The sequence below is a fragment of the Pseudomonas sp. Z4-20 genome, from assembly GCF_051131955.1.
In the GTDB taxonomy this organism is placed as follows: domain Bacteria; phylum Pseudomonadota; class Gammaproteobacteria; order Pseudomonadales; family Pseudomonadaceae; genus Aquipseudomonas; species Aquipseudomonas marvdashtae.
Map to the genome: position 1 here is coordinate 5,173,599 of NZ_CP071641.1, position 57,671 is coordinate 5,231,269.

40 protein-coding genes (2 of these 40 cut by a window edge) are annotated in these 57,671 nt (G+C 61.6%); 28 read left to right on the plus strand and 12 right to left on the minus strand.

Features of this window, described 5'->3' with window-relative positions:
- Window positions 1–6,062, minus strand: partial view of a DUF637 domain-containing protein gene (locus tag J3P82_RS23645; RefSeq protein ID WP_434558995.1) — the 5' portion only. 1,312 nt of this gene lie to the left of the window's left edge; 6,062 of the gene's 7,374 nt are visible here — the first part of the coding sequence; it begins with the start codon at window positions 6,060–6,062; its stop codon lies off the left edge, out of view.
- Window positions 6,063–6,086: 24 nt separating this feature from the next.
- Window positions 6,087–7,799, minus strand: coding sequence for a ShlB/FhaC/HecB family hemolysin secretion/activation protein (locus J3P82_RS23650; protein WP_434558997.1), 1,713 nt, complete (start codon window positions 7,797–7,799; stop codon window positions 6,087–6,089).
- A 323-nt stretch (window positions 7,800–8,122) separates the two neighbouring features.
- Here J3P82_RS23650 and J3P82_RS23655 point away from each other — a divergent pair, with 323 nt between their 5' ends.
- Genes J3P82_RS23655 through selO form a run of 3 tightly spaced genes read left to right on the plus strand, consistent with a single transcriptional unit; the run spans window position 8,123 to window position 14,763 of the window.
- Window positions 8,123–9,865 (plus strand): potassium/proton antiporter, encoded by a 1,743-nt coding sequence (locus tag J3P82_RS23655; RefSeq protein ID WP_434558999.1) that lies wholly within the window; start codon window positions 8,123–8,125, stop codon window positions 9,863–9,865.
- A gap of 34 nt (window positions 9,866–9,899) precedes the next feature.
- The gene (gene mscK / locus J3P82_RS23660; RefSeq protein ID WP_434559001.1) at window positions 9,900–13,262 is read left to right on the plus strand and encodes a mechanosensitive channel MscK; all 3,363 of its coding nucleotides are present in this window, start codon (window positions 9,900–9,902) and stop codon (window positions 13,260–13,262) included.
- 37 nt (window positions 13,263–13,299) lie between these two features.
- On the plus strand, window positions 13,300–14,763 hold the full coding sequence (gene selO / locus J3P82_RS23665; RefSeq protein ID WP_434559003.1) for a protein adenylyltransferase SelO: 1,464 nt from the start codon (window positions 13,300–13,302) through the stop codon (window positions 14,761–14,763).
- 414 nt (window positions 14,764–15,177) lie between these two features.
- On the opposite strand, the gene J3P82_RS23670 is transcribed toward selO, so the two are convergent.
- Together J3P82_RS23670 and J3P82_RS23675 are read right to left on the minus strand one after the other, a co-directional pair.
- On the minus strand, window positions 15,178–15,456 hold the full coding sequence (locus J3P82_RS23670; RefSeq protein WP_434559005.1) for a hypothetical protein: 279 nt from the start codon (window positions 15,454–15,456) through the stop codon (window positions 15,178–15,180).
- 102 nt (window positions 15,457–15,558) lie between these two features.
- On the minus strand, window positions 15,559–16,464 hold the full coding sequence (locus tag J3P82_RS23675; RefSeq protein ID WP_434563943.1) for a LysR family transcriptional regulator: 906 nt from the start codon (window positions 16,462–16,464) through the stop codon (window positions 15,559–15,561).
- A 207-nt stretch (window positions 16,465–16,671) separates the two neighbouring features.
- Between J3P82_RS23675 and ycaC the strand changes: the two genes are divergently transcribed.
- Both ycaC and trxC read left to right on the plus strand, forming a co-directional pair.
- The gene (gene ycaC, locus J3P82_RS23680) at window positions 16,672–17,298 is read left to right on the plus strand and encodes an isochorismate family cysteine hydrolase YcaC (protein WP_018603387.1); all 627 of its coding nucleotides are present in this window, start codon (window positions 16,672–16,674) and stop codon (window positions 17,296–17,298) included.
- 116 nt (window positions 17,299–17,414) lie between these two features.
- Window positions 17,415–17,837 carry a thioredoxin TrxC gene (gene trxC / locus J3P82_RS23685; protein ID WP_434559007.1) on the plus strand — a complete coding sequence of 141 codons (423 nt, stop codon included), beginning with the start codon at window positions 17,415–17,417 and terminating at the stop codon, window positions 17,835–17,837.
- 27 nt (window positions 17,838–17,864) lie between these two features.
- Here trxC and J3P82_RS23690 read toward each other — a convergent pair whose 3' ends face one another.
- Window positions 17,865–18,635, minus strand: a complete 771-nt coding sequence (locus J3P82_RS23690; RefSeq protein WP_186639737.1) for a ParA family protein — start codon at window positions 18,633–18,635, stop codon at window positions 17,865–17,867.
- A gap of 356 nt (window positions 18,636–18,991) precedes the next feature.
- Here J3P82_RS23690 and J3P82_RS23695 point away from each other — a divergent pair, with 356 nt between their 5' ends.
- From J3P82_RS23695 to J3P82_RS23795, 21 genes are all read left to right on the plus strand, one after another.
- Window positions 18,992–19,711 carry a beta-ketoacyl synthase chain length factor gene (locus J3P82_RS23695; protein ID WP_434559009.1) on the plus strand — a complete coding sequence of 240 codons (720 nt, stop codon included), beginning with the start codon at window positions 18,992–18,994 and terminating at the stop codon, window positions 19,709–19,711.
- Window positions 19,687–20,496: a lysophospholipid acyltransferase family protein gene (locus tag J3P82_RS23700; RefSeq protein ID WP_434559011.1), complete on the plus strand. Its 810-nt coding sequence runs from the start codon at window positions 19,687–19,689 to the stop codon at window positions 20,494–20,496. Before J3P82_RS23695 ends, J3P82_RS23700 begins: the two co-directional genes overlap by 25 nt.
- On the plus strand, window positions 20,477–20,734 hold the full coding sequence (locus tag J3P82_RS23705; protein WP_434559013.1) for a phosphopantetheine-binding protein: 258 nt from the start codon (window positions 20,477–20,479) through the stop codon (window positions 20,732–20,734). Before J3P82_RS23700 ends, J3P82_RS23705 begins: the two co-directional genes overlap by 20 nt.
- A 9-nt stretch (window positions 20,735–20,743) precedes the next feature.
- Window positions 20,744–20,998, plus strand: coding sequence for an acyl carrier protein (locus J3P82_RS23710; RefSeq protein ID WP_434559015.1), 255 nt, complete (start codon window positions 20,744–20,746; stop codon window positions 20,996–20,998).
- Window positions 20,995–21,540, plus strand: a complete 546-nt coding sequence (locus J3P82_RS23715; RefSeq protein WP_434559017.1) for a hypothetical protein — start codon at window positions 20,995–20,997, stop codon at window positions 21,538–21,540. The genes J3P82_RS23710 and J3P82_RS23715 overlap by 4 nt, the downstream gene beginning before the upstream one ends.
- Window positions 21,537–23,219, plus strand: a complete 1,683-nt coding sequence (locus tag J3P82_RS23720; RefSeq protein ID WP_434559019.1) for an AMP-binding protein — start codon at window positions 21,537–21,539, stop codon at window positions 23,217–23,219. Before J3P82_RS23715 ends, J3P82_RS23720 begins: the two co-directional genes overlap by 4 nt.
- A gap of 146 nt (window positions 23,220–23,365) precedes the next feature.
- The gene (locus J3P82_RS23725; RefSeq protein WP_434559021.1) at window positions 23,366–24,100 is read left to right on the plus strand and encodes a glycosyltransferase family 2 protein; all 735 of its coding nucleotides are present in this window, start codon (window positions 23,366–23,368) and stop codon (window positions 24,098–24,100) included.
- The gene (locus J3P82_RS23730; RefSeq protein ID WP_434559023.1) at window positions 24,097–25,035 is read left to right on the plus strand and encodes a glycosyl transferase; all 939 of its coding nucleotides are present in this window, start codon (window positions 24,097–24,099) and stop codon (window positions 25,033–25,035) included. Before J3P82_RS23725 ends, J3P82_RS23730 begins: the two co-directional genes overlap by 4 nt.
- On the plus strand, window positions 25,016–26,560 hold the full coding sequence (locus J3P82_RS23735) for an HAL/PAL/TAL family ammonia-lyase (protein WP_434559025.1): 1,545 nt from the start codon (window positions 25,016–25,018) through the stop codon (window positions 26,558–26,560). Before J3P82_RS23730 ends, J3P82_RS23735 begins: the two co-directional genes overlap by 20 nt.
- Window positions 26,553–26,978 (plus strand): acyl-CoA thioesterase, encoded by a 426-nt coding sequence (locus J3P82_RS23740; RefSeq protein ID WP_434559027.1) that lies wholly within the window; start codon window positions 26,553–26,555, stop codon window positions 26,976–26,978. Before J3P82_RS23735 ends, J3P82_RS23740 begins: the two co-directional genes overlap by 8 nt.
- Window positions 26,975–27,568 carry an outer membrane lipoprotein carrier protein LolA gene (locus tag J3P82_RS23745; protein WP_434559029.1) on the plus strand — a complete coding sequence of 198 codons (594 nt, stop codon included), beginning with the start codon at window positions 26,975–26,977 and terminating at the stop codon, window positions 27,566–27,568. The genes J3P82_RS23740 and J3P82_RS23745 overlap by 4 nt, the downstream gene beginning before the upstream one ends.
- On the plus strand, window positions 27,552–29,888 hold the full coding sequence (locus tag J3P82_RS23750) for an MMPL family transporter (protein WP_434559031.1): 2,337 nt from the start codon (window positions 27,552–27,554) through the stop codon (window positions 29,886–29,888). The genes J3P82_RS23745 and J3P82_RS23750 overlap by 17 nt, the downstream gene beginning before the upstream one ends.
- On the plus strand, window positions 29,885–31,042 hold the full coding sequence (locus J3P82_RS23755; protein ID WP_434559033.1) for a sodium:proton antiporter: 1,158 nt from the start codon (window positions 29,885–29,887) through the stop codon (window positions 31,040–31,042). The genes J3P82_RS23750 and J3P82_RS23755 overlap by 4 nt, the downstream gene beginning before the upstream one ends.
- Window positions 31,029–32,276: an NAD(P)/FAD-dependent oxidoreductase gene (locus tag J3P82_RS23760; RefSeq protein WP_434559035.1), complete on the plus strand. Its 1,248-nt coding sequence runs from the start codon at window positions 31,029–31,031 to the stop codon at window positions 32,274–32,276. Before J3P82_RS23755 ends, J3P82_RS23760 begins: the two co-directional genes overlap by 14 nt.
- A gap of 10 nt (window positions 32,277–32,286) precedes the next feature.
- Entirely contained in the window at window positions 32,287–33,015 is a 729-nt protein-coding gene (locus J3P82_RS23765; RefSeq protein ID WP_434559037.1) for a class I SAM-dependent methyltransferase, read from the plus strand.
- The gene (locus J3P82_RS23770; protein WP_434559039.1) at window positions 33,012–33,494 is read left to right on the plus strand and encodes a DUF3261 domain-containing protein; all 483 of its coding nucleotides are present in this window, start codon (window positions 33,012–33,014) and stop codon (window positions 33,492–33,494) included. Before J3P82_RS23765 ends, J3P82_RS23770 begins: the two co-directional genes overlap by 4 nt.
- Window positions 33,491–34,687 carry a beta-ketoacyl-[acyl-carrier-protein] synthase family protein gene (locus tag J3P82_RS23775; protein WP_434559041.1) on the plus strand — a complete coding sequence of 399 codons (1,197 nt, stop codon included), beginning with the start codon at window positions 33,491–33,493 and terminating at the stop codon, window positions 34,685–34,687. Before J3P82_RS23770 ends, J3P82_RS23775 begins: the two co-directional genes overlap by 4 nt.
- Complete coding sequence (locus tag J3P82_RS23780) at window positions 34,684–35,151, plus strand: hotdog family protein (RefSeq protein WP_434559043.1); 468 nt, start codon at window positions 34,684–34,686, stop codon at window positions 35,149–35,151. Before J3P82_RS23775 ends, J3P82_RS23780 begins: the two co-directional genes overlap by 4 nt.
- On the plus strand, window positions 35,148–35,876 hold the full coding sequence (gene fabG, locus J3P82_RS23785; protein ID WP_434559045.1) for a 3-oxoacyl-ACP reductase FabG: 729 nt from the start codon (window positions 35,148–35,150) through the stop codon (window positions 35,874–35,876). Before J3P82_RS23780 ends, fabG begins: the two co-directional genes overlap by 4 nt.
- Window positions 35,876–37,102, plus strand: a complete 1,227-nt coding sequence (locus J3P82_RS23790) for a beta-ketoacyl-ACP synthase (RefSeq protein ID WP_434559047.1) — start codon at window positions 35,876–35,878, stop codon at window positions 37,100–37,102. Before fabG ends, J3P82_RS23790 begins: the two co-directional genes overlap by 1 nt.
- A gap of 30 nt (window positions 37,103–37,132) precedes the next feature.
- Complete coding sequence (locus J3P82_RS23795) at window positions 37,133–37,579, plus strand: hypothetical protein (protein WP_003197008.1); 447 nt, start codon at window positions 37,133–37,135, stop codon at window positions 37,577–37,579.
- Window positions 37,580–37,729: 150 nt separating this feature from the next.
- Here J3P82_RS23795 and J3P82_RS23800 read toward each other — a convergent pair whose 3' ends face one another.
- Window positions 37,730–38,263 (minus strand): hypothetical protein, encoded by a 534-nt coding sequence (locus J3P82_RS23800; RefSeq protein WP_434559049.1) that lies wholly within the window; start codon window positions 38,261–38,263, stop codon window positions 37,730–37,732.
- Window positions 38,264–38,938: 675 nt separating this feature from the next.
- Here J3P82_RS23800 and J3P82_RS23805 point away from each other — a divergent pair.
- Entirely contained in the window at window positions 38,939–45,091 is a 6,153-nt protein-coding gene (locus J3P82_RS23805; RefSeq protein ID WP_434559051.1) for a M3 family metallopeptidase, read from the plus strand.
- A gap of 117 nt (window positions 45,092–45,208) precedes the next feature.
- On the opposite strand, the gene J3P82_RS23810 is transcribed toward J3P82_RS23805, so the two are convergent.
- Window positions 45,209–46,111 (minus strand): LysR substrate-binding domain-containing protein, encoded by a 903-nt coding sequence (locus tag J3P82_RS23810; protein ID WP_434559053.1) that lies wholly within the window; start codon window positions 46,109–46,111, stop codon window positions 45,209–45,211.
- A gap of 176 nt (window positions 46,112–46,287) precedes the next feature.
- On the opposite strand from J3P82_RS23810, the gene J3P82_RS23815 reads away from it, so the two are divergent.
- The gene (locus J3P82_RS23815) at window positions 46,288–47,505 is read left to right on the plus strand and encodes an MFS transporter (protein WP_434563945.1); all 1,218 of its coding nucleotides are present in this window, start codon (window positions 46,288–46,290) and stop codon (window positions 47,503–47,505) included.
- Between the two features lie 45 nt (window positions 47,506–47,550).
- Here the strand turns inward: J3P82_RS23815 and hemE are convergent, their stop codons facing one another.
- From hemE to aroB, 5 genes are all read right to left on the minus strand, one after another.
- On the minus strand, window positions 47,551–48,618 hold the full coding sequence (hemE, locus tag J3P82_RS23820) for a uroporphyrinogen decarboxylase (protein ID WP_434559055.1): 1,068 nt from the start codon (window positions 48,616–48,618) through the stop codon (window positions 47,551–47,553).
- A gap of 130 nt (window positions 48,619–48,748) precedes the next feature.
- The gene (locus J3P82_RS23825) at window positions 48,749–50,167 is read right to left on the minus strand and encodes an FAD-dependent oxidoreductase (protein WP_434559057.1); all 1,419 of its coding nucleotides are present in this window, start codon (window positions 50,165–50,167) and stop codon (window positions 48,749–48,751) included.
- Window positions 50,168–50,294: 127 nt separating this feature from the next.
- On the minus strand, window positions 50,295–54,743 hold the full coding sequence (gene gltB / locus J3P82_RS23830) for a glutamate synthase large subunit (RefSeq protein ID WP_434559059.1): 4,449 nt from the start codon (window positions 54,741–54,743) through the stop codon (window positions 50,295–50,297).
- A 350-nt stretch (window positions 54,744–55,093) separates the two neighbouring features.
- Complete coding sequence (locus J3P82_RS23835; protein WP_434559061.1) at window positions 55,094–56,659, minus strand: AAA family ATPase; 1,566 nt, start codon at window positions 56,657–56,659, stop codon at window positions 55,094–55,096.
- A gap of 10 nt (window positions 56,660–56,669) precedes the next feature.
- Window positions 56,670–57,671, minus strand: the 3' portion of a protein-coding gene (gene aroB / locus J3P82_RS23840) for a 3-dehydroquinate synthase (RefSeq protein ID WP_434559063.1). 99 nt of this gene lie beyond the right edge of the window; the window shows 1,002 of its 1,101 coding nt (coding positions 100–1,101); its start codon lies beyond the right edge, outside the window; its stop codon occupies window positions 56,670–56,672.

Consider the following 57,671-nt stretch of genomic DNA (forward strand, 5'->3'; position numbering starts at 1 on the left):
GTAAACCAGTTTTTGTCTGCGTAATCCAAGGCACCCGCAGTGAAGCCGGCAATCGCCGCGTTCTTCAGGCTATCGGCACTGGCAGTTTCTTTCAGCGCACGCCCCAGATTGCCTTTGTTCTCGATGGTGCTGGTGACCGCTGTGGTGCTCAGGCTGGCGGCGACCGCAAGCTTGGCGCCTGACAGCCCGAAGCCGGCCGGGCCCATGATGAACGACATCAGAATCGCAATGGCGATCTTGGCACCGGCGCCCAGGCCGGAGTTGTCATATTTGAAGCTGTCGTGGATTTCCTTGACCTGGCGCCAGTCGATATCGCCACGCGCCTGGGCCTCTTTCATCCAGGCCAGCCCCGGCTCGGCCTTGACCATCGCATCGATGGTCTGGCTGACGCTCTGCTGATCGACTTGTTTGACGTCGATACGCAGCCCCTCAACGGCCTTGATGACCAGCTTCCCTTGAGCAACCAGTGTGCTCTGACGCAAGGTCTCGTCGGTCCGTCCCTCGCCTTTCATCTTGTACCAGGACAGGTCGCTTTTACTCTTGGTATGGCTCTCGTCGTGAAGGTCCTTGACCCCTTCGAAAGTGATGCGCCCACCGCTGTCGATCATCAGGTCGTTGCCGCTTTGCAGCTTCGCCACTTGGTAGGTCTGGTCGCCACCGCTGGCTAATAACAGGTTGCCTGCGGTGGTGATTTCACTTCCGACATGGGTCAGTTGAGTCACTTCGTCTCGCCGCGCGGCCTTGCTCCCCCAGCTTCCCTTCTTCTTCATGTCATACAGCGAATAATCCCGATTCTGCTCAGCCAGCAGATTCAGCTGATTACCCGCAACCAGATAAGCCTCATTACCCGCCGCAATCTTGCTCGCGACCATCAACAGATCATTACGCGCAGATACCCTTACATCACCACCAGCGTCAAGCGTGGTCGCCTGCTGCTGGACATGGTCTTCTTCCTTGTTGATCTTCTTGCCACTGCGTTTGTAGCGGTATTCGCTGGAGTCCTCGTTCGCTGCCGCGATCAGGGCGACATCGTTTCCGCTGAGGTTGATGTCGCCTTTAGCCTGGAGATGGCTGGCGACGACGGTCAGGTTGTTGCCCGCGGTGACGTTGAGATCGCCGCCCGCCTTGACTTCACTGGCGTGCTGGGCGGTCTGGCTCTGTTCCCAGAAATGGCGCTTGTCTTGGCGCATCGAGCCGTTTTCTTCGCGAGCGGCGGAGATAACGACGTCTCTGCCGGCGCTCAAGTCGGCATCGTTACCTGCCGTGATCGCGCCGCCCACGTTCAGCAGGTCGCGCCCCGCGCGCACGGTGAGGTTGTTGTCGGCCTCGATGCGTGCCGCGTTGTCGACCACGGAGGTTTTCGAGCTGAACCCTTTGCCGCTGTTCTCGATGACGCTGACGGTTCGCTCATTGCGGATATCGCCAGTCAGCGACGACAGCTCGACGTCCTTGCCCTTGAGGATGCCGCCCTGCAGGTTGACCAGGTCTTTGCCGGCGACCAGCTTGAGCCGCTCTCCCGCTTCGGCCAGGCGCGTGTTGACTAAATTGTTCCCTGCGGCGGCCGAAAGGTTTTCGCTGGCCCGCAGCGTCCCGGCGTTCCTCAGGTCGGTGCCGGCAATCAGTGTCAGGTTCTTGCCCTGAATCAACGCACCATCGGCCATCAATCGGTTGTTGGCCTGGGCCATGTAAAGCACCGGCACCAGCACATGTTCGCCGTTGACGACCTGGTCTTCCATCCAAACGATGTCATGGGTCAGCGCAGCGACTTGCTGTGAAGTCAGGGTCACGCCAACGGCCAGATTCAGTTGCTCCTTGCTGGCGATGGCATTGTTCATCAAATACTTGAACATCGCTTCATCGCTGGTTTGCCCGTCGATGAAACGCTGTCCGGTGCGGGCGAGCACGGCCTGTTGAATCAGGCGTTGTTCGTACAAGCCATCGCCCAGGCGTTTCCAACTGGTGTCCGGGTCATAACCCAGCATGCCCAACATGTAGTCGGAGCTCATGAACTGCTTGAGGTCGGTCAAATCGCGGTTGGTCTCGACCATGTACTTGGGGCCGGTGATGACTCGGCTGGCGTCCGAGCCCCGGACAGTGGCCTGACTCTGGTCGTGGCTGTTCTGCGCCGCAGCCGTGCTGTCGACGACGCGGAACAGGCCGTTGTCCCCCTTCGGCAAAGTGAACCCGGGCATGGTGGTCGGGTTGACCTGCTGTTGGGCCAGGTCGGGCGGCAACTGCGGATTGAGCATCACAACAGCGGGCCGCGCAGTGTTGGTGACGCCAGTGGCCGCAGACTTGGTCGCGCCCGCCAGCGGTGCCTGGAACTGCGTAATGCTGCTGTTCTGCAGTTGCTGGGTGGCCTGGATACTGACGTTGCCGCCGGACTGAACGACCGCCGACGCCATCGATTGCCCTGGTGTTACGGTGGTAATGTCACTCACCTGACGGAATTTGTTGAGCGCATCGACCGGGACTTGCTTCGGATTGGCCAGGGCGTTGTAGGGAACGATGACTCTGGAGCGGAAGCGCTTGTCGGTTCCGTCGGTGACCCTGCCGGTATTCCAGGTCCGCGTCCTGACGCTGGTACCGGAAGCGGCGCCGACGTTGGCGAAGTTGTCTGCGGTGATCGACAGGTCGCCCGCCGAGGCCATAACGCTGTTTTGGTTGGTGACCGTGGAGCCGTCGACGGTCAGCTTCGCCCCGCTCATCAGCGTGGCACTGGCGGAGTCTTCGAGCACGACGCTTTGGAAGGTCTCCTTGGCGACATAGTCGACGTTGTGGTAATCACCACTGCAGTCATGGCATTTGACTCTGATGGCGCCCGACACCAGCTCGTCGGTGGTGGAGAAGACGTCCTTACGGTTGGTCAGGACCTGGCTACGCAGCGACATGTTCCTCGCCGATTCCAGGGTGCCTGAGATGTTTTCCAGCAGCGCACTGCGAGCGACGCCGTCTCGCGCCGTGACATTGAGAGCCCCCAGGCTGTAGACGTCAGCGTATTTGTTGGTGAAGTTGTTAAAGCGCAGCGCCATGTCCGCGCCGCTGAAGATCAGGCCGCGTTCGTTACGCGCCTCGTTGGCAGCCAGCTCGACGGTGTCGGCGCCACCCAGCGTGCCCGTATTGATCAGGCTCGTGGCGGAAAGGGAGAACTTGCCGGCGCCGGTGATCCGTCCGGCATTGTTCAAGACACCGAGACTGGTCACGGTGGTGACGCCCCCTCCGGCCAGGCGTGAGCCGCTCGATAGATCGATGCTGGCGGCCTGCAGATCGAATTGATCGACACTGCTGAGGCGGCTATTTTCGGTACCGGCATAAACCCCGGTCAGCTTCAGGTCGAAATCGGCGTCGCTGCTGATGGTGCCCGCGTTGCTCCAGGTGCCGCCCGTGGCCAGCAGGCTTTGCACCGCGACCAGCTTGCCGCTATTGGCCTGATTGAGCTGACCCACCTTCAAGTTAAGGACATTTGCCTGGATATCCGAGCTGTTGTCCCAACGCGCCGCGTCGACGGCCAAGGTCCCCAAGGTCGTAATGCTGCCGCCGATGTTGGCGAAACGCGCAAGGTCCACGTCCAAAATGCCGGTGCCCACATGATGGACACTGCCGCCCGCATTACTGAAGGCAGCCATCTTCAAGGACAGGTTTTCGGTGGCCGCTTCAATGACACCGCTTTGGTTGTCCAGCATTTGATCAATCGTCAGCGTCGCAATGCCCTGCTGGCCCACCGAGCGCAACTTGCCGCCCTGGTTATCAATCGACACGGCTCTGATCAGCAGGCCGCTGGAGGCCTCTATCAGACCGGCCTGGTTGGTCAAGGCGCCGGTCAGCGTGAAATCAATCGTGTCTGCCGCTATCCGTCCACGGCTGTTGTCCAGATCTTTGGCATCTACTGCCAGCGCCTGATTGGCGAGGATGGCACCCTCGCGATTCTCAAGGGTGGCGGTGTTGATTTCCGCAGTTCCGGACAAGGCCGATATCTGCGCACCATTATTGAGCAGCGCCTGTTTCGCATCGAGTTTGACGGACTGTGCCTGGAGCAATCCGGCGCTGTCTGCGGTAAGCGACTGGCCGTTATCCAGCACCTTGTCCAAGGTAGCTTTCAGCCAACCGCCAACACTGGCCACCACACCGCCACGGTTATCGAGACTGCTCGCCTCGATATCCACGTTGCCGGCCTGAGTGATGGCGGTGCCATCCCGGTTGACGAAATCGCCCGAAATGTCGACCTTCAGATCACCTTGGCTGAGCAGGCTGCCACCGGCGTTATCCAGGCCACCGCCATTGATCGTGAGCCCCTGCTCGGTGCTGATGATCGCCTTTGCGTTGTTGAGGAGTTGCTGGTGAGCGGTCAGGCTCATGGCCTTGGCCGAAGCGATGTAACCCTCGTCGCTGTTGGTGATGCTGTCCGCGACTAGCGTCAGTTTCCCCTGGCTGACCAGCTTGCCACCCTGCTGATTGAAGCTTTTCAGCGTCGCAACCGTGTCACCCTGGCTGGTGATTTGTCCCCCGCTGTTTTTAATGCTGCCGCCCTTGAGGGTCAGCGCGGCGTCCGTCGCAATTTTGCCGCCGCTGTTATCCAGGACGTCTGTTTCGAGCTTGAGAAGATCGTTGCTGCTGATGACGCCTGCGCTGTTCTTCAGCGTATCAGCCACCAAGGTTTGCTCGCCGTCGCTGGCGATGATTCCCTTATCACGGTTGTCCAGCGTCCCGGTGGTCCGCGCTTGCAACGTGTTCTGGCTGACCAGCGTGCCGGCGCGGTTGTCGATGTCCTTGCTATCAAGGGTCAGTGTTCTTCCGGCAGAAAGAGTGCCGCTGCGATTGTCGAGCGTCTGCTTGGTCGTGGCTTTCAAGTCACGACTGGCGATGACGCTCTGCCCACGGTTGTCGATATTCGCCGCCGTCAGCACCACGTCGCCCACCCGGTTGCGGGTGTTGTCGACGTTGACGCCCGCTTCGATGATGCCCAGGTTGTTGAGCTGGCCGCCGGTGCTCAGCGTGACATTGTCCCGCGAGGCGATCGCTTGCCGGTTGGTAAGGGTACCCCGGGTCGTGGCCTGGACCTGAGTGCCGGCATAAATGGTCTCCCGGGCGTCCAGGCTATCGGCCTTGATATCAACCACACCCGTCGCCGTGGTTTGCGCCAAACTCAGATGCCCATTGGCATCGAGCTGGATATCCCCGCCACTGGCAACCATCTTGCCGTCCAGCTTCACCCCGACCCCGGCCTCGGTACCCACCAGCTTGATGGCGCCTGCGTACATGCCGCCCAGCGCCGAGGAGTCGATGGCCAGTTCCGGCTTGGCGCTGCCGTCGTCGGCGCGAGCGGTGGCGTTGAGCGTGGTGGAGTTGACATCGTTGCGACCGGCAACGATTGTCAGGTTCTTGGCCTGGATCTCGGCATTGATCTTGGCGCTACGGGTGATGATTTCGAAGCGGTCGACGTTGTTGGCGTTAAGGCCCGCGCCTTCGATTGAGACGCTGCCTTGATCCACTTGATAGCGGTTCAACTGGCCGTTTTCGATGATCGGCTTGCCGGTGGTCAACGTCGCCTTCGGCGTGTTGATAAAACCGCAGCCGTTGCAGGTGATGCCATACGGGTTGGCGACGATGACATGGGCCGATTTGCCCGCCACCTCGGTGTAGCCACGCAACTGGCTCGGGTTGCCGCCATTGACTTCGTTGAGGATGATTTTGGCGGCCGTGCCCTTGAGGTTCGGGTTGCCGAGGATAATCCCGCCCAGTTGCGTGGATTGGGCGGGGTTGGTGGCGTTGTTGAGGATCACGCCGTTGCTGCCGACGTTGTAATCCTTGAATCGGTTATGGGACAGGCCGCTGCCGTTGGGCTTGGCGATGTTGACCACCGGCACGCCGTTGCCGGCCTTGCCGATACTGGTGCCGGGGGCACTGACCACGATGCCATCCGCCTGGGCCCACAGCGGTTGCCAGAACATGACGTTGATCAACAGGAACGCCAAGCCACGCTTGGGCATGCCCCAGAAGGCGTCGCGGGCTTGCAGGGCGGTAGAAGGCTGGCGGGCCAGAAAAGCGTATTGGCGGTCGTCCATGATCAGGTCTCGTTGCAGCAAAAATTAGATGGATAAATCCAAGCGGAAGTAGATCGGCGCTTCGCGCTCGGTCAGGGCATCCGGGCGTTCCAGGGAATGGGCAAAGGTCACGCTGGCGCTCAGGTGCTCACCACGGGCGAACAACTCCAGGGAGTTGCTCGACATGCGTCCGTGCTCGCTACCGTTGTAGCGGGTGCCGCGAATAACACCCTGGTCGTAACCGAGGCCGGTGCCGTATTCGGCGAACACCGGGCGCAGCCATTCCAGCGTCACCGGACGACTCCAGCGCAGGTCGTTGCGCCAGTAGCCGCCGCTGTCACCGGCAAGCGTCTGGTCCTTGTAGCCGCGAATCGAGGAGAGCCCGCCCAGGCTCATGCGCTGCGGGCTGAACAGCGCGTCCTCGCTGCGCTGGCCGGTCATCAGGCTGCTGAAACTGAAGGACTCGCCGCCCAGCATGAAGGGCTGCAAGTAACTCAGGGTGGCGGTGTATTTGCGATAGCGCGCATCCGGCAGGCCAGGGCCCGGGTCGTGGTCGCCCTGGGCGTCGAGGGCGCCGATACCGTTCTGCATGCCCAGGTCGACGTTGACGAAGGCGTTACCGATCCGCCGGCCATGGTTGATGCCGAACTGCGCCTCGCTGATGCGATTACTGCTGTCCGTGAGCTTGCTGTCTGCGACGAAATTATTGGTGCGCAGGTACGAAAGGCCCGTATTGAGCGACGTCTTGCTCACGGCGTCGCGATGGACCACTCGTTCCAGGACCAACTGGTGATTCTGGCTGTCCCCGCGCTGTTTGAAGTTGAAACCGTTGGCCTGGGCCAATGCCCGGTACTCGCTTTGGCTGTAGCTGTAGGCCAGGTTCCACCAGCCAAACGGCAGGTTGTAATAGAGCATGCCGTTGCGAGAGGTCTTGTCGTGATCGCTGATGGCATCGCGACCGCCACGCAAGGCCAGTTGATCGGCCAGGCCCAAGGGGCTGTCCCAGTCCAGGGAGACTCCCCATTGCTGTTCGCCGGTGCTTTTCTGTCCGTCGTTGTGCCGGGAAAGGCCGGCGCGCCAAGGCTTCTGCGGGGTGTTTTTGACCAGCACTTCACTGCCGCCGATGTTCTGCCCCGGCGTCAACTCCATCTGGGCATTGTTGGACGGCAGACGGTTGAGTTGATCGACCATCTGCTCGATGTTCCGCAGGTTGAGCAACTCGCCGGGCTTGCCGGGAAAGCTCATCGCCAGCTCCCGTTCGGACAGGCCGCTGCCTTCGTCACCCTTCAAGCCTTCCAGCCGCCCCTCGACCACCAACACTTGCAGGTGACCGCTGGACAGGTCCTGTTGCGGCAAGTAGGCGCGACTGGTCACCAGGCCCTTTTCGAGGTAGCGGTCGGTAATGACCTTGAGCAGTTCGTTGAGCTGCGGCACACCGAGGCATTGGTTGAGGTAGGGCTCAAGCAGACGTTGGCGCTCACGCTCGGACAAGGCGTCGGCGCCTTTGAGTTCGATGGTGGTTATGGGGAAGCAACGGGTATCGGCAGGCTTTGTCGGCTGGGTCGGCTTGGCTTCCTTGCCTGGCAATTCCTTGAGTTCTTCGAGGCGCCGCCGCTGTTCTTCGAGCAAGCGATTCTGGCGTTCGCGGATCAGGTCCGTGTCGCCGGGGGTGGGCGCGGCGTAAGCGGGCATCAGCGAAGAAAGGCACAGCAACAGCAAAGCCAGGCGCAACCTCGCCCAATGGGCGGGTGAAAACATCGTTCGATCCTTCGAGCAAAAAGCGACATCCAAAAATAGCGGGCGAATACTAGGTGGCTACTTTTTGGGAGTCAACTGTAGGTTGGGGTCCTGAAGATATCGCTAGAACTGTTCACCTGAAATCAGACGTTTCCGGTATCAAGGTACGAAAGGTGCCATGCAAGGTACTTGCTTTGTGCAAAACAGACGGGCACCACGCGGGTAACGGAGACGATCCCCAAACCTTTTTTGACAGCATCACATTTCAACAGGTTAGAATCGCTGGCACGCAGACTGCATGGTCAGTTTGTGCCCTGTCCCCTCAAGATTTCCGGAGTACTGCCTTGACCGCAACGACCATCAACAGCCTGTTCTTGATCGGCGCGTTGCTGGTGAGTGCGAGCATTCTGGTCAGTTCCCTGTCGTCCCGCCTGGGCATCCCGATCCTGGTGATCATCCTGGCCGTGGGCATGGCGGCCGGTGTCGACGGCGCCGGTATTCTTTTCGACAACTACGCCACGGCCTACCTGGTCGGTAACCTCGCACTGGCCGTCATCCTGCTCGACGGCGGCTTGCGCACACGGGTTTCAAGCTTTCGGGTGGCCTTGTGGCCGGCGCTGTCGCTGGCCACCGTCGGCGTGTTGATCACCACCGGACTGACTGGCCTGGCGGCGGCGTGGCTGTTTGACCTCAATCTGATGCAGGGCTTGTTGATCGGTGCGATTGTCGGCTCCACCGACGCCGCGGCGGTGTTCTCGCTGTTGGGCGGCAAGGGGCTGAACGAACGGGTCAGCGCCACGCTGGAAATCGAGTCCGGCAGCAACGACCCGATGGCGGTGTTCCTCACTGTCACCTTGATCGGCATGCTCGCCAGCGGTGAAACCGGCCTGCAATGGAGCCTGCTGGGGCATCTGGTGCAAGAGTTCGGGATTGGCGCGGTGATCGGCCTGGGCGGTGGCTGGCTGATGTTGCAGATGGTCAACCGGATCAACCTGGCCAACGGGCTCTATCCGATTCTTGTCATCAGTGGCGGCTTGGCCGTGTTCGCGCTGACCAACACTTTGCACGGCAGCGGCTTCCTGGCGGTGTATCTCTGCGGTCTGGTCTTGGGCAACCGCCCGGTGCGCAGCCGTCACGGCATCCTGCACATGCTCGACGGCATGGCCTGGCTGGCGCAGATCGGCATGTTCCTGGTGCTGGGGCTGCTGGTCACCCCCCATGATTTGCTGCCGATCGCCCTGCCCGCCCTGGGCCTGGCCCTGTGGATGATCCTGATCGCGCGCCCGCTGTCGGTCATGGTGGGGCTGTTGCCGTTCAAGGCCTTCCATGGGCGCGAGAAAGCCTTCATCTCCTGGGTCGGCCTGCGTGGCGCAGTGCCGATCATTCTGGCGGTGTTCCCGCTGATGGCCGGCTTGCCCCAGGCGCAGCTCTATTTCAACCTGGCGTTCTTTATCGTGCTGGTGTCCCTGCTGGTTCAGGGTACGAGCCTGCCGTGGGTTGCCAAGCTGTTGCATGTGACGGTCCCGCCAGAACCTTTGCCGATTTCCCGGGCTGCGCTGGAAGTGCACGTCACCAGCGAGTGGGAGCTGTTCATTTATCGGCTGGGCGCGGAAAAATGGTGCATCGGTTCGCCCCTACGGGACCTTAAAATGCCCGACGGAACCCGAATCGCGGCCCTGTTTCGTGGCCAGAAACTGCTCCATCCGTCGGGTAGTACGGTGTTGGAAGTCGGTGATCTGCTCTGTGTCATCGGCCATGAACACGACTTGCCAGCCCTTGGAAAATTGTTCAGCCAAGCACCGCAACGGGGCCTGGACCTGCGCTTTTTCGGCGACTTCGTACTCGAAGGAGATGCCCAGCTGGCCGCGGTTGCGGCACTGTACGGACTACAACTCGACGGCATCGATCCGGACATGACCTTGGGCCGCTTCATTGCCCAGAAAGTTGGCGGAGCGCCAGTAGTCGGCGACCAGGTGGACTGGAACAACACCCTGTGGACCGTCGCGGTCATGGATGGGAACAAGATCGGCAAAGTGGGCGTCAGATTCCCCGAAGGAAGTCGCCCGGGTCCCGGCTTGTTCCTCTAAACTGCTCCCACTCTCACTTGCTTGACCGGTCTCTATGCCTACCCTGCGCTCCTTTTTCGCCATCGCCCTGCTCGGCCTGAGTCTCTCAATCTGCACGGTGCACGCCGCTGAACCACCCACCAGCACCTCGGTGCAGGCCAGCCTGGACAAGATCGGCGACCGCAAGCTGCCGGAAGCCGACCAAAAAGCCTTGCAGGCGGTGTTGCAAAACACCCTGACGCTACTCAGCAGCAAGGCCGACTACGAGCAGAAGCTGCTGGCCCTCAAGCAGCAACTGGCGAGCGCACCTCGGCAAAACATCGAGAACCAGCGTGAACTGGCGCGACTCAAGGGCACCACTGTTGTTCCGGTGGCGCAACGCTACGCCAACCTGCCGATCCCCCAACTCGAGCAAATGCTGACGGAACGCTCCACCCAGCAGAGCGATTTGCAGAAAGCCCTGGCCGACGCCAACAGCCTGGTCATCACCGCGCAGACCCGTCCGGAGCGGGCCCAGGCTGAAATTTCCGCCAGCCAGACCCGCATCCAGCAAATCAACACCATCCTCAAGGCCGGCCGAGAGGCCGGCAAAGCCTTGAGCGGCGAGCAGCGCGACCAGCTGAACGCCGAACTGGCGGCCCTGAATGCGCTGATTCCGCTGCGCCGCCAGGAACTCGCCGGGAACAGCCAGTTGCAAGACCTGGGCAACAGCCAGCACGACTTGCTGTCGGAAAAAATCGATCGCATGGAGCGGGAAATCCAGGACCTGCAGAACCTGATCAATCAGAAGCGCCTGGCTCAATCCCAGGAAACCGTGACCCAGCAGTCCATCGAAGCCCAGAAGGCCGGTGGCAGCAGCCTGCTGGCCACGGAAAGCTCGGCCAACCTCAAGCTCTCCGATTACCTGCTCAAGAGCACCGACCGTCTCAACGAGGTCACCCAGCAGAACCTGCAGACCAAGCAGCTTCTGGACAGCGTGACCCAGACCGATGCGGCCCTGGATGAACAGATCAGCGTGCTCAAGGGCAGCCTGCTGCTTTCCAAGATTCTCTACAAGCAGCGCCAGACCCTGCCACGCTTGAAGCTGGATCAGAACCTGGCCGACCAGATCGCCGACATCCGCCTTTACCAATTTGAAGTCAGCCAGCAACGCGAGCTGCTGAACAATCCGAGCGCCTACGTCGACAGCCTGCTGGCGTCCCAGCCGTCGGAGCAGGTCACGCCGCAACTGCGCAAGACCTTGCTGGAACTGGCCCTTACTCGCGTTGACCTGCTGGAGCGCCTGAACCGCGAATTGAGCGCGGTGCTCAACGAATCCATCACCTTGCAGCTCAACCAGAAGCAGTTGCTCAGTACGGCTCAGAACCTGCGGGCCACGCTCGAAGAACAGATGTTCTGGATTCCCAGCAACAAGCCGCTGGATTTCGAATGGATGCGTGGCGTGCCGGCCCGCCTGGAGAAACAGGTCGACTCGCTGCCCTGGGCTTCCAGCCTCAGCGAACTGGCCGACGGCCTGACCCAGCGGCCGCTGCTGTTCCTGCCCCTGGCGCTGCTGATCGGTGCGCTGCTGTGGCGCCGCAAGAATCTTTACGCGCGCTTGAACAAGGTCCACCAGGATGTCGGGCACTTCAAGCGCGACAGCCAGTGGCACACGCCCCAGGCGATCCTGATCAATATCCTCTTGGCGATGCCGGTGGCCCTGGCGCTGGCGCTGTGCGGCTACGCCCTACAGATCGACGCCCGCGGCCAGAACACCAATCTCGGCGCGGCACTGTTGCAGATCGGGCAAGCCTGGCTGGTGTTCTACACCGCCTATCGAATCCTCTCCCCTGGCGGCGTGGCCGAGTTGCACTTCCGCTGGGAAAAACCCCAGGTGGAATTCCTCCAGGCCTGGATCCGTCGACTTGGCCTGGTGGTGTTGGCCCTGGTGGCGGTAGTTGCCGTGGCGGAGTTGCAACCGTCGGCCCTCGCCGATGACGTACTCGGTATGCCGGTAGTGCTGGCCTGCTACGCCTCGATGGCCTGGCTGCTCAGCCGATTGCTGCTCAGCAGCCCGACGCACACGAACGCCTCGCTGTTTCGCAAGGCCGTCGGCGTGCTGTTCACCGCGCTGCCGATCGCACTGTTCGTCGCTGTCTGCTTCGGCTACTACTACACCGCGCTGAAGCTCAGCGACCGCTTGATAAACACGCTCTACTTGCTGATGTTCTGGCTGGTCATCGAGGCCACCTTCGTGCGCGGCCTGTCGGTCGCAGCCCGGCGACTGGCCTACCAGCGCGCCCTGGCCAAGCGCCAGGCGGCCAAGGAAGCCGGCGACGGCGAAACGGTGGTCGAGGAGCCGACCCTGGACATCGAGAAGGTCAACGAACAGTCCTTGCGCCTGATCCGCCTCGCCCTGCTGGGTGGCTTCATGGCCGCGCTGTACTGGGTCTGGTCGGACCTGATCAGCGTGTTCTCCTACCTGGACAACATCACCCTCTACGAATACACCAGCGGCACCGGCGTCAACATGAGCATGGTGCCCATCAGCATCGGCGACATGCTCGGTGCACTGATCATCATCGGCATCACCTTCGCCCTGGCGCGCAACCTGCCGGGCCTGCTGGAAGTGTTCGTGCTGTCGAAGCTGAACCTGGCCCAGGGCAGCGCCTACGCCACCACCACGCTGCTGTCCTATGTGATCGCTGGCGTCGGCTTCGTCACCACGTTGTCCACCCTCGGCGTGAGCTGGGACAAACTGCAATGGCTGGTGGCCGCGCTCTCGGTGGGCCTGGGCTTCGGCATGCAGGAGATTTTCGCCAACTTCATCTCGGGGATCATGATCCTCTTCGAACGCCCGGTGCGGATCGGCGACACCATCACCATCGGCAACCTGTCGGGCACGGTCAGCAAGATCCGCATTCGCGCGACCACCATCACCGACTTCGATCGCAAGGACATCATCGTCCCCAACAAGACCTTCATCACCGGGCAATTGATCAACTGGTCGCTGACCGACACCGTGACCCGCGTGACGTTGAAGTTGGGCGTGGACTACGGCTCGGATCTGGATCGGGTGCGCGAGCTGTTGCTCAAGGCTGCCCGCGATAATCCGCGTGTGCTGAAGGAACCGGAGCCTATCGTGTACTTCCTGAATTTCGGCGAAAGCACCCTCGATCATGAACTGCGCATGCACGTTCGCGACCTGGGCGACCGCAACCCGGTGCTCGATGAAATCAACCGTTTCATCAACCGCGAATTCAAAAAGGAACATATCAACATCTCGTTCCGTCAGATGGAGATCTATCTGAAAAATCTGCAAGGCCAGGAATACAAATTGGTGCCTGCCGAACCCGACAACAAGACCCTCGGCCCTTTGCCCTCGGCGGTAGCCAGCATCAAGCCCGTTCCGGAGCCACCGCAACAGACACTCGACTGATCGCGTGGTGCCTGCGGGCAACCCGCCGGAGACAGCCATGAAAACGCTGGAAACGCTGACCTTCGATAACCGTTTTGCCCGCCTGGGCGACGGTTTCTCGGCCCACGTGCTGCCCGAGCCTATCGACAATCCGCGCTTGGTGGTTGCCAGCCCGGCCGCCATGGCGCTGCTGGACCTGGATCCGGCCGAAGCCGAGACACCGTTATTCGCCGAGATTTTTGGCGGCCACAAGCTGTGGGCCGAAACCGAGCCTCGGGCGATGGTGTATTCGGGGCATCAGTTTGGCCATTACAACCCGCAACTGGGCGATGGCCGAGGGCTGCTGCTGGGCGAGGTGTACAACGAGGCCGGTGAGCACTGGGACCTGCACCTCAAGGGCGCCGGGCAGACACCGTTTTCGCGAATGGGCGATGGGCGCGCGGTGCTGCGCTCCTCGATCCGCGAATTCCTCGCCTCCGAAGCGCTGCATGCCTTGGGCATCCCCACGACTCGTGCCTTGTGCGTGATCGGTTCGGACACTCCAGTGTGGCGCGAAAAGCAGGAGCGCGCCGCCATGGTGCTGCGCCTGGCGCCGAGCCATGTGCGCTTCGGTCATTTCGAATACTTCTACTACACCAAGAAGCCCGAGCTGCACGCCACGCTGGCCGAGCATGTGCTGAATCTGCATTTTCCCGAATGCCGCGAGCAGCCGGAACCGTACCTGGCGATGTACCGCGAGATCCTCGAGCGCAACGCCGAGCTGATTGCCAAGTGGCAGGCCTACGGCTTTTGTCACGGGGTGATGAACACCGATAACATGTCGATCCTCGGCATCACGTTCGACTTCGGGCCGTTCGCCTTCCTCGACGACTTCGATGCGAACTTCATCTGTAACCACTCCGATGACCAGGGCCGCTACTCGTTCAGCAACCAGGTGCCCATCGGCCAGTGGAACCTCAGTGCCCTGGCCCAGGCGCTGACGCCGTTCATCAGCGTCGACGCCCTGCGCGAAACGCTCGGTTTGTACTTGCCGTTGTACCAGGCCCACTACCTGGACTTGATGCGCCGCCGACTCGGCCTGACCCAAGCCGAAGAAGATGACCAGAAGTTGGTGGAACGCCTGCTGCAATTGATGCAGAACAGCGGCGTCGACTACAGCCTGTTCTTCCGTCGACTGGGCGAGCAAACTCCCGGGCAAGCCGTCGCTACCCTGCGCGATGACTTTGTCGACCTGAAGGGTTTCGACGCCTGGGCCGAGCTCTATGTCGCCCGGGTCAATCGCGAAGGCCCCATCGATCAAGACCAGCGCCGAGCCCGCATGCATGCGGTCAACCCAATTTATGTGCTGCGCAACTACCTGGCGCAGAAAGCCATCGACGCCGCCGAATCAGGCGATTACGAGGAAGTCCGCCGCCTGCACACGGTGCTGAGCAAGCCCTTCGAGGAACAACCGGGCATGGACAGCTACGCCGAGCGTCCGCCGGAGTGGGGCAAGCATCTGGAGATCAGTTGCTCGTCGTAACCTTCCCCTGGCTGGAATGTCTCCTCCTGCCAACACGTAACCCTGTGGCGAGGGAGCTTGCTCCCGCTGGGCTGCACAGCAGCCCCAAAACCTCAAAAGCGACGACTGCTTCGCAGCCGAGCGGGAGCAAGCTCCCTCGCCACAAGGGCCAAGCGATCACTGCGTTTTGATCGAGCTGAGTGGTTTACTGGCGAACCGGGCACTGGACAACGTCGAACCACGCCAGTCGACATAGCGCATCCCCCTGTGGCGAGGGAGCTTGCTCCCGCTGGGCTGCACAGCAGCCCCAAATGGGCTGACGCGGCATTTCAGGCCAACTCGTCAACCGGCTTTACGACGGCTGCGCCGCCGAGCGGGAGCAAGCTCCCTCGCCACCGGTTCAGGGTTGTCTGGGCGAAAGTCATCGCAGCCTGCTCATCCCACCTTATCGTTCCCCTGCTCAGGCGTCTCGATGCCCGGTTCTGCCTCTTCAGGCATATTCTCCTTGGGTTTGGCCGTTGGTTTTTCATCGGGATAGCCGGGCATGCCACGGGCGTCTTCAGGGGTCAGCTCGTCGCGGTCGTGACGACTGTCGGTGGCGTAGGCCGGGGCGGCGTTGGGGTCTTCGTCGCGGCCGGCGGTGCCGAGGACGAAGCCGTCGTCGTTGGGGTTGTCTACTGCCTGGGGGGTAGCTGGGTCTTGAGGATGGCTCATGGGACCTCCTGAGATTGCAAACGGGTACGTCGTGTCTTTTTGAGGCCGTGACATGTTTACAGTGCGGCGCACCTGATGAATGGCAACCTGCTGAGGACAGCCCTAGGCCATATCGCTGTGGCTGAATTCTTCGGCCAGAAAGTCAATCAGCGAGCGCACCGACGGCAGTAACCCGCGCCGTGAAGCAAAGATCGCATGGACGATCCCACACTTGGGCGTCCAGCCTGGCACCAGTTCCACCAGCCGCCCGGCCGCGATGTCCTCGCGCACCACTACGGTGGGCAGGTGGGCGATGCCGATGCCTGCCAGTACCGCATGACGCAGGGCCAGCAAATCATCGGTGACCATCCGCGGTTCATGGCGGATCAGCGCGCGAGTGCCGTCCGGGCCGAATAATTCCCATTGGTACTCACGCTGGGCGCCGCCCCAATGCACGCTGGGCAAACCGTTGAGGTCCGCCGGGGAGGCAGGTGAAGACAAGCGCTCGATGAACGACGGCCTGCCCACCAGGCACTGGGTGCTGTTGCTCAGCACTTTCATCACCATGTCGGTGTTTTCCAACGGCGGGAAGCGCACCCGCAAGGCGATATCAAAGCCTTCATGGATCAAGTCGACCCGGCGGTTGGTGCTCTCGATGAACAACTCCACCCGCGGGTACTTGAGCATGTAGCGCGTCAGCATCGGCCCGACCCAACTGTTGAGCAGCGCTGTCGGGCAACTGATGCGCACCAGCCCTTGGGGCTCGGAGCGGTTGCGCTCGATGACCTCCGCAGCGCTCTCGGCCTCGACCCGCATCGCCAGGCACCGTTGGTAATAGGCCTGGCCGATCTCCGTCAGCGTGCAATGGCGACTGGTGCGATGGAGCAATCGCACCCCGAGCCGCTCTTCCAGCTGGGCGATACGCCGGCTGAGCTTTGACTTCGGCATGTCCAGTGCCCGGCCAGCCGCGGCGAACCCACGGTGCTCAACCACTTGGGTGAAATAGTAAAGCGTGTTCAGGTCTTCGATGATCGTTCTCCAAATAGAACGCTAAAGCTGATTTTCGCAGTCTAGCGCATCAAAGGTGCCAGTTTTAATCTACACCCATCGAAACGCAACGCGGTTTGAAGCCGGCGCGCTTCGACCGGATGAGTCACCGATCAATCGCTGCACCGACATTAAAAACCTTAACCACGCCGAAACCTTCGGCAACCAAAACTTAATGAGGGCTACGCCATGACGACTTCCTACAACCGTCTCGACAAAGATAACGCCGCCGTTCTGCTGGTCGATCACCAAGCCGGCCTGCTGTCCCTGGTCCGCGACATCGACCCGGACCGTTTCAAGAACAACGTGCTGGCCCTGGCCGACCTGGCTAAGTATTTTCAACTGCCGACCATCCTCACCACCAGTTTCGAAACTGGCCCCAACGGCCCGCTGATGCCCGAACTGAAGACCCTGTTCCCGGACGCCCCGTACATCGCCCGTCCTGGCCAGATCAACGCCTGGGACAACGAAGATTTCGTCAAGGCAATCAAGGCCACCGGCAAGAAGCAGCTGATCATCGCCGGCGTAGTGACCGAAGTTTGCGTGGCCTTCCCGGCACTGTCGGCCCTGGCCGAAGGTTTCGAAGTGTTCGTGGTGACCGATGCGTCTGGAACGTTCAACGAACTGACCCGTCAATCGGCTTGGGACCGCATGTCTTCCTCGGGTGCGCAACTGATGACCTGGTTCGGCCTGGCCTGCGAACTGCACCGCGACTGGCGCAACGATGTGGAAGGGCTGGCGACCTTGTTCTCCAACCACATCCCGGACTACCGCAACCTGATGACCAGCTACAACACGCTGACCAACGCTAAATAACCGTCCCACCCATTTCCCCTGTGGAGCGTGCAGACGCCCACGGGGGTTTTGCGCTGGTCGCAACTTGGGTGTTCAATCTGTGCCAGACCATTTGAATTTTTTCAGGAGACGATCCGATGCTGATCCCTTGCCCCCATTGCAATGGGCTCAATCGCATCCCCGCCGAACGGCTGGGCGACCAGCCCAAGTGCGGGCGCTGCAAAGCCCAGGTGCTTTCAAGCAAACCGTTCGAACTCAAGCAAGGCGACTACGCTAGCCAGGTCAAGGGCGACCTGCCGTTGTTGGTGGACGTCTGGGCGCAGTGGTGCGGCCCGTGCAAAGCATTCGCGCCGGTGTTTGAACAGGCCGCCGCACAGCTGACGGGCAAGTGCCGACTGGCCAAGCTCGACAGCGAAGCCAATCAACAGCTCTCGGCGCAGTTGGGGATTCGTTCGATTCCCAGCCTGATCCTGTTCAGGGACGGTCGGGAGGTGGCGCGCCAAAGTGGCGCGTTTGCGTTGCCACAACTGATGAGTTGGTTGCGCAGCCAGGGGATTTGAAGCCCCGCGTTATCTGCGCTGCCAGGATCAGGCGCTTTCCAGCAAGCCATGCAACTCCACGAACTGCTGGGTCAGCTTATGCCGCGGATCCAAGTGAATCAGCGGCAGGCTCGCCTGGTGCGACTCACGCATGCGCACGGAACTGCTCAAATAGACGGGCAGCACCGGCAAGCCTTCGGCGATCAATTCGTCGAGAATCTGTTGAGGCAGGCTGGCGCGGGCCTGGAACTGATTGACGACGATGCCTTCGACTTCCAGCCCCTCGTTGTGGTCTTCCTTGAGCTCCTCGATTTCCGCCAGCAGGCCGTACAGCGCCTGGCGGGAAAAACTGTCGCAATCGAAGGGAATCAGCACACGGTCGGCGGCGATCAACGCTGATACTGCGTAGAAGTTCAGCGCTGGCGGCGTGTCCAGGTAGATCCGGTCGTAATCTTCGTCCAGCTCTTCGAGCAATTTACGCAGCTTGTTGATCTTGTGTTTCGCCTCAAGCTTGGGCTGCAAATCCGTAAGCTCCGCCGTGGCGGTGATCACGTGCAGGTTATCGAAGGGCGTTTCGTAGATATCCACTTTGTTCTTTTTCGAGAAAGGCCCGGACGACAGAGTCTGCTTGAAAAAGTCCGCGATGCCCATGGGAATGTCATCGCCCGTCAGGCCAGTCAGGTATTGAGTGGAATTGGCCTGGGCATCCAGGTCGACCAAGAGCGTGCGATAACCCTCGCTGGCGCTGACCGCCGCCAGATTGCAGGCAATGCTGGATTTGCCCACGCCACCTTTCTGATTGAACACCACACGCCGCATATCAAAACCTCCGTGTATCAAAGATTCCCGAGTGTAGTAGGCCTACGCGCCGCTTCGCTACCTTCAGCAGGTGCGGATTACGGCATAGGTGGCTTTTTCGGACAACCGAGCGTCAATTGACCTGCAAGATGACGGAAGTGGCTTACAGACGCGCCTCGTCACAATCGTGACAATGGCCCTGCCGACCCGGCCCGGACCAGCCGACGGTTGCCCTGGACAAAATGTAACCAGTATTTGCTACAAGCCAACCGCACCGGGATAATGCGCGCCACTTGGGTCGCAAGGCCATGCAGGGTTGGACGCGGGTCAAGCCACTGAACCGTGACAATAAAAGCCCGCAGGGGTGGGATGAGTCTGTGATCAACTTCAATATCGCCCAATGGCGCGCGTGGGCTCCTGGGCTCGAAAGCGTGGACGATTGGCGGACATGGAGCCGAAAACCGGTCGTGCCGCCCGTCAGCGATGCAGCCCCTGACGTATCGTTCCTGCCCGCCATGCAGCGCCGACGTCTCAGCCGCCTGGCCCGCATGGCTTTCAGCGTCGCCTGGCCGCTGGCCGAGGGGCGACCGGACCTACCGTTGGTCTTTATTTCCCGTCACGGCGAAACCCCACGCACTTTTGAGATTCTCAAGGACCTGGCAGCCGACCAGCCCTTGTCGCCGACGCAGTTCAGCTTGTCGGTGCACAACGCCGTCATCGGCCTGTGGTCGATCATGCGTGGCGAAACCAGCGAGATGACCGCGCTGGCCGCCACCGGCGACGGCCTGGAACACGGCATGCTGGAGGCCGCCGCGCTATTGAACGAGGGTGCGCCGGCGGTATTGCTGGTGATCACCGAAGAGCAACCGCCGCAGGTGTACGCGCCGTGGGTCAACGATGTGCCGTTTCCCTACGCGCTGGGGCTTTTACTGACCCCGGGCGAAGACTGGCAACTTGAATTATCCAGCCCGCCGGCCCCGACGCCTGGCAGCGACTGGCCCCATGCCCTGGATCTGCTGCGTAAGCTGCTGGACGACATCACCACCTGCCAACATGCCTGGAAGAATCGTCTATGGACCTGGCAACGCAACCGGTGACCGGTAAACATCGCGACGCCTATTACTGGCGCCTCTTCGCGACCGCTGCAAGCTTCGCCCTTTTCGGGCTGGGCGGGCTGTGCCTGCGTTTGCTGGTGTTCCCGTTGCTCAATACGTTGCCGGGCGATCCCCGGACCCATCGACAACGGGCCCGCCGTACGGTTGGGCGCTTGTTCTGGTTCTTTATCCGGTTCATGGCCCGTACCGGCGTACTGACCTATCGGATCGACGGCGCGGAGAAACTCGGTCGGCCCGGGCAGATGATCATCGCCAACCACCCTTCGCTGATCGACGTGGTGTTCCTCATCGGGCTGGTGCGCGACGCCAATTGCGTGGTCAAGCAAAGTCTGTGGGACAATCCCTTCACCCGGGGCCCGCTGCGTTCGACGCAATACATCAGCAACGACGGCAGCATGGACATGCTCGATGCTGCCAGCGATGCCCTGCAAGACGGCCAATGCCTGATTGTCTTCCCCGAAGGCACGCGCACCCGGCCAGGCCAGGCACCAGCCTTTCATCGGGGGGCGGCGGCCATTGCCTTGCGGGGCGCGACAATCCTGACGCCGGTGACGATCAAGGTCAGCCCGACCACCCTGACCAAGGCCGAGCCCTGGTATCGCATTCCGGCGCGGCGCGTGCACTTCAGTTTTCGTGTAGGGGCCGATATAGATCCACAAGCCTTCATCGCGCTTGGCCCCCCGCCGCAGGCTTCGCGCCGGCTCAACGATTATCTGCATCACTATTACATCAAGGAGCTCGCCTTAGATGAGCGATCTGCACCGTGACATCAAACGCCTGATCATCGACGCCCTTGGCCTGGAAGACATTGGCGTCGACGACATCGGCGACGATCAAATCCTGTTCGGCGAAGGCCTGGGCCTGGACTCGGTGGATGCCCTGGAGCTCGGCCTGGCGATCCAGAAGCAGTACGGCATCAAGATCGACGCCGACGCCAAGGACACCCGTAACCATTTCAGCAACGTGGCGAGCCTTGCGGCCTTCGTCATTGCAAAACGCGCCTGAGACCGGACCATGCAAACTCGTGACGACATTTTCAACACCCTGCGTGCTGCCTTGGTCGAGCTGTTCGAGCTGGACCCCGAACGCGTGACGCCGGAAGCCAACCTGTATCAGGACCTGGAAATCGACAGCATCGATGCGGTCGACCTGATCGACCACATCAAGCGCCAGACTGGCAAGAAAATCGCCGCCGATGAATTCAAGTCGGTGCGCACCGTCAACGACGTGGTCGAGGCGGTCTATCGACTGGTCCAACCGGCCGCATGAGCCGGCTGATCGGCCTTGGCCTGCTGCTGGCGGGCCTGCTGTATCCCTTTGCGGTGTATTTCGGCATGGAGCACTTTGCTCCTTGGCAGTTCGGGCTGTTGTTGGGCTGCCTGTGGCTGGCCCGGGCGCTGCTCGGCAAGGGCAACCCCGGCAATCGCTGGATGGCGGCCTCGGCGATTATCTTTTGCGTGCTGCTCGCGGTAGTCGACAGCCCGCTCCTGCTGCGCTGGTATCCGGTGCTGATCAGCGCGTTCATGCTCGGGCTGTTCACCCTGAGCCTGAAATATGGCCCGCCCATGATTGAACGCCTGGCCCGCCTGCGCGAACCGCAGCTGCCGGACAAAGCTGTGGTGTATACGCGCCAGGTCACGGTGGTCTGGAGTGTGTTTTTCCTGTGTAACGGTTTGCTTGCCGCCGCCCTGACCCTCTGGGCGCCGCTGAGCTGGTGGATGTTGTACACCGGCCTGATTTCCTACGGATTGATGGGGCTGCTGTTTGCCATTGAATGGCTCATACGACAACGGGTAAGAGGCCGCCCATGAATTGGATAACACTTGAGCAGTTTTTGCTCGAGGCCCAGCCGGACCGCGTTGTTGCTGTCGCCCCGGCTTTGAATCACGCGCAACTGCGCGACGACGCGCTGTGCCTGGCCGCCGGCCTGCAAGCCCGGGGCATCCGGCGCGTGGCCGTGCACTTCGAAGATGCCGCCGACCTGGTGGTGGCCCTGCTCGGCGCCTGGCGCGCCGGGGTGCGCGTGCTGCTGCCCGCTGACGTGCAAGCGCAGACGCGCCAGCGCTGGTCGGCCGACGTCGACCTGTGGCTGACCGACCTGGCCGCAGACACCCGGCTCGCCGAGATCCGCCAGGCGCCGCTGGAAGCCGCCGAACTGGACCTCGATCAGTGCTGGTTGACCCTGTGCACCTCCGGCTCCAGCGGCGAACCCAAGCGCATCGAGAAAACCCTGCGCCAGCTGAGCAATGAAGTCCAGGCGCTGGAGCAATTGTGGGGCGCCGACCTCGGTCCGGGGGCCTGCATGATCGGCAGCGTCGCCACCCAACACATCTACGGCCTGCTGTTCCGGGTGCTGTGGCCGCTGTGCGCCGGACGCACGTTTGTGCGTCGGCAGTTGGCTTTCCCCGAAGACCTGCAGCGCGCCAGTCGCGAGTATTCGGCATTTGCCTGGGTCGCCAGCCCGGCGCTGCTCAAGCGCATGGGCGACAACCTCGATTGGCCGGCCTTGAGCAGCGTGCGCCGGGTGTTCTCTTCCGGCGGCGCACTGCCGGCCGAAGCGGCCCGCAGCCTTCAGCAACGCTTGGGACAATGGCCAACGGAAGTATTCGGCAGCTCGGAAACCGGCGGTATCGCCTGGCGCCAGGGCGGCGACCTGTGGCAGCCCTTCGCCGGTGTCGAGCTGAGCCAAGACAGTGACGGCGCCCTGCTGATTGCTTCGCCTTATCTCCCAAGCGGCCATGTCGAGCACACCGCCGACGCGGCGCGCATCATTGATGATGGGCGCTTCGAATTGCTCGGCCGATTGGATCGCATCGTCAAGCTTGAAGAAAAACGTATCTCGTTGCCGATGCTGGAGCAGGCACTGACGGCTCACGACTGGGTCAGCGAAGCACGGCTGGGGGTGGTGCAGGAAAACCGCGCCTCCCTCGGCGCTTTGCTGGTGCTCAGCGAAACCGGCCTGCACGCCTTGCGCAACCTGGGCCGACGAGCCGTGACCGAGGCCTTGCGCCAACACCTGAGCGGACATTGCGAAACCCTGGCCCTGCCACGACGCTGGCGTTGGCTGCGGCAACTGCCGTTCAACGCCCAAGGCAAACTGGCCCAGGCCGAGGTCGAAGTCCTGCTGATGGCGCCACGTCCAAAAGCGCCTGAAGTGCTCGACCAAGGCGAGACCGATGGCGAGTGGAACCTGCGCGTGGCCGTGCCGCCAGACCTGGCGTACTTCAGCGGTCACTTTCCCACCGCGCCGGTCCTCCCCGGCGTGGTGCAGGTGGACTGGGCCTTGAACCTGGGCCGCCAACTGATGGACCTGCCGCCGCGGTTCGTCGGCATGGAGGTGCTGAAATTCCAGCAACTGGTGCGCCCCGGCGATGAAATCCAGCTGCACCTGCGCTTCGATCGCGAGCGCGGCAAGCTGTACTTTGCTTATCGCAATGCAACGGCGGCCTGTTCCAGTGGGCGGATTGTGTTGGGGGAAAACAATGCCTGAGTACCTGCACAAATCACTGTGGCGAGGGAGCTTGCTCCCGCTGGGCTGCGACGCAGCCCCTGGTTTTTCAAGAGCGAGCGCTACGCACTCGAGCGGGAGCAAGCTCCCTCGCCACAAAATGCCCCTCGGTCACCGAGACATGCCGCATGCATAACACCTGCGCCGTCATCCCGGTCTACAACCACGAAACCGCCATCGCCACGGTGGTCCAGACATTGCTCGGCAACGGTTTGCCCTGCGTGCTGGTGGACGATGCCAGCAGCACGGCATGCGCGGCGGTGCTTGAGCAACTGGCCGAGCACGAGCGGGTTCACCTGGTCCGGCTGGCGGTCAACCAGGGCAAGGGCGGCGCGGTGATGACCGGCCTGCGCGAGGCCGCGCGCCTGGGTTTCAGCCACGCCTTGCAGGTCGACGCCGATGGGCAACACGATCTTGGCGATGTACGAGCGTTCATCGAGCAATCCCGCACCCATCCGGACGCGGTGATCTGCGGTTATCCGCAGTACGACGCTAGCGTGCCGAAAGGCCGCTTGTACGCGCGCTACCTGACCCACGTCATGGTCTGGATCAACAGCCTGTCCTTGCAAATCCGCGATTCGATGTGCGGCTTCCGGGTCTATCCCCTTGCCCCCACCCTGGCGCTGATCGACTCGGCGAACATCGGCAAGCGCATGGACTTCGATTCGGACATCCTGGTGCGCCTGGCCTGGCGCAACCAGCCGATGCGCTGGTTGCGCACCCGTGTGCATTACCCTTTGGACGGGGTTTCGCACTTTCGCCTGTTCCACGACAACGTGCTGATTTCGCGCATGCACACTCGGCTGTTCTTCGGCATGCTGGTGCGCTTGCCGGTGATTCTCTGGCGACGGTGGCGAGCATGAGCACAGACCAACAGCACTGGGCGGACCGCCAGGAGCGCGGCAGTTTCTGGCTGATGAAACTCACCGCGTTTGCTGCGAAGGTCCTTGGCCGAAGGCTTCTCACGCCGGTGCTGTACGGCATCGTCCTGTATTTCTTCGTTTTCGGCCGCAGCGCCCGGCAAGCGGCGTGGCAGTACCAGCAACGGCTCGCCGACTGGAGCCGTCAGCCCGAGTTGCGCCCAACGCACCGGCGAGTGTTCGGACAATTCATGGCCTTTGCCGACTCGCTGCTGGACAAACTCGACGTCTGGAACGGCAAACTGAGCATCGAGCAGATCGAAATCGTCGACCCGGCGCTGCTGCGCAATCACCTGCGCGACAGCCGCGGGCAAATGCTGGTGGGCGCGCACCTCGGTAATCTGGAAATGTGCCGGGCCTTGGCCGAACTGGGCGAAAAAGTGACCATGAACGTGCTGGTCCACACCAAGCACGCCGAACAATTCAACCGGTTGCTGGGCGAAGCTGGCGCGACGCACCTGCGCCTTATCCAAGTCAGCGAGCTGGACCCGGTGATCATGCTGCAACTGAGCGAACGCCTGGAACGCGGCGAATGGCTGGCGATCGCCGGCGATCGCGTGCCGCTGCATGGCGGACGCAGCGTGACCGTGGACTTCATGGGTTACCCGGCAGCCTTCCCGCAAGGCCCCTGGCTCTTGGCCGGCCTGTTGAAATGCCCAGTCAACCTGCTGATGTGTCTCAAGCACGAGGGGTGCTATCGCGTCACCCTTGAGCCGTTCGCCGATGCGGTGACCTGGAAGCGCAACGACCGCGAGCAAGTGATTGCCCATTGGGCCGGCCTGTATGCCGACCGCCTGGCGCAGTATTGTCTCCAGGCGCCACAACAATGGTTCAACTTTTACCCTTTCTGGAAGACCGATGACGAAGCCCATTCTTGAGCCGGTAACCTTCGGCGAACGCCCCCTGCGCATCGAAGACGTGCGAGCCCTGGCCAACCGCCAGGCGCCAACGCAGTTGCAGGATGACCCCGCGTTCCGTCAACGCATCGCCAAGGGCGCGCAATTTCTCGACTCCTTGCTGGACAAGGAAGGCGTGATCTACGGCGTCACCACGGGCTACGGCGATTCCTGCGTGGTGGCCGTGCCACTGCACCATGTCGAGGCGTTGCCGCGTCACTTGTACACGTTCCACGGCTGTGGCCTCGGCAAGCTGCTCGACGCCCAGACTACCCGCGCGGTGCTGGCGGCGCGCTTGCAGTCGCTGTGCCACGGCGTGTCGGGAGTGCGGGTTGAACTGCTGGAACGGCTCCAGGCGTTTCTCGAACACGACATCCTGCCGTTGATTCCGGAAGAAGGCTCGGTGGGCGCCAGCGGCGATCTGACGCCGCTGTCCTACGTCGCCGCCACGTTGTCCGGTGAACGGGAAGTCATGTTCCGTGGCGAGCGCCGCCACGCCGCCGACGTGCACCGTGAACTGGGCTGGACCCCGCTGGTGCTGCGGCCCAAGGAAGCCCTGGCGCTGATGAACGGCACCGCCGTGATGACCGGCCTGGCCTGCCTGGCTTTTGCCCGCGCCGATTATCTGTTGCAACTGGCGACCCGCATCACCGCGCTGAACGTCATCGCGCTGCAAGGCAACCCGGAGCACTTCGACGAACGCCTGTTCGCCGCCAAGCCACACCCGGGGCAAATGCAAGTCGCCGCGTGGCTGCGCAAGGACCTGGCGATCGACGCGCCGACCGCGCCGCTGCATCGCCTGCAGGATCGCTACTCCCTGCGCTGCGCGCCGCATGTGCTGGGGGTATTGGCGGACAGCCTGGGCTGGCTGCGTTCGTTCATCGAAACCGAACTCAACAGCGCCAACGACAACCCGATCATCGACGCCGAAGCCGAGCGCGTGCTTCACGGCGGGCATTTCTACGGCGGACACATCGCCTTCGCCATGGACAGCCTGAAGAACCTGGTCGCCAACGTCGCCGACTTGCTGGATCGCCAGCTCGCCTTGCTGGTGGACGAGCGCTACAACCATGGCCTGCCGAGCAATCTGTCCGGCGCCAGCGCCGAGCGGGCAATGCTCAACCATGGCTTCAAGGCCGTGCAGATCGGCACCAGCGCGTGGACCGCCGAAGCCCTGAAGAACACCATGCCGGCCAGCGTGTTCTCGCGTTCCACCGAATGCCACAACCAGGACAAGGTCAGCATGGGCACCATCGCCGCCCGGGACGCGATCCGCGTACTGGAGCTGACCGAGCAAGTCGCCGCCGCCACGTTGCTGGCCGCCAACCAGGGCGTCTGGCTGCGCAGCCGCGCCGAAGATGCGCGACCACTGCCGCCTGCCTTGGCCGCCATGCACCTGCAACTGGCCGAGGATTTCCCACCTGTGATCGAAGACCGCGCGCTGGAAGGCGAGCTGCGCCTGTGCCTGCAACGCATCGCTGGACAACACTGGAGGCTGCATGCGTAGCCAAGGTGTCTTGCACGTCGATACCCCGGTCGTGGTGCCGTTTTTCGATGTCGACTCGATGAACGTGGTCTGGCACGGCCACTACGTCAAATACCTCGAAGTGGCCCGCTGCGCCTTGCTCGATCTGATCGGCCACAACTACAACGACATGCTCGAATCCGGCCATGCCTGGCCGGTGATCGACCTGCAACTGCGCTACGTGCGCAGCGCCGTGTTCGGCCAGGCCCTGACCGTACGCGCCAGCCTGGTGGAGTGGGAGAATCGTCTGAAGATCAATTACCTGATCAGCGATGCCGCCACCGGCGATCGCTTGACCCGCGCCAGTTCGGTGCAAGTGGCGGTGGACATGGCCACCCGCGAAATGCTCCTGGCTTCGCCACGAGTATTTGTCGAAGCCGTCGAAAGGAAACTCTCATGAAACGCCTGCTCACCTGGCTGCTGCTGTATGGCCTCTCGCCCCTGGCCCAGGCGTTCGACCTGCAACAACTGAGCGATCAACTGGCCCGCCCGGAGGTGATCCACGGCCAGTTCATCCAGGAAAAACACCTGCGCGCCCTGCCCCAACCACTCACCAGCAAGGGCCGCTTCGTACTGGCGAAAAACCACGGCCTGCTCTGGCTGCTGCAAACGCCGCTGCAACAGGATTACCGCATCACCGCCAAAGGCATCGCACGGCGCGACGGCCATGGCTGGCAGCTGCTGCCGAACAAAAGTGCCGGCACCGAGCAAAACCGCTTGTTCCTCGCGGTATTGCAGGGCGACAGCAGTGGCTTGCAACGGGATTTCGAGCTGAGCCTGTCGGGCCAGCCGCAGCAGTGGAAACTCACCCTGACCCCGCGCTCGGTGCTGCTTAAACAAGTCTTCAACCAGATCAACATCGACGGCGGCGAATGGGTCCAGCGCATCGAACTGCTGGAAACCCAGGGTGACAGCACCGTGCTGCGCATGCAGGACAGCACCAGTGCGCAGCCTTTGAGCGAAGCGGAGCAACATGATTTTGCCGAGTGAACGGATGCTGCCACGGCTGTTCCTGATCCTGCTGCTGGCGGTGCTGGCGCTCGCCGGTTGGCAATGGCGCAACGGTGCGCCGCTGTCGGCCAACCTCATGGAGTTGGTGCCCGGTACGTCGCCTGATGCGCTGGAGCTGATTGCCGAACAACGCATGCAAGATCCGCTGAACCGCGAAGTGCTGGTGCTGGTTGGCCACGCCGACCGCCAGCACGCCATCACCCTGGCGCAAACCCTCGGCGAACAATGGCAGGCCAGCGGTCTGTTCGACAAAGTCCAGTGGACGCTGCAGGCTGATCTGCCGGCGCTGCGCAAGCAATTGCTCGACGGCCGACTGGCCATGCTGTCGGCCGCCGATCGGCAGCAGTTGATCGATCAACCCCAGGCCTTCATCCAGCAACGGGTGCAGGCCCTGTTCGACCCGTTCAGCGGCTTCAGCCTGGTGCCGAGCCAGGATGACTGGCTCGGCCTGACCGGCCGTATCCAGAACAGCCAGCCGCAACGCGGCGCGATACAGCTGGACGTGGGCAGCGGCGCGCTGATCGCCGAAGCCGACGGCAAGCAATGGGTCATGCTGCGGGCTCGCACCCAAGGCAACGCCTTCGACATGAACCTGCCGCTGCAAGTGGCCGATCTGCTGCAACGCAGCCGTGACCTCGCAAGCCAGGCCCAAGGGCAACTGCTGGCCGCCAGCGGCCTGCTGTACGCCGCTAGCGGCCAGCAACAGGCGTCGCGGGAAATCACCTGGGTTGGCGGCGGCGCGACGGTCGGCATCTTGTTGCTGCTGTTGCTGGCCTTCCGACGCTTTCGGGTGTGGCTGGCGTTCGTGCCGGTGCTGGTGGGCATGCTGTTCGGCGCGGTGGCTTGCGTGGCACTGTTCGGCCGGATGCATGTGATGACCCTGGTGTTGGGTTCGAGCCTGATCGGCGTGGCAGTGGATTATCCGCTGCACTACCTGTCCAAGAGCTGGAGCCTCAAGCCGTGGCGCAGCTGGCCGACCCTGCGCTTGACCCTGCCGGGGCTGAGCCTGAGCCTGGCGACCACGTGCATCGGTTACCTGGCCCTGGCCTGGACCCCGTTCCCGGCGCTGACCCAAATCGCAATTTTCTCTGCCGCCGGCCTGGTCGGCGCCTATCTGTCGGCGGTCTGCCTGTTGCCGGCACTGCTTCAACACGCTGACCTTCGCCCTGCCCAATGGCCGTTGCGGCTGTGTGAGAGCCTGCTCCAGTGCCGCGACGCATTGCTGGCCCGGGTACGCACGCCGATTCTGTTGGCACTCTTGCTCGGCTTCTGTGGCGGTGGCCTCTGGCAACTGACCAGCAAAAACGACATTCGCCAGTGGATCGGCACGCCCCAACACCTGACCGATGAAGCCCAGGCCATCGCCCGCATCACCGGCTTCCAGCCCACCAGCCAGTTCTTCCTGATCCGTGCCGAGAACCAGCCACAGCTGCTCGAACGCCAGACGGCCCTCAACGAGCGGCTCGACCAGTTGATCGGCCTGGAAAAACTCCAGGGCTATCTGTCCCTCAATCAATTGGTCAGCCCACCCGCCGAGCAACAAAAGGTTCGTGAGGCCCTGGCCCGGTTGCCAGCGTTCTGGCAGCCGCTCCTGGACCTGGGCGTGCCCGCCGCTGCGCTGGAAACGGAGCTGGCGCAATTGCAGGCCTTGCCGGTCACCGACATTGACGCCGCGCTGACCGGGCCGCTGGCCGAACCCTACCGCACGCTCTGGCTCGGCCCGACGGCGCAAGGCGTGGCGGCGGTGGTCAGCCTGCAAGGCTTGAACGATGCCGCGCTGCTGCGGGTGCAGGCGGTGGACCTGCCTGGCGTACAACTGGTGGATCGCCTGGGCGACCTGAACCGGGTGTTCGCTGCCACGCAAGTCAGCGCCGCCGAACTGAAACTGGCCTCGTGCGTGTTGATCGTATTGGTGCTGATCTGGCCATTCGGCGTCGGCGGTGCCTTGCGCGTCGTGGCATTGCCGCTGCTGGCTGCGCTGTGCAGCCTGGCAAGCCTCGGCTGGCTGGGGCAGCCGTTGACGCTGTTCAGCCTGTTCGGCCTGCTGCTGGTGACGGCCATCGGTGTCGACTACGCCATTCTCATGCGTGAACAGATCGGCGGGGCCGCCGTGAGCCTGCTGGGCACACTGCTGGCGGCGGTCACCACGTGGCTGTCGTTCGGCTTGCTGGCGTTGTCCAGTACGCCGGCGGTGAGTAACTTCGGCTTGGCGGTGAGCCTGGGGCTGGCATTCAGCTTCCTGCTCGCGCCGTGGGCGGGGCGCCAGGCCCATGCCAGCACTACGGAGCCTGTCCAATGATGACCGCGTTGTTCTGGCTGATGACCTTGGCGCTGTTTGCCGTCGCGACCCTGGTTGGCCGTCGCTTCGGGCTGATTCCGATCGTCAGCCAGTTGCTGCTGGCGACGTTCGGCCTGCCCTTGCTGATGTACTTCTGGATCGAGCCGGGTTGGCACCTCAGCGGCGCGCAACTGGTCTCGCCTGTGTGGCTGAAAAACCTCTACAGCCTCGCGTTCGCCTTGCTGCTGGGGCACATTCTCAGCGATGTGATCGACCTGAAGCTGGACCGCCAGAGCGTTAGAATCGCCTTGCCGAGCTTTGGCGTGCCGTTCGCGTGCGGGTTGGCGACTGCGGTCTGGCTGCTGCCACCACAGCCTTGGATCAGTTCGCTGGCGGTCGGGCTTTTGTTTGCGATTACCGCGATTCCGGTGCTGTACCTGTATTTGCGGCACATCGCTTACCCGCCCGCCGCCACCCGGCGCCTGGTGCAGACCGCGATTCTGATCGACCTGATCTGCTGGAGCCTGTTCGCCCTGGCCCAGGGCAGCCTGCACCTGGGCAGCCTGTTGCTGCCATTGGCCGGCGCCTGCGTGCCCTTGCTGCTGCGACTGGCCGGCCTGCGCCAACCGCTGCTGCACAGCGGCCTGTTCTTTGCCCTGCTGGTGGTGGCCGAACATTACCGGCTCAACGCGTTGATCACTGGTATCGGTTATCTGCTGTGCATGGCCGCGCTCAAGGTGCCACTGGTATTGCCACTCAGCGCCGCCTGGATGCATCGGTTGCAGACCTACCTGGCGATCCCGTTGATCCTGACCTTCGGCATCGTGCAGATCAATGTGCACAGCGCCATGGACAGCCTTGGCTGGATCCAGCTGGGTGCGTTGCTGCTGTTGCCGATTGCCAGCAAACTGCTCGGCAACTGGCTGGGGCTCGGTTGGGCCGGGGCCTCGTTCGTCGGCGCCAGTCGCTGGCGGGAAAGTGTCTTGCTGAACATTCGCGGCTTGAGTGAAATCGTCTTCCTCAATCTGCTGCTGCAACAACAGCTCATTAGCCCGGCGCTGTACTTCGCGCTGATGCTGATGGGCCTGATCGCCACTTTGCTGCCGGCCGTGGCCGGTTTCCACCGTATTCCTTCGCATGCCGTCCCGGCCAGGAGCCCAAGTGTCAACAGTTGAAATGGAACGTCGACAGGTCGTGATCATCGGCGCAGGGCCTTCCGGCGCCATTGCCGCTGCGCTGCTCAAGCGCAGGGGCCACGATGTGCTGGTCATCGAGCGCCAGCATTTTCCACGGTTTTCAATCGGCGAGAGCTTGCTGTCCCATTGCCTGGACTTCGTCGAAGAAGCCGGCATGCTCGATGCGGTCAATGCCGCCGGGTTCCAGCGCAAGAACGGCGCGGCGTTCGCCTGGGGCGAGCGCTACAGCGCCTTCGATTTCGGCGACACCTTCAGCGAAGGCAAGCCCACCACCTTCCAGGTCCAGCGCGCCGACTTCGACAAGTTGCTCGCCGACCAAGCCGCGCTGCAAGGCGTGGAAATCCGTTATGGCCAAGCCATCGCCAACGCAGATTTCACCCTGGCCAAGCCGCAACTGGGCGTGCAGCGCGAGGACGGCAGCGAATACCGCGTCGAAGCCGACTTCGTGCTCGATGCCAGCGGCTACGGCCGAGTCCTGCCGCGTCTGCTGGACCTTGAGGCACCCTCGAACTTCCCGGTGCGCCAGGCGGTGTTCACTCACATCGAGGATCGCATCGACAGCCCAGCCTTCGACCGCGAAAAAATCCTCATCACCACCCATCCGAGCAAACGCGACGTGTGGTTCTGGACCATTCCGTTCAGCGGCGGACGCTGCTCCGTGGGCGTGGTTGCGGCGGCGGAACATTTCGCCGGCCGCACCGACGACCTTGATGCCTGCCTGCGCGGTTTCATCGATGAAACCCCGAGCCTGGCCGGCGTGTTGCAGAACGCGGTGTGGGACACCCCGGCGCGCACCATCGGCGGCTACTCGGCCAACGTCAAGACTTTGCACGGCCCTGGCTTCGCCCTGCTGGGCAACGCTGCGGAATTCCTCGACCCGGTGTTTTCCTCCGGCGTGACCATCGCCATGCGTTCGGCGAGCATGGCCGCGGGCGTGTTGCATCGTCAGCTACAAGGCGAAAGCGTCGATTGGCAGAGCGAGTTCGCCGAGCCGCTCAAGCGCGGCGTCGACACCTTCCGCTGCTACGTCGAGGGCTGGTACGCCGGCACGTTCCAGGACGTGATTTTCTACAGCGAAGGCTCCTCCGACATCCGGCGCATGATCAGTTCGATCCTGGCCGGCTACGCCTGGGACCAGCGTAATCCCTTCGTCAGCGAACCCAAGCGGCGCCTGCGCATGCTTTCGGAAATCTGCGCGAGCCCGGCGTCATGAGTCAGCCGTCATGAGCTACCTGAGCGACAACTACGTCGAAGAAACCCGCTTCGGTTTCTGGTTCCTGCGCAGCCACACCTGGCAGCACCATGTGCTGCGCGTGGCGATCAACGACCTGCGCGGTCTGTTCGGCACTTTGCCGCCCTCCAATCCGGTGCTATTGGACGCCGGTTGTGGCCAGGGCAAGTCGTTTCAATACCTGCGCCAAGTATTCGCGCCACAGCAACTGATTGGCGTCGACGCCGACCCGCACAGCCTGGCGCTGAGCAGCGCAGAAGCTGCCCGCCAGGGCATGGCCGTGGAGCTGATCGGCAGCGATTGCGCGACGTTGGCGGTGCCTGATGCAAGCATGGACCTGCTGTTCTGCCACCAGACTTTTCATCATTTGGTGGAGCAGGAAAAGACCCTTGCCGAGTTTTACCGCGTGCTCAAGCCTGGCGGTTACCTGATGTTCGCCGAGTCCACCGAGGCCTACATCGACACCTGGGTGATCCGCTGGCTGTTCCGCCACCCGATGCACGTGCAGAAAAGCGCCGCGCAGTACCTGGCGATGATTCGCAATCAAGGGTTCCAGTTCGAAGACCACAACGTCTCCTACCCGTACTTGTGGTGGAGCCGCGCCAAGGACTTCGGCCTGCTGGAACGCTTGGGCCTGCGCCGGCCCAAGCCGTTTGGCGAGCGGGAGGAAACCCTGGTCAACGTGGTCGCCCGCAAGCCGCTCGAAGAGGACGCCCGATGATCCGTGGTCTGTTGATCGGTTGTCTGCTGCTGCTCAGTGCCTGCGCCAGCCACGCGCCGCTGCCGGAACGTACGCCGACCCTGGCGCTGCCGCTGCAATTGCACATCGAACGGCAACTGGCCGGCCAACGCCAGGATTGGTTATTGGTGATCCAGCGCGAAAACACCTGGATCCGTTGGTCGATGATGGACCCGCTGGGCATCCCCCTGGCCCGCCAGCGGCTGATCGACGGCCAGTGGCAGGCCGACGGTTTGCTGCCACCGAATGCCGAAGCCCGGGAGCTGTTCGCCGCGCTGTTGTTCGCCCTGACGCCCGAAGCGGAGCTTGCCGGCAACTACCCCACCGCTCTGCAGCAGAGCACCCAGCGAACCCTCGACGCGCGCTGGCAGGTGCGCTACGAGCAACCGCTGGACTTCGAACTGAGCCTGCCTCAAGGCCCGCACTACCGCATCACACCGCTGACCGAGAACGCCCCATGACCGCCTATTTGAACGCCCTCGGGGTGATCTGCGCCCTGGGCCGCGACAAGCAAAGCGTCGCGCGCAACCTGTTTGCCGGCGATTGCTCGGGCCTGCGTGTCGAAGCCGGCTGGGTGCCTGAGCGGACGTTGCCGGTGGCTTCGGTGACGGGCGAACTGGCCCCCATCCCCCAATGCTTGGCGGCACAACGCAGCCGTAACAATCAATTGTTGCTCGAAGCCGGCATGCAGATTCGCCCCGAGATCGACCAGGCGATCAGTACCTATGGCCGCGCCCGCATCGGCATCGTCCTGGGCACGAGCACGTCGGGCATCGATGAAGCCAGCCATGGCATCGCCCACTATCTGCGCGAGCAGCGGTTCCCCGATGGGTACGACTACCAACAGCAGGAACTCAGCGCGCCGGCCAATTTTCTCTCCGACTGGCTTGGCCTGAGCGGTCCGTCCTATGTGATCTCTACGGCCTGCACCTCCAGCGCGCGGGCCTTGATGAGCGCTCGTCGCCTGCTGGACCTTGGCCTGTGCGATGCGGTGCTGTGCGGCGGCGTGGACAGTTTGTGCAAGCTGACGCTCAACGGTTTCTCGGCTCTGGAAGCGGTCTCCAGCGAACGTTGCAACCCGTTTTCGGTGAACCGCAGCGGCATCAACATCGGCGAGGCGGCGGTGCTGTTTCTCATGAGCAAGACGCCAGGCGATGAGCATTCGATCGCCCTGCTCGGTGACGGCGCCAGTTCCGACGCGCACCACATTTCCGCACCCGAACCCAGTGGCCGCGGCGCCCGCCAGGCCATGGAAAAAGCCCTGCGCTGCGCGGGCCTGGACGCCAGCCAGATCGATTATCTGAACCTGCACGGCACCGCCACGCAACATAACGACGCGATGGAAAGCCACGCGGTGGCCGGGCTGTTCCCGGCCGGCGTACCCTGCTCGTCGACCAAACCCATGACCGGCCACACCCTCGGCGCGGCCGGAGCGCTGGAAGCGGCGTTCTGCTGGTTGACCCTGAGCTCACAAAACCCCGACCAGGCACTGCCGCCGCATGTTTGGGACGGCCAAGCCGATCCCGACCTGCCGGCGCTGCAATGGACGGACACCCGCACCCGCCTGAACCCGACAACACCCCGTCGCCTGATGAGCAATTCATTTGCCTTCGGCGGCAACAACGTCAGCCTGATTATCGGAGACGCCCCATGATTGACTGGCCGCTCGCCGAATTGCTGCCTCACGCAGGCGACATGATCCTCATCGACCGGATCCTGTCCTTCGATGACGAGCAGATCCACGCACTCGCCACCGTCAAGCCCGGCGGTTTGTTCAACCGTGAAGACGGTGCGCTGCCGGCCTGGGTCGGCATTGAATTGATGGCCCAGAGCGTGGCGGCGTTTGCCGGTTGCCACGCACGCCGACGGGGCGATTGCGTGGAACTGGGCTTCCTGCTCGGTACGCGCAAATTCGAATGCAACGTCGAGTGTTTCCCCCTCGGCACCGAACTGGCCATCCACGGCCTGCGCTCCCTGGAAGACGACAACGGCATGGGTGTGTTCGAATGCCATATCCGCGCCCCCGGCATCCACGCTACCGCGCGCCTCAATGTGTTCCGCCCGCCCCATGCCGCCCAGTACCTCAACGAACCGTCCGCAACAGGAACCCAGCCATGACTGAATCCATACTGGTCACCGGCTCCAGCCGTGGCATCGGCCGCGCCATCGCCTTGCGCCTGGCCCAGGCCGGGCACGACATCGTATTACACTGCCGCAGCGGTCGCGCCGAGGCCGAAGCCGTCCAGGCACAGATCTTGGCCCTGGGTCGAAATGCCCGGGTGCTGCAATTCGACGTATCCGATCGCGCCGCCTGCAAGGCCATCCTTGAGGCCGACGTCGAAACCCACGGCGCCTATTACGGCGTGGTACTCAACGCCGGCCTTACCCGCGACGGCGCGTTTCCGGCCCTGAGCGAGGACGACTGGGACAGCGTGATGCGCACCAACCTGGACGGCTTCTACAATGTGCTGCACCCGGTAATGATGCCGATGATTCGTCGTCGCGCCGCCGGGCGAATCGTCTGCATTACCTCGGTTTCCGGGTTGATCGGCAACCGTGGCCAGGTCAACTACAGCGCGTCGAAGGCCGGCCTGATCGGTGCGGCCAAGGCGTTGGCAATCGAGCTGGGCAAGCGCAAGATCACTGTCAACTGCGTCGCGCCGGGCTTGATCGACACCGCCATGCTCGATGAAAACGTACCCGTGGAAGAATTGATGAAAATGATCCCCGCCCAGCGCATGGGCACTCCGGAAGAAGTCGCCAGCGCGGTGAACTTCCTGATGTCCGCCGAAGCCGGCTACATCACCCGGCAGGTCCTGGCCGTCAACGGAGGTTTGTGCTGATGAGGCGGGTCGTTGTCACCGGCATGTCCGGCATCACCTCGATTGGTAGCGACTGGGAGACCATCGCCGCCAACTTCGCCGCCAACCGCAGTGGCATCCGGCGCATGCACGAGTGGGACCGTTTCACCGAGCTGAACACCCGACTGGCCGGGCCTATCGATGACTATCAGGTGCCCGCTCACTGGACCCGCAAGCAACTGCGCAGCATGGGCCGGGTTTCGCGTTTGGCCGTGGGCTCGGCGGAGCAGGCGCTGGCCGACGCGGGCCTGTTGGGCGATCCATCGATCAAGGACGGGCGCATGGGCGTGTCCTGCGGTTCGTCCACCGGCAGTACCGATGAGATCAAGGCATTCGGCAACATGCTGCTCAACAGCGTCGCCGAAGGGCTGAACGCCAACTCCTATGTGCGCATGATGCCCCACACTACGGCGGCCAATATCAGTATCTTCTTCGGGCTGACCGGACGCCTGATTCCCACGTCCAGCGCTTGCACCAGCGGCAGCCATGGTATTGGCTACGCCTATGAAGCGATCAAGTTCGGTCGCCTGCCGTTGATGCTCGCCGGCGGCGCGGAGGAACTGTGCCCGACCGAAGCAATGGTCTTCGATGCGCTCTACGCCACCAGCCTGAAAAACGATGCACCGCAAACCAGCCCACGCCCTTACGACAAGGGCCGCGACGGACTGGTAATCGGTGAAGGCGCCGGCATGCTGGTGCTCGAAGACCTTGAGCACGCCTTGGCCCGCGGCGCACGGATCCATGCTGAAATCGTCGGTTTCGGCAGCAACGCCGACGGCCAGCACGCCACCCGTCCCGAATTGAGCACCATGCGCCGCGCCATGGAGCTGGCCCTGGAAGACGCCGGCCTCGAATCTTCGGCCATCGGCTACGTCAACGGCCACGGCACCGCCACCGAGCAGGGCGATATTGCTGAAACCCTGGCCACCAGCAGCCTGTTTGGCGAACACATGCCCATCAGTTCGCAGAAAAGCTTTCTCGGCCATACCTTGGGCGCGTGCGGCGCACTGGAGTCCTGGTTCAGCATCGAGATGATGAACCGCGACCTGTACGTGCACACCTTCAACCTCGATGAAGTCGATCCCGAATGCGGCAAACTCGATTACCTGCGCAATGAGTTCCGCTCGATGAGCAATGAGTACGTGATGAACAATAATTTTGCCTTTGGCGGGGTCAACACTTCGCTGATCTTCCGCCGCTGGCACTGATTCCCGTTAGCTCTGGTCAAGGAGACCATGATGTCGTTGAAGAAAATCGCTGTAACCGCCGCCCTGTTGCTCAGCACCCTGCCAAGCCTCAGCCAGGCCCGTGATACCGCGCTGTTCCTGCCGTTCGACAAAGTCGTCGCCGAAGCCATCCGCACCGGCAAGATCGACGGCAGCGTCAAGTTCTACCTGGCCGGCAACAAACCGGCCGGCAACGTCACCGTGGTCAGCCCTGGCGCGGTCACCAACAAGAAAACCAACGCGTTCAACAAGTCCGATGAAGTGGCTTGCGAATGGGTGCTGCAATCGGCGCTGATTAGCTTGCACCAGGCCGCCAAGAATGCCGGCGCCAACGCTGTTACCAACATTGTCAGCTTCTACAAGAGCAACGAACGCAAGGACCCGACCACCTATGAATGCCATGCAGGGGCAATCATGGCCGGTGTTGCGTTGAAAGGGGATCTGGCAAAGGTGCAATAGACCTCGCATTCCCCGTGGCGAGGGAGCTTGCTCCCGCTGGGCTGCGCGGCAGCCCAAACCGCCGCAAGAAATCATAAACCGCAAGCGCCTCCCAGAACGACAAAAAGGAAAACTCGGAAAGACAGGCCGTATGAGCGGAAGTGTTTTTTATTATAAATCACACCTGACGCCTCTCTTCGAATGCAGGTAATGAACCTCCGCCAACCTAAGCACAGGCAAAAAATCCTCCGCCATCGGTACGCCTTCACGCACGATGATCATGAAACGTTTCTGAAGCGTGTTGATGATCTCGTCGCCATTGCTCAGGCGGCTGCCGACCAGTGCAATGTCGCTGTTGTTTTTCCCGGCGGCGGTGATGATCCGTGCCGTGCTGCCATCGGCATACACCACCTCATCGCCTTTCTGCGCGGCGCGTACTTTCCAGCCATTGTCCAAGGTGAACGTCAACGACGATGACACTTGCTGGATCGTTCCGCCGTCACGCGTCTGGCTTCCCTCGGTGGCCACTCGGTAGATGGCGATTGGCGGATGAGCTTCGACGAAGGCTTTTTGTCGACTCATGAATGCCGCGACTTCTTCGCCGTAACCCTCTAGTTGGCGGGGCTCCAAATACAAGTCATCCAGATGGCGAAGAGATTCATGGGAGATTTCGTTGGTGTAGGGGGCATCCAAAGATGAGTGCATTTCCAGGGACCTCATTCATGACTTCAGGCTGCATCCCTTGCCACTGGGGAAGGAGCGTTGAGCCGGCGGCTTCGCAATGATGAATAAGACGTTGCAGCGTGGGCGAGTCGCAACCGCTGCGAAGTGGTCTCTGCAACGAATCGGAAGTGTCGTAATTAGAAATGCGCGTTTTCCTACAGTCGAAGGGTGCGTGACGCAATTTTTCATCCCGCCCCGGTCCTGCTGATACCGATCGCAGCGGCGTTCTAGGCCGCTTGTCACTGTCAACTCTGACAGTTTCGATGGGCATCGCAACAGCCCCAGGCTTTAGCCGTTACTCAGGTCAGCGCTCGGTAAAACTGTTCGACCTTATGAGTTGCAATTCGCATCTCAAGAAATGATGACGGAGCATGAACGAAGAAGGGCGCCTCTTTGGGCACCCTTCTTAATCAAATCGGCTGTTCGCTTTGGTCTTGAGGTACTCGGCAGAGTCCCAGCGAGTGAATTGTTCGGTCATGGGTTTTGCTCCTGCCAGGATTTAGCGCCACATCAGCTCAAGTCTGTACCACGCCTGCAACGGACGCGGCAAGGTCAACATACCCCTCCATTCCCGCCGGCGTGCGGTAACTATATACCGCCCTTACCCGGCGCTTCCCGCATAGCGTGTTCGCTCCTAACCCCTCTCAGGACGCGAACATGCTGCAAAGCAACCCCTTATTAACCTCTTATGATTTACCGCCATTCTCGGCAATCCGCGCCGAGCATCTGCTGCCGGCCATTGAAAAAATCATCGCCGACAGCCGAATCAAAGTCACCGCCATTATCGCCAGCCAGACGCCTTATCCGACCTGGGACGACTTGGTGTTGGCCATGGATGAGCTGAAGGCGCGGTTGGATACTTCCCTCCAGCTCATCGCAATCATCAGCTCAGTGACGACCCAACCAGGGTGGAGAGACGCGGCAAAACGCTGTTGCGAACGGGTCATGGCTTACCAGGCCGAGCTCGCCCGGAACAGTGAATTGTTTGGGCTGTATCAAAGACTTTCCCATAGCGAGATAGCGCAACAGTTCGATCAGCCTCGGCAAAAGGTATTGCAGAAAATACTGCGGGCGTTCCACCGGGCCGGAGTCAACCTAGCACCTGAACAACAACAGCGCCTGCTGGCCTTGGACAGCGATATAGAGCGGCATCAAGACAAGTTCCACCTGAATGTACAGCAGGCTCATGGCGCGTGGAGCAAGCACATCGAGGAGGAGTCGCTACTGGCCGGCGTCCCTGGCCCGGTCAAGCGTCGCATGGCCCATGAGGCGCGCAGGAGAAACGTGCAAGGCTGGCTGGTGACCTTGAGCGAAGAGTCGCTTCGCGGGGTGCTGTGCCATGCTGAAAACCGGGGGTTACGCAAGGAGGTGTGGGTAGCCTATCAGGACCGTGCCTCGTCCCAAGGACCGCATGACCCTCGGCTCGATAACGACGAAGTACTGGTGTCACTGCTGAAGGCTCGCCACGACAAGGCCCGGTTGCTGGGGTATGAAAATTTCGCCCAGTTGGCACTTGAAGGGCAGATGGTCAAGACAACGGATCAGGTATCGAGCTTTCTGGGCGAGGCACTCGACCGGCACAGAGGCCTTTTCGAGCGAGAGGCAAGGCAACTCAAGGCACTGGCTTCACAGCACGACCTCGATGAGCTGAAGCCTTGGGACTACCAGTACCTGACCGAGAAAACCCGCCGACAGGCGGGGGCCGGCCAAGAACAACTGCGAGTGTATTTACCATTGGACTCGGTGCTCGACCGCTTATGCCTGTTCGTGCAACGGCTGTTTGGTGTCGACATGCTCGAGCGTGCGGATTTTGATCGCTGGCATGAGGATGTGCGTCTTTTTGAAATCAGAGAGTTTGGACAGGCTATCGGCTATCTCTACGTCGACCCGTATCAACATGATCTTGCTGGCGCAACACCCCACGCGCTTGGCCTGCGCAATCGCCGAATGACCGCCGAAGGTCGGCCAAGGCTACCGATAGCCGTGCTGCGCAGCGAACTCCCACCCAGGGACGACGACGCCCCGTGCCTGCTGGATCATCATCAGCTACGCAGGTTGATGCACGAGTTCGGTCATTGCTTGCAGCAACTTTTAACAGGGGAAGACTACAGGACTATTTCCGGGCTGGATGGGCTCGGTCCGGACACCGGTGAGTTCTCCAGCCAAGTACTGGAACAGTGGTGTTTTTCCAAGGATTTTCTGGTTTGGGTATCGGGCCACTACCAGACCAGGGAGCCTATCTCTACCGACCAGGCCGAGCGATTTCTGGCGGGCATCCAGGTGCAGACCAGTTGGACGACGGCGGACTCGCTGCTCTTCATGCTGTTCGATTTCGAGGCCCATCGCACCTTTGGCGACGGACGCGGTGCCTTGCGGGTTTTTGAAGACGCGAACAATAAAATCGATCACCTGCAATGGCCCGAAGCGGTACGGCCATTCAATAACATGACGGGTATCGCCTCGCCTTACGCCGCGAGGATTTATTCTTACAGATGGTCGCAAGTGCTGGCCGAAGAGGCGTTCGAAAAGTTTATACGCATGGGCGTTTTCGACAGTGATACCGGTCGGGCTTTTCGCGAAGCGTTTTTCACTCGCAGCGGCTCTCGTTCGTTGGTGCAATCGCTTGAGTTGTTTCTCGGTGCTCCGTACGCCGGCCGGCTGAGTGCCTCCCTGGGCAACCATGACGCCGTTCTGCAGGCCGATACCGCGCCAGACCCAAGCATCCCGCTGGTGGGTCAGTTGCATACTTCCCAGCAACAAATGATCCTCCTGAACGATACGGTTCCGCGGGCTTCAGAGGTTGCCCTGCAACAAGTGCGTTACTGGCTCAAACGAACCTTCCCTGCCGTGGACGCCACAATAGCGGTAGAACATCTTTCGGTGCGTACGCGGCAAGAGGAGACCGTTATTTCCTCGCAAAGCCTGGCCGACGCCGCCGATGAGCCGGCCATCAAACAGCCCCAGACGCAAACCATTGCCCTGGCGTCGCTTTTCTGGAAGGCGCTCGCTGGCAGGATCGATGCGGATACGCTTTTCCGCGATCCCGGCCAGATCGACATCCTCGTCACCCAAGGCGAAGTCGTCCAGATTCCTGCGGACCTGAACAGCCAAGAAGCCAAGCAACAATTCAAGACGTTGATCAGCAACACGGCAATGTCCTTTGAACCGTTGCTCACGCAGGCACTGGACAACTTCTGGAACAGGCCGGCCGACTTCAGCCGCAGCCGTAAAGTCGGCGAATGGCTGGCCGATGAATTCGCCGCTCAGCTCAGGGCACAAACAGACCTTCACAGGCTGGACGCAACCATGAGCCAGCCGATGCACGAGGCCCTGACCAAACATGCATTGTCGGCACCGGACGCGACTTCTCGCGCCGAACTGGCGGCAAAAGTCCGGCCCGGTGTCTACCGCCTGAATATGGCCTTTACAGCAGGGGCTGACAGTGTGCCGCTACCCTGCACCGTTGTGCTGACGCAGCATGACCATGTCAGCGAATCGGGGACGGCCGTGTTATACGCCCCAGGTCACCCTTTGGAGATCTACGACAATCTGGCGGCACTGAAGGCCGGTCTGATCGAGGGCAGTCTCGCCTGGGAAGCGGTCAGCACCGAACCACTGACGCCGCATTTCCTGACTCATCTGGTGGCGGACCTGCGAGCGACACAGAAAACCATCGTGCGGGATATCTTGCTGGAAGGCCCCGAGACGGGAGAAGAGGTCGCGGCCTGGTCGGCCAGAATCGACAGGGCAGCAGGTGTCGGAGCTGTCCTGGACCTGGCGGGCGTCCTCGACGAGCGTGAGTTCCAGCGGGAGCTGAAAAAACAGAACGAATGGCTGCATGGCAATCCTCAGGTCACCGGTCACGACCGCCGGGAATGGTGGAAAGCGGTACGAGATCTGTACGAAGCCCAGCAGATCCAACCCTCACCGCCCGATCCGGTGACCTTGGCCACCGAGGACGCCGTTAGCGAATGGAGCCGCAAACGGCTGGCCCGGCTCATCACTGAGAAGGGCTACGTGGCCGCGGATCCCGACCAGGTGTTTTTGAGCATCAATCGCTACATCGTTGATCCACACGCCCCCGCAGGTACGTCGCCATGGGAGTCAGGGGTATCGCAAGGAACAAAAGGCATCGTTGTTTACCGCCAGTCCATGACGCAATGGGCAATGTCCAATCTGACGTCGGAAGAACGCAGTGTCACCGCCCCTTTCCTGGAAGGGCCGATGACCTATGACCAGTTTAAGAATGTCATTGAACAGGCAGACGTGGGCGCCCGGATCCTGATCGAACTGCCGATCATGGCCCGGGAACAGCAGACAGAATGGATGGCCTTGAAAGCCAAGCAGATACGGGCGCAGGCGTGGAGTGCCCATATCTCGGGTGACTTCAGGCAAGACAAGGACAACACCGGACTGAATCTGGTGCTGGCGGCACTGGACAGCCCGACGCCGGAGGGCCGTCGCAAGGTCAACACACACGAAGTGGTGGTTCGCCAATTGAAATGGGGCGACAGCGTGCTGAAGGACATACTGGCGTTCGGCAGCGCAAGCTTGGCGAGTCGACCTTCGCTGACGTTGTACACCCCCGGTGCGCCGGACAACAAAATGTTCCGGGACCTGGATGCCGGGAATGTACGGGAGTTGGAGCGGGCCCTGGCCAAGGCACTTACCGCCACGCCTGAGATGACCCAGTGGTTGATTTCGCAGCTCCCGTTGGTGGAGCAGGCCTATCAGGCCGACAGCCTGACGCCGACATCGACCGACCTCACGCTCGATGAAAAGATAAGGAAAATCACCCAGGCGGTCTTCAGGGGTTGGGCAAGAAGCCGGGCTCCAGCTGATTTCGCCTCGAAGTTATCCTGGGCAGGGGTTGATTCCAATCTACTGAACGTGCTGCATGAAACGCAGATAAGCCACGCAGTTAAAACGGCGGATGCGCTGACGCTCAGCAATGCCGAGCGCGACAGCGCCGACGCTCAAGCAGGACGCCGGAACGCGGTCGCTCTGCTGACGGGGGCAATGTCCATGTTTCCCGCCAGCAGACTGGGGGGATTACTTGGGCGAGCGATCCTGCCGGTGATGACCGGAGGGGCCGCAATAGCCGCGATCAAAAGTGAGGGCGCAAGCTTCGATCAGTGGCTCACCGATTTCATCAGCGGATTGGGTGAGGTCCTGGCGGAGGGTGCCGAGGACCTGATAATGGCTCGCGCGGGGCGGCCCCGACATAAGGCGCGTCCGCCGCTATCATCTCTCCCCCGCCTGCAGGATCCGGAACTTAAGCCGTTGCGCCTGAAAGGGTTCGAAGGCAAAGGGCTGAAGTTCGAAGGTCGCGGCCGGTATACAGATGCGGACGGACAGGGTTATCTGAAGCTGGGGATGTACTACTACAAAACGGCGATGCAACAAGGCCAACGGATTATCTATGCACCGGACAACCGGACGAACCAGCGAACGGTGGCTTGGGAGAATGGCCGCTGGAAAGTCGAAGAGCTGCAACGGCTACGCGGTGGTGGGCTGGCGTCGAGCCTGCTCAGCACGCCAGAGGCGCCAAACCAGGCCAAGATCGATATGTTGTCGGACGCCGCTTTGCTGAGGTACAGCGGAGCAGGATGGATAGCCTATTACTGGTACACGTGGGGAATAGCCAACCGGCAAAAGGCAGTTCTCAGGAGCATGCCGGAGGCACTGGTCGAGCAAATATTGCAGGAAAACATGAACGATGTTGGTGCCAGGAATATAGAGGCTTATCGTCGATATATAGATGATTATAAAACCGGAAGGCCTCAACCCAAAAAACGCATAGAAAGACAAAAAAAAGCCAACTACGCATTGTTATCGAAACTCAATATCTGGGGAAAAATCAATAATTTTTCAAATTCTCTAGAACGAAGCGCGGGATTAGCCCTTGATGCTAATAACAAATCAAGACTGTACGACTTGATCTTCAAATATAAAGACAGGCTCATACAGGACGCAGACGTCGATGCCAAATTTTATACATTCAGCAATCTCTTTACCGATGCAACGTTCATTATCATAACCCCGCCCACAGGAATACTGAGAGATACGTTCGAAAGGCTGAGCGCCGATTATAACGAAATGGCAAAAGCCGCGGACGCGCGCGCTGAAGCCTACATAAAATCGGTCATCCCGGGTGATGACGCTGTCGCAGAGGCGGCCAGGGTTGCGTATTTGACGGATCCCATAAACAGGGCTAATTACCAGCATCGCCTGCTCGATGAGTTCTCCACCGAACTGGCAAACCATAATACCCCCCGCATCCACGCAGCCTTGCGCATGCATAAAATCCCTTTCGTTGAAATCAATAAAAGAAAGGCCAATCAATACACCCGATTCGTCACCGAAGAGGATGTCGGTCAGTTCCAAAAAACCATTAAAGGCCCCAACACTCATAACGCGACCTTTGAAATAGAGGCTGTGACAAGGGCGCAAACAAACCCTCGGACACCTACCGCAACCCCTTCAGCGCCTCAACCAGAACCAGAAGGGCCTGCCTCATCGAATCGCTACTCAGTATCCATCAGTCCGCTGGCTGAACTGCAAATGACCTATCGCGACTTCGATCAGGACGCCAATTTGAGAATTACATCAATCATGGATGATATTCGCACCGGTAGGATAACGACGAAATGGGGCAACGGTGCCTATTGGTACACCATGTCGCAGATAGGTGGGAGCCGTGGAAGAGGGCGCTGGCGCGCCGCTTTTGAACGTCAAGGCGATACTTGGACGCTTCAAGGGTTTTATAACTACCACACCAATAGGACGGTTACCGTATGGGGGCAATGACCGACGAGCTCGGGTAACTCAAGCAAAAGCCGTACAAGGCTCATGACGGCTTCATGAACGAAGAAGGGCGCCCGTTTGGACACCCTTCTTCACGTTATGGCGCCATCCGCGCTGACGCTAACCACTCGATAACTCCACCCCATCGGTCAACAACGCCACAAACGCCGCCGCCATCGGCGAACGCTGGTCCTTGCGCTTCACGAGCCACACCGCCGACACCGCCGCCGGGTCGAGCAGCGGGCGATAGACCACCCCATCGATACGCATGCGTTGGTAGGACGCCGGCAATACCGAGACGCCCAGCCCCGCCGCGACCAAGCCAATGATGGTCATGGCTTCGCCGGCTTCCTGGGCGAAATGCGGGCTGAAACCGGCATCGCGGGCTAGGCTCAGGAGTTGCGCATAGAGGCCGCTGCCGTAGCTGCGGGGGAAAAACACGAACGGCTCCTGGGCCAATGCCGAGAGGAACAGGCCCTCTTCGCTGCCTTGGGCCAGGGGATGTTTGGAACTGAGCACGGCCACCAGCGGTTCGCGGCTCAGTTCGATTTTGCTCAAGGAATCGGGCAGCGGTAATGGGCGCATGATGCCGACCTCGATTACCTCGTCCAGCAACGCATCGGCCACCTGGGTGCTGCTCATTTCCCGCAGGTTCAGGTGCACGGTCGGAAAGCGCTGGCGAAACGTAAAAATCGCTTGAGGAATGGTGGAGTTGAATGGCGCCGAGGAGGTGAAACCGATCTTCAGTTCTCCCAGCTCGCCCAATTGGGCGCGGCGAGCCACGTCGGTGGCTTTATCAACTTGGGCCAGAACCTGCCGTGCCTCCTCGAGGAACAACCGCCCGGCCTGGCTTAATTCGACCCGGCGATTGGTGCGCTCGAACAGCCGGGCGCCAATCTCTTGTTCCAACGCCTGGATCTGTTGGCTCAAGGGTGGCTGGGAGATGCCCAAGGCCAGCGCGGCGCGGCCGAAATGCAGTTCTTCGGCCACGGCAATGAAGTAACGCAGGTGACGCAGTTCCATCGGCTTTCCAATAGGTCGTTAAACGTCTTAAACAGGTCGAACAATATATTGGATAGAAACATTGGCCGGCTATATGCTTTTTCCATCGCCTGCTAGGCCGTGCTCCACCGAGGTCCACCGTGAAAATCGCTCTCGCTCCTTTAGCCCATGAAATCCCGCCCCGCGCGCAGGATGAGATGGCTGCTGAATTGAAAGACATCTACATCGAGAAAGGCACGCCGATGTTCATGCGCACGGTGCTGGCGCTGTTCTGCGGTGGCTTTGCGACCTTCGCCCTGCTGTATTGCGTGCAGCCGATGATGCCGCTGTTGTCCAAGGAGTTTTCCATCAACGCGGCGCAGAGCAGCCTAATCCTGTCGGTGGCGACCGGCCTGCTCGCCATCGGTCTGTTGATCACCGGCCCGATTTCCGACCGCATCGGCCGCAAATCGGTGATGGTCGCGGCGCTGTTCGCGGCATCGGTGTGCACGATTGCCAGTGCGATGATGCCGACCTGGCAAGGCGTGCTGGTGCTACGCGCCTTGGTCGGGTTGTCGTTGAGCGGTTTGGCGGCAGTGGCGATGACCTACCTGAGCGAAGAAATCCATCCCAAGCACATCGGCCTGGCGATGGGGCTGTACATCGCTGGCAACGCCATCGGCGGCATGTGCGGTCGCCTGATCACCGGGGTCTTGATCGACTTCGTCAGTTGGCACACCGCGATGCTGGTGATCGGCGGCCTGGCATTGATCGCGGCGGCGGTGTTCTGGCGGATTCTTCCCGAGTCACGCAACTTCCGTCCCCGTTCGCTGCATCCACGCAGCCTGCTTGAGGGTTTCACCCTGCACTTTCGCGACGCCGGGTTGCCGCTGCTGTTCCTCGAAGCCTTCGTGCTGATGGGCGCATTCGTTACGCTGTTCAACTACATCGGCTACCGCCTGCTGGCCGAGCCTTATCATCTGGATCAAGCCTTCGTCGGGTTGCTGTCGGTGGTTTACCTGTCGGGCATCTACAGCTCGGCAAAAATCGGCGCACTGGCGGACAGACTCGGCCGTCGCAAAATGCTCTGGGTTACCATCGCGCTGATGCTGGTCGGCCTCGTGCTGAGCATGGCCACGCCGCTGTGGCTGGTGATCCTGGGCATGCTGGTGTTCACCTTCGGTTTCTTCGGCGCGCACTCGGTGGCCAGCAGCTGGATCGGCCGCCGGGCCCTGAAGGCCAAGGGGCAGGCTTCGTCGTTGTACCTGTTCAGCTATTACGCCGGTTCGAGTATTGCCGGTACGGCGGGTGGCGTGGCCTGGCACCTGGGGGGATGGAACGGAACCGGGTTGTTCATCGGATCATTACTGGTGATCGCGCTGCTGATCGCGCTGAAGCTCGCCAAGTTGCCGCCGCTGGGTGACTTGAAAGCCTGACGCAAGAACAGTGGCGGGAGCGAGCGGGCTCGCTCCCGTGCTGAGTCAGTCGTGAAATTGCGCCGACAACTCATGCACCGCCCGCAGGAAAGCCCCGGCGTGTTCCGGGTCGACTTCCGGGGTGATCCCGTGACCGAGGTTGAAGACGTGACCGCTACCCTTGCCGTAACTGGCGAGGATGCGTCCGACTTCAGCGCGAATGGCTTCAGGCTTGGCGTAGAGCACGGTCGGGTCCATGTTGCCTTGCAGCGCAACCTTGTGGCCCACGCGCTCGCGGGCGTTGCCGATGTCGCAGGTCCAGTCCAGGCCCAAGGCGTCGGCGCCGGCCTCGGCGATGCTTTCCAGCCACAGGCCGCCGTTCTTGGTGAACAGGATCACGGGGACTTTGCGACCTTCGTGCTCGCGGATCAGGCCACTGACGATCTTGCGCATGTAGGCCAGGGAAAACGCCTGGTACGCCGCCGCCGACAGGTTGCCGCCCCAGGTATCGAAGATCTGCACCGCTTGCGCGCCAGCCAGGATCTGGCCGTTGAGGTAGGACGTGACCGACTGGGCCAGCTTGTCCAGCAACAGGTGCATGGCTTGGGGGTTGTCGTAGAGCATCGCCTTGGTCTTGCGGAAATCTTTCGACGAGCCACCTTCGACCATGTAGGTCGCGAGCGTCCACGGGCTGCCGGAGAAACCGATCAGCGGCACCCGACCGTTGAGTTCACGGCGAATGGTGCTGACCGCGTCCATGACATAGCCCAGGTCTTTCTGCGGATCGGGAATCGGCAGCGCTTCGATATCGGCCAGGGTGCTGACGACTTTCTTGAAGCGCGGGCCTTCGCCGGTCTCGAAGTACAGGCCTTGGCCCATGGCGTCGGGGATGGTGAGGATGTCGGAGAACAGGATCGCCGCGTCCAACTGCGGGTAGCGATCCAGCGGCTGCATCGTGACTTCGCAGGCGAACTGAGGATTCATGCACAAGCTCATGAAGTCACCGGCCTTGGCGCGGCTGGCGCGGTACTCCGGCAGGTAGCGACCGGCCTGACGCATCATCCATACGGGGGTGACGTCTACAGGTTGCTTGAGCAGGGCGCGAAGGAAACGGTCGTTCTTCAGGGCAGTCATGTCGGCATCCGGAAAAAAAGTGCGGGCATGGTCTCAAAAGACAGCGGCAAGCGGCAAGCTACAAGCCGCAAGTTAAAAGCAGGATTGGTCTTTCTTGCGGCTTGCAGCTTGAAACTTGCAGCTAACGTCGCTAGACGTTCAGGTAATCCAGGATCCCTTCAGCCGCGGTACGGCCTTCGAAGATCGCCGTCACCACCAGGTCGGAACCCCGGACCATGTCGCCGCCGGCGAAGATCTTCGGGTTGCTGGTCTGGTGCTTGTACTGGCCTTGTTCCGGGGCGACGACGCGGCCCTGGCTGTCGGTCTGGATGCTGAATTGCTCGAACCATGGCGCCGGGCTTGGACGGAAGCCGAAAGCGATGACCACGGCGTCGGCCGGGATGATCTCTTCGGAGCCAGGGATCGGCTCGGGACTACGGCGACCACGGGCGTCCGGCTCGCCGAGACGGGTCTCGACTACCTTCACGCCTTCGACCTTGTCTTCGCCGACAATCGCAATCGGCTGGCGGTTGTAGAGGAATCTAACGCCTTCTTCCTTGGCGTTCTTCACCTCTTTGCGCGAGCCCGGCATGTTCGCTTCGTCACGACGGTAGGCGCAGGTCACCGACTTGGCCCCCTGGCGAATCGACGTACGGTTGCAGTCCATCGCCGTATCGCCACCGCCGAGCACCACGACCTTCTTGCCTTTCATGTCGACGAAATCTTCCGGCGACTTTTCAAAGCCCAGGTTGCGGTTGACGTTGGCGATCAGGAAGTCCAGCGCGTCGTAGACGCCCGGCAGGTCCTCGCCGGCAAAGCCGCCCTTCATGTAGGTGTAGGTGCCCATGCCCATGAATACCGCATCGTATTCTTCGAGCAGTTGCTCCATGGTCACGTCCTTGCCCACCTCGGTGTTCAGCCGGAACTCGATGCCCATGCCGGTGAAGACTTCGCGACGATTGCTCAGCACGCTCTTTTCCAGCTTGAACTCGGGGATGCCGAAGGTCAGCAGCCCGCCGATTTCCGGGTTCTTGTCGAACACCACCGGGGTCACGCCGCCGCGCACCAGCACGTCCGCACAGCCCAGGCCCGCCGGGCCTGCGCCGATGATCGCGACGCGCTTGCCGGTCGGCTTGACCTTGGACATGTCCGGGCGCCAGCCCATGGCGAACGCGGTGTCGGTGATGTACTTCTCCACCGAACCGATGGTCACCGCGCCGAAACCGTCGTTGAGGGTGCAGGCACCTTCACACAGACGATCCTGCGGGCACACCCGGCCGCAGACTTCCGGCAGGGTGTTGGTCTGGTGGGACAGCTCGGCGGCCTGGAGGATGTTGCCCTCGGCCACCAGTTTCAACCAGTTGGGAATGAAGTTGTGCACCGGGCACTTCCATTCGCAGTACGGGTTACCGCAACCCAGGCAGCGGTGGGCCTGGTCGGCCGACTGCTGGGGTTTGAAAGGCTCGTAGATCTCCACGAACTCTTTCTTGCGTTGACGCAACAGTTTCTTCTTCGGATCCTTGCGCCCGACATCGATGAACTGGAAGTCGTTATTCAGACGTTCGGTCATTCTTCAAAACCTCATACACGACAGCTTCAAGCTCTAAGCTTCAAGCTGCAAGACAATCACGGTGGCAGGCACAACGCGCACTGCTGTTAACTTGCGGCTTGGAGCTTGCCGCTTGCTGCTGCGTCGTTTACTGCGGACTCGCACGAGTACTTGAAAGCAGAGACTTCAAATTAGCCGCCTTGGGCTTGACCAGCCAGAAACGACGCAAGTAGTCATCGAGGTTTTCGGCGAGTTCACGACCCCACTCGCTGTCGGTCTCCTCGACATACTCGTTCAGCACGCGCTGCAGGTGGCTGCGATACGCTTCCATCGCTTCGCCGCTGATCCGCTGGATTTCCACCAGTTCGTGGTTGACCCGGTCAACGAAGGTGTTGTCCTGGTCGAGCACATAGGCGAAACCGCCGGTCATGCCGGAGCCAAAGTTGTAACCGGTCTTGCCCAGGACGCAGACAAAACCGCCGGTCATGTACTCGCAACAGTGATCGCCGGTGCCTTCCACCACGGTGTGGGCCCCGGAGTTACGCACGGCGAAACGCTCGCCCGCGGTGCCAGCGGCAAACAACTTGCCGCCCGTGGCGCCATACAGGCAGGTGTTGCCGATGATCGCACTGTCCTGGGTCCGGTAGACACTGCCCTTGGGCGGAACGATGACCAGCTTGCCGCCGGTCATGCCCTTGCCCACATAGTCGTTCGCGTCACCTTCCAGGTACATGGTCAGGCCGCCGGCGTTCCAGACGCCGAAGCTTTGCCCGGCCGTGCCCTTGAAGCGGAACGTGATCGGCGCCTGGGCCATGCCCTGGTTGCCGTGCTTGCGAGCGATTTCACCGGAGATACGCGCACCGATGGAGCGGTCGCAATTACAGATGTTCAGCTCAAACTCGGCACCGCTCATGTCGTTGATCGCCGAAGCGGCCATGTCGACCATCTTCTCGGCCAGCTCGCCCTTGTCGAACGGCGGGTTGCGATCAACCTGGCAGAACTGTGGCTTGTCCGCAGGAATGAGGTCGCTGCCCAGCAATGGAGTCAGGTCCAAGTGTTGCTGCTTGGCGGTCTGGCCTTCGATCACTTCGAGCAGATCGGTACGGCCGATCAGCTCTTCCAGCGAGCGCACGCCCAGCTTCGCGAGCCACTCACGGGTCTCTTCGGCCACGTAGGTGAAGAAATTCACCACCATGTCGACAGTGCCGATGTAGTGATCCTTGCGCAGCTTCTCGTTCTGGGTCGCCACGCCGGTGGCGCAGTTGTTCAGGTGGCAGATGCGCAGGTATTTGCAGCCCAGGGCAATCATCGGCGCAGTGCCGAAGCCGAAGCTTTCGGCGCCGAGAATCGCGGCCTTGATCACGTCGAGGCCGGTTTTCAGGCCGCCGTCGGTCTGCACCCGAACCTTGCCGCGCAGGTCGTTGCCGCGCAGGGTCTGGTGAGTTTCCGCCAGGCCCAGTTCCCACGGCGCGCCAGCGTACTTGATCGAGGTCAGCGGCGATGCGCCGGTGCCGCCGTCGTAGCCGGAAATGGTGATCAGGTCGGCATAGGCTTTCGCCACGCCCGCGGCAATGGTGCCCACGCCAGCTTCCGCCACCAGTTTCACCGAGACCAGCGCCTTCGGGTTCACCTGCTTGAGGTCGAAGATCAGTTGCGACAAGTCTTCGATCGAGTAGATGTCATGGTGCGGCGGCGGTGAGATCAGGGTCACGCCGGGCACCGCATAACGCAGCTTGGCGATCAGGCCGTTGACCTTGCCGCCAGGCAATTGGCCGCCCTCACCGGGCTTGGCGCCCTGGGCCACCTTGATCTGCAACACTTCGGCGTTGACCAGGTATTCGGGCGTCACACCGAAGCGGCCGGTCGCCACTTGCTTGATTTTCGAACTCTTGATGGTGCCGTAGCGCGCCGGGTCTTCGCCGCCTTCGCCCGAGTTGGAGCGCGCACCGAGGCGGTTCATGGCTTCGGCCAGGGCTTCGTGGGCTTCCGGGGACAAGGCGCCAAGGGAAATACCGGCCGAATCGAAGCGCTTGAGCACCGATTCCAGCGGCTCTACTTCGCTGATGTCCAGCGGCGTGTCGAGGGTCTTGACCTTGAGCAAGTCGCGGATCATCGACACCGGACGGTTGTCCACCAGCGCGGTGTATTCCTTGAACTTGCTGTAGTCGCCCTGTTGCACGGCGGCCTGCAAGGTGTTGACCACGTCCGGGTTGTACGCGTGGTATTCGCCACCGTGGACGAATTTCAGCAAACCACCCTGCTGGATCGGCTTGCGCGGGCTCCAGGCTTCGGCGGCCAAGGCCTTCTGTTCGGCTTCGATGTCGACGAAGCGCGCGCCCTTGATGCGGCTCGGCACGCCACGGAAACTCAGCTCGCAGACTTCTTCGGACAGGCCGATGGCCTCGAACAGTTGCGCGCCACGGTACGAGGCGATAGTCGAGATACCCATCTTCGAGAGGATCTTGAGCAGGCCCTTGGTGATGCCCTTGCGGTAGTTCTTGAACACCTCGTAGAGGTCGCCCAGCACTTCACCGGTACGGATCAGGTCGCCCAGCACTTCGTAGGCCAGGAACGGATAGACCGCCGAGGCGCCGAAACCGATCAGCACCGCAAAATGATGCGGATCGCGAGCCGTGGCGGTTTCCACCAGGATGTTCGAATCGCAGCGCAGGCCCTTTTCGGTCAGGCGATGGTGCACCGCGCCGGTGGCCAGCGAGGCGTGGATCGGCAGCTTGCCCGCAGCGATATGACGGTCGGTCAGCACGATCTGGGTGCGACCGGCGCGCGCGGCTTCTTCAGCCTGATCGGCCACGTTTCGGATCGCCGCTTCCAGACCGATGCTTTCGTCGTAGTTCAGGTCGATGACCTGGCGCTCGAAGCCCGGGCGATCGAGGTTGGTCAGCGAGCGCCACTTGGCCGGGGAAATGACCGGCGAGCTGAGGATCACGCGCGAAGCGTGTTCCGGCGACTCCTGGAAGATGTTGCGTTCTGCGCCGAGGCAGATTTCCAGCGACATCACGATCGCTTCGCGCAGCGGGTCGATCGGCGGGTTGGTGACCTGCGCGAACTGCTGGCGGAAATAGTCGTACGGCGTGCGCACGCGCTGCGACAGCACCGCCATCGGCGTGTCGTCGCCCATGGAGCCGACCGCTTCGTAGCCTTGCTCACCCAGCGGACGCAGCACCTGGTCACGCTCTTCGAACGTCACCTGGTACATCTTCATGTACTGCTTGAGCTGATCGACGTCGTAGAAAGCCGAACCGTGGTCGTTGTCTTCCATGGTCGCCTGGATACGCAGGGCGTTCTTGCGCAGCCATTGCTTGTACGGGTGACGGGACTTGAGACGGTTGTCGATGGCGTCGGTGTCGAGGATCTGGCCGGTTTCGGTGTCCACGGCGAAGATCTGGCCCGGGCCCACGCGGCCCTTGGCGATGACGTCTTCGGGCTGGTAGTTCCAGACGCCGATTTCCGAGGCCAGGGTAATGAAGCCGTTGGTGGTGGTGACCCAGCGTGCCGGACGCAAGCCGTTACGGTCGAGCAGGCACACCGCGTAGCGACCGTCGGTCATGACGATACCGGCCGGGCCGTCCCACGGTTCCATGTGCATGGAGTTGTATTCGTAGAAGGCGCGCAGGTCCGGATCCATGGTCTCGACGTTCTGCCAGGCTGGCGGAACGAGCATGCGCACGCCACGGAACAGGTCGATGCCGCCGGTCACCATCAGTTCGAGCATGTTGTCCATGCTCGAGGAGTCAGAACCCACGCGGTTGACCAGCGGGCCGAGCTCTTCGAGATCCGGCATCAAGTCGTTGGCGAACTTGGTGCGACGGGCCAGGGCCCAGTTGCGGTTGCCGGTGATGGTGTTGATCTCGCCGTTGTGGGCAAGGAAGCGGAAAGGCTGGGCCAACGGCCATTTCGGCAGGGTGTTGGTGGAGAAGCGCTGGTGGAACACGCAGATCGCGGTCTTCAGGCGCTCGTCGCTCAGGTCCGGATAGAAGGCGGTGAGGTCCGCCGGCATCATCAGGCCTTTATAAATGATGGTCTTGTGGGAAAAGCTGCAGATGTAGTGGTCGGTGTCGGCAGCGTTGGCCACGGACGAACGACGACGGGAGCTGAACAGCTTGATCGACATTTCCTGGTCGCTCAGGCCTTCGCCGGCGATGAACACCTGTTCGATCTTCGGCAGGCGCTCCAGGGCCAGGCGGCCGAGGACGCTGGTGTCGATTGGCACTTTGCGCCAGCCGACCAGTTGCAGGCCGGCGGCCAGGATCTCACGATTCATGTTTTCGCGAGCCGCCTCAGCCTTCACCGGGTCCTGGTTGAAGAACACCATGCCCACGGCGTACTGCTTGGGCAGGGTCACGCCAAACGTTTCCTGGGCTACGGTACGCAGGAACTCATCGGGCTTTTGAATCAGCAAGCCACAACCGTCACCGGTCTTGCCGTCGGCGTTGATCCCGCCACGGTGGGTCATGCAGGTCAGGGCCTCAATGGCCGTTTGCAAAAGGGTATGGCTGGGCTCGCCCTGCATGTGGGCTATCAGGCCGAAACCGCAGTTATCCTTGAATTCATCTGGTTGGTACAGACCTGCTTTCATAGACACTTTCTCACCAGGCTGCCTCTATTCGAGGCAAATTTCTTTTCAATTCAACCAGTTGCGTTCCGCGCCGAACGTACGCCAGCTTTGCGGGGGCAAAAGGGAGGTCATTGTACACACCGACACAGGGGCTCACAAATTTGACGACGAACTGTCGCAAATCCATGTCGCATTTGTGAAAGGTTTAAAGCTATATGCTGTGCTAGTCAAAACTTTTTTGGGTTCGACCGCTACGACTCAAACGCTACTGTGACGCAGACACCACAAGGCGCGCGGCCTGAAAGGTCGCTCGCCGTTGCGGAAATTTTGAGGTTGCCGGGAGAGGCGGCCTGGGTAAGGCCGCCGAATCATCAGCGAGTTGCTGCCAGTTCCTGTTGGACGCTGGCGACAGTGCGAGGCCAAGGTTTACCAGCCTGAACCTTCGCTGGCAAGGCCTTGATGGCGGAAACGGCTGCGTCACGGTTGGCAAAGCTGCCGTAGGTGATGACGTAAAGCGGCTTGCCGTTGAGCACTTTCTTGAAGTAACGGTACTCGCCGCCCTGCTCCTTGACGAAACTCTGCGCAGCAGTTTCGGAGCTGGTGCCGAGGATCTGCACCACATAGTTGCCCGGCGCCTGGCCGGCATACCAGCTACCGCCGGCGGCTTTGGCCGGAGTGGCGGCAGGCTTGGCTGCCGGGGCCGGAACCGGAGCAGGCTTGGCGGTCGCCAGCTGAGTCGGCGCCGGGGTCGGCTTGGCGGCGGGAGCTGGGGTCGGCGTCGGCGCTGGCCCTGCAGGCACACCGGCAGGTGGCGCGGTGGTGGTCACGGTAGGCGGCACGTCGCTGGTGTCTTCGATCGGCGGCGGTGCGCCGTCGTCGCCTTCGGTTATTCCGCCAGCCGCTTCAGCCAGGGGACCGCGCATGACCGGCTGCGACTGCCCGACCAGCGGCAGCGGCATTGGCTGCGTGTTGCCGGCAAATTCCACCGCCGGGGCGCCGGCACCTGCGTTGGGTTGCGGCGTGCCCTGACCGAGAGGCAGCTGTGCCTGTTCGTTGGCAGGTGCGCCGGTGGTGGGTGCCTTGTTGCGACCTGGCATCAGCCAGGCGGCAGCGACCGCGACCACGACTACGGCGGAAATCGCCAATACGTGTTTCTTCGGCATGTTGAACCCCATACTTGGACGCTTCACCGCTGAGCGGCTGGCGATCATGATTTCGATCAGAGCATCTCGGGCCACCTGGTTGATGTTGCCAGGCCAGCCGTCGGAGCTTTCGTGAATCTCAGAGATCTGATCCGCGGTGAAAAGTTCGATACCCCGGCCCGCGCCTTCAAGACGCTGTGCCAGGTATTCGCGGGTTTCTTCTTCGGTGTACGGCGCCAGTTCGATGACGTGGAAACGCTCTTCCTCAAGTTCCAGTTGGTCCAGGACAGCGATCAACGACGACTCGCCAAACAGGAACACGTGAGGGCGTCCTTCCGGCGCACCGGCGGCGAGGGCCAGCAAAGCTTCCAAGGCAGATTCGTCGAGTTGTTCGGCATCATCCACCAGGAGATAGACTTCCTGACCGGTCAGCGCCAATTGCACGATCTGGTCGAGAATCGCGCCAATCTCCGCCTGGGCGACATTCAGCGCCTGGGCCACTTGACGCAGTACACCCGCCGCATCGCCCGCGCCACGGGCCGACACCACCACGCTTTGCACCGACTGTTTGTTGGTACTGGCCACCAGCGCCTGGCGCAGCAAAGTCTTGCCGCTGCCCTGGGGGCCGGTGACGACCAACAGCAACTGGCTATAGCGCGCCAAGTGGTGCAACTGGCCCAGCACCGGCTTGCGTTGGGCCGGGAAGAACTTGAAGCCCGGGACCCGAGGAGCAAATGGGTCATGACTTAACTGGAAGTGGCCGAGGAAAGCCTCGTCGGCATGCAAACTAGTCATCGAAATCTTCTTAACCTTTAAGCTGAGCCAGGGCGCGGTAGTCCGCTCCCAGCGTGGCCTGTAGAACCTCTTTCGGATAATCGTCGGTCACCACCGCTTCGCCCATGTGGCGCAGCAGCACCAGACGCAGACGACCGTCGATCACTTTTTTGTCGATTGCCATGTGTTCAAGAAAATCCGCCTCGGTCATTTCTTCGGGCGGAACGACCGGCAGCCCGGCGCGTTGGAACAGCCGAATCCCACGATCACGCTCCTGCTCGCTGATCCAGCCCAGGCGCGTAGACATCTCCAGGGCCATGACCGTCCCCGCGGCAACGGCCTCGCCATGCAGCCAGACGCCATAACCCATATGGGTTTCGATGGCATGGCCGAAGGTGTGGCCCAGGTTGAGCGTGGCACGCACGCCCGACTCGCGCTCATCGGCGCCAACCACCGCAGCCTTGGCTGCGCAGGAACGCTCGATGGCGTAGGTGAGCGCCGTTTGATCCAGCGCATGCAGGCGATCTACGTTGTCTTCGAGCCACCCCAGGAATGGCTCGTCACAGATCAGCCCGTACTTGATGACTTCCGCCAACCCGGCGGACAGCTCGCGCGCCGGCAAGGACTTGAGCGTGGCGGTGTCGACCAGCACCACGTTGGGCTGATAGAACGCACCCACCATGTTTTTGCCCAGCGGATGGTTGATCCCGGTCTTGCCACCGACCGAGGAGTCGACCTGGGAAAGCAGCGTGGTAGGAATCTGGATGAAATCCACACCGCGCTGATAGCACGCCGCGGCAAACCCTGCCATGTCACCGATCACGCCGCCACCCAGGGCGATCACGGTGGTGCGGCGATCATGCCGCGCGGTCAGCAGCCCGTCGAAAATAAGTTGCAGGGTTTCCCACGTCTTGAAGGCCTCACCGTCAGGCAACACGACGGAAATGACCGAAAAAGCCGACAGGCTGCGAGTCAGGCGTTCCAGATACAAAGGGGCGACGGTTTCATTGGTGATGATCGCCACTTGCCGCCC

Excerpts from the sequence above, each read along its gene's own strand:
- J3P82_RS23750 (WP_434559031.1), top strand. The coding sequence starts at position 27,552 with ATGATTTTGCCGAGTGAACGGATGCTGCCACGGCTGTTCCTGATCCTG.
- J3P82_RS23700 (WP_434559011.1), top strand. The coding sequence starts at position 19,687 with ATGGACCTGGCAACGCAACCGGTGACCGGTAAACATCGCGACGCCTAT.
- J3P82_RS23705 (WP_434559013.1), top strand. The coding sequence starts at position 20,477 with ATGAGCGATCTGCACCGTGACATCAAACGCCTGATCATCGACGCCCTT.
- gltB (WP_434559059.1), bottom strand. The coding sequence starts at position 54,743 with ATGAAAGCAGGTCTGTACCAACCAGATGAATTCAAGGATAACTGCGGT.
- ycaC (WP_018603387.1), top strand. The coding sequence starts at position 16,672 with ATGACGACTTCCTACAACCGTCTCGACAAAGATAACGCCGCCGTTCTG.
- hemE (WP_434559055.1), bottom strand. The coding sequence starts at position 48,618 with ATGACTGCCCTGAAGAACGACCGTTTCCTTCGCGCCCTGCTCAAGCAA.
- J3P82_RS23795 (WP_003197008.1), top strand. The coding sequence starts at position 37,133 with ATGTCGTTGAAGAAAATCGCTGTAACCGCCGCCCTGTTGCTCAGCACC.
- mscK (WP_434559001.1), top strand. The coding sequence starts at position 9,900 with ATGCCTACCCTGCGCTCCTTTTTCGCCATCGCCCTGCTCGGCCTGAGT.
- J3P82_RS23770 (WP_434559039.1), top strand. The coding sequence starts at position 33,012 with ATGATCCGTGGTCTGTTGATCGGTTGTCTGCTGCTGCTCAGTGCCTGC.
- selO (WP_434559003.1), top strand. The coding sequence starts at position 13,300 with ATGAAAACGCTGGAAACGCTGACCTTCGATAACCGTTTTGCCCGCCTG.
- J3P82_RS23775 (WP_434559041.1), top strand. The coding sequence starts at position 33,491 with ATGACCGCCTATTTGAACGCCCTCGGGGTGATCTGCGCCCTGGGCCGC.
- J3P82_RS23810 (WP_434559053.1), bottom strand. The coding sequence starts at position 46,111 with ATGGAACTGCGTCACCTGCGTTACTTCATTGCCGTGGCCGAAGAACTG.
- J3P82_RS23690 (WP_186639737.1), bottom strand. The coding sequence starts at position 18,635 with ATGCGGCGTGTGGTGTTCAATCAGAAAGGTGGCGTGGGCAAATCCAGC.
- J3P82_RS23765 (WP_434559037.1), top strand. The coding sequence starts at position 32,287 with ATGAGCTACCTGAGCGACAACTACGTCGAAGAAACCCGCTTCGGTTTC.
- J3P82_RS23815 (WP_434563945.1), top strand. The coding sequence starts at position 46,288 with ATGGCTGCTGAATTGAAAGACATCTACATCGAGAAAGGCACGCCGATG.
- J3P82_RS23835 (WP_434559061.1), bottom strand. The coding sequence starts at position 56,659 with ATGACTAGTTTGCATGCCGACGAGGCTTTCCTCGGCCACTTCCAGTTA.
- J3P82_RS23730 (WP_434559023.1), top strand. The coding sequence starts at position 24,097 with ATGAGCACAGACCAACAGCACTGGGCGGACCGCCAGGAGCGCGGCAGT.
- trxC (WP_434559007.1), top strand. The coding sequence starts at position 17,415 with ATGCTGATCCCTTGCCCCCATTGCAATGGGCTCAATCGCATCCCCGCC.
- J3P82_RS23780 (WP_434559043.1), top strand. The coding sequence starts at position 34,684 with ATGATTGACTGGCCGCTCGCCGAATTGCTGCCTCACGCAGGCGACATG.
- fabG (WP_434559045.1), top strand. The coding sequence starts at position 35,148 with ATGACTGAATCCATACTGGTCACCGGCTCCAGCCGTGGCATCGGCCGC.
- J3P82_RS23740 (WP_434559027.1), top strand. The coding sequence starts at position 26,553 with ATGCGTAGCCAAGGTGTCTTGCACGTCGATACCCCGGTCGTGGTGCCG.
- J3P82_RS23745 (WP_434559029.1), top strand. The coding sequence starts at position 26,975 with ATGAAACGCCTGCTCACCTGGCTGCTGCTGTATGGCCTCTCGCCCCTG.
- J3P82_RS23710 (WP_434559015.1), top strand. The coding sequence starts at position 20,744 with ATGCAAACTCGTGACGACATTTTCAACACCCTGCGTGCTGCCTTGGTC.
- J3P82_RS23715 (WP_434559017.1), top strand. The coding sequence starts at position 20,995 with ATGAGCCGGCTGATCGGCCTTGGCCTGCTGCTGGCGGGCCTGCTGTAT.
- J3P82_RS23755 (WP_434559033.1), top strand. The coding sequence starts at position 29,885 with ATGATGACCGCGTTGTTCTGGCTGATGACCTTGGCGCTGTTTGCCGTC.
- J3P82_RS23650 (WP_434558997.1), bottom strand. The coding sequence starts at position 7,799 with ATGTTTTCACCCGCCCATTGGGCGAGGTTGCGCCTGGCTTTGCTGTTG.
- J3P82_RS23800 (WP_434559049.1), bottom strand. The coding sequence starts at position 38,263 with ATGCACTCATCTTTGGATGCCCCCTACACCAACGAAATCTCCCATGAA.
- J3P82_RS23790 (WP_434559047.1), top strand. The coding sequence starts at position 35,876 with ATGAGGCGGGTCGTTGTCACCGGCATGTCCGGCATCACCTCGATTGGT.
- J3P82_RS23670 (WP_434559005.1), bottom strand. The coding sequence starts at position 15,456 with ATGAGCCATCCTCAAGACCCAGCTACCCCCCAGGCAGTAGACAACCCC.
- J3P82_RS23720 (WP_434559019.1), top strand. The coding sequence starts at position 21,537 with ATGAATTGGATAACACTTGAGCAGTTTTTGCTCGAGGCCCAGCCGGAC.
- J3P82_RS23825 (WP_434559057.1), bottom strand. The coding sequence starts at position 50,167 with ATGACCGAACGTCTGAATAACGACTTCCAGTTCATCGATGTCGGGCGC.
- J3P82_RS23805 (WP_434559051.1), top strand. The coding sequence starts at position 38,939 with ATGCTGCAAAGCAACCCCTTATTAACCTCTTATGATTTACCGCCATTC.
- J3P82_RS23735 (WP_434559025.1), top strand. The coding sequence starts at position 25,016 with ATGACGAAGCCCATTCTTGAGCCGGTAACCTTCGGCGAACGCCCCCTG.
- J3P82_RS23725 (WP_434559021.1), top strand. The coding sequence starts at position 23,366 with ATGCATAACACCTGCGCCGTCATCCCGGTCTACAACCACGAAACCGCC.